The following is a 57,671-nucleotide window of genomic DNA, read 5'->3' on the forward strand; positions in this document are numbered from 1 at the left end:
CCAGCGATTGGCGTCAATGGTGAAATTATTCTTGCCGCTTTAGCGGTTAGAATAAGGCTTGTATTTGAGATTGTTGCATTAGCAATAAGCTCAAATCAACGCCCACCATGTTCCACGCCCTCTAAATCGCTGGGCCCCTGCCGTTTTCAATTGGGAAGACTTGCCAACCTTGTCTTGAATTAATAAGACCAAATCAGGACATTAAAGCCGTTAGTGCTGCTTCAAACCGCGGCGTCCAAATCTCCCGATAACCAAAGCGAGTTGGATGAGCGTCATCCATCATTGCCATTGGTTGTGCGGCAGTGGCCTGTTTGACTTGCTCGTCGGCCCAAAGATCCAAAATCTGAAAGTGCCATTTTGCTTGGAGCCGATAAAGCTGTTGAATCAAAGCAGCATAATCAGTTTCCTGAGGGTCACGCAGGCAAGTGTAGCAGAGAATTGGGCAATGATAGCGTGCGGTTACCTCGGCGCAGATTTCTTCAAGAGCGCCAGTTGTAGTTGTGGTATCAAAGCTGCCGCTATCAAAAGCGTCAGTGATTTGGCCCACCGCTTTGCCTTGACGGTCGTCATTAGTTGAGAGCTGGCAAACGAAAGCATCAAGGCTCGTGACGTTTTTAAAGTCGCTGTGTAATCGTTCAATGTAGGAATCACTCGCCGGGCCAGCTAAAGTGGTGCCACTAATGGCCGATTCTGCCGGGATGATGCCTACTTCGGCGGTTAAAAAATCGACGAAGGATTCATTTAATGAGCCAGCCCCAATCGTAATTGAAGAGCCTAAAAAACCAATTTTTTTACCGGTAAGCTGAGTTGCTGCATGCCGTGGAGTTTGGGCAACGCTGTATTTAGCAGCATTACCAGGTAAGTTAGCAATTTCCAAAATAATCAAGGCCACCTTAACAAAATTTTATTCGTGAACTAATTTAATGAAATTGCACCGAGACCAGGATTGACTGTAAATTCAGTGACTTGATCTTGCTCAAGTAGTTCATCAGTTAATCGGGCGGCAAAAAGCTGCAGACTATTGTATGGTTGGAAATAAACGGTTTTCGTGGTCAGGTCCATCACGACGCGGTATTGAGTGTAATCCATTTCACCATTTGTTTGGAGCTTGGCGCCTTTGGGAATCGTCACGTTATCAAGAATCCGGAATAAATTCGTGACGTTGGCATCAGTATCAGTGCTTGCTTGAATCGTGTTGCGTAAATAAGCAGCGCGCACAAATCGCTCTGGTGAAGAATAGCCACCAGGCAAACCGAAAGTGCCTGAACCGGGGCCAAATGATTGCAGCTCAACATCGCCTAATTGACGGTGGTTGACACTGTGAGGATCCAAGCCTAAATAATTTCGTAAATTCGTTAAATGCCAAGGAAATTCAGGACTGTTGGCCATGACACCGACTTGATTGTCAATAATATGCAGGCCGTCAGCTTCAGGTTCGACCACAATACAAGCACCAGTGGCATCAGTCATGATGAAATGAAGTGGTGAGGTCACTTTCAGCAATTTGCTAGGTAAGTCGACTAAAGTGATTTCTTGGCTAGCTGACTTAACTTCAGCAACACTGCTTAAATTACCCAGTACCCACATAATAAATTCGTGCGCGGCTAATTGGCCTTTTTTGTCAGGCACAACTTCAGCGTAAGCAGCTTCGCCGGCAAAATACAGTTCGGCTACGGCTAAGCCATGTTCATTCACACCGTCGGCAAATAAATAATCGTCGAGCTTGCGGCCAATGCCAATGAAGCCATATTTAAAGGTATAAGTTTCGCCTAGTTGTGATTGCCATTGATAATGACGAGGAATTGCGATGGGATGACCGTTTAATTCAAATCCGAAATCCATGGTCCGGCCCAGAAAGACATGGTCGTTTTTGGCTAAGTAACTAATACTTGTACACATAAAATTGTCCTCGTTTCTTTGTCTGTCTAAAAACAGCTAAATATGGTTGCAATAATAGCATTTTTAAAATTGAAAAACAACGCGCAAGAGTTAGTTACTTGAAAACTTGTTTAAACAAAAACCTGTCTAGGTTTTAGCAGACTTACTGGCAGAAAAATTGCTTGTTGGCCGAAAACTTCATAAAATAACGGTGTTCAAAGATAAAGACTAGTGATTGAACCCTTATCAATTCACACTTTTAAGCGTTCAGATCGGACCTTTGGGGAAAGGTCGGCTAGTTGGGGAGAGGGAGTTCTCAATGTTGAAAACGACACAGAATAAACAGCAACGATTTAAGGTGAGCCTGGCTTTAGTCAGTGCGGTGGTTTTAGGTTGGGGCAGTCTTAGCGGTTCATTAACGACAGCTAAGGCAGCAACCGATGCCGATACAGCCTCAGCAACCATGCTACTACCAAGTAACACTGTAACGCCGGCGACGACACCGGCAGCTAGTAATGAGGCTAGTGCTGATCAGCAGGCGGATTCGGCTGTGACGAACAGCACCGCTTCAGAAGCAGCGACTTCAAAAGTATCAACTTCGGAAGCAGCCAATTCGGTGAGTACCACAACACCGGCAGCAGCTAATCCGACAACGAATAAATCAACGCCAGCAACTGTGGCGGCTGATGATACGCCGGTGCAATTTGCCGACGCTAATTTAGCGGCAGTGGTGGCGAAAGCATTTGGCGTGACGCCTGACGCGCTGACGCCTAATGTGGTCAAGAACTATACTGGATTAGTGAACATTTATCAACCCACACCAATACCAATCACTTCATTAAAGGGTTTGGAAGTTCTGCAGAATCTTGCCAGTAAAAATGCCATTTTTTTGACCGTGAAAATTAGTGTGCCGGCCCAAGCTGGTAGCAGTTATGATTTTTCACCATTGGCGAAGATCAATTTCGATCAGTTGTCATTGAGCACACCTAATTGGGGCTTGATGACGGATGCGTCATTGCAAGAGTTAATGAGTGTTACCGATGCCAGTCGCCTTTCTTACATTGAATTGGACGGTGGCAATGGTCAGGATGGCACTTATCAACAAAATCCGAATGGTTTGACGAATCGGCAATTGGCTTTATTAGGGCCTTGGTTGGTGACGATTGCTAATAACGGTCACGCCACACCAGTTAACGAGATTGGCTTGGCTGATAATTGCTTAACTGATTTCAGCCCGTTAAAAGGCATTACTCAACCCGTTTCGATTTTTGCTGTTGGCCAAGTCTATCGAAATTTAAATAAAATCAACGCCGTGATGCAGCAGCCACTAGTTTTCACCGCGAATGAATTAGTTGGTCCTGATGGTGTTCAAATTGACCACACGCCTAATTATTCGTTTAATACGAATGCCAGCCATACCTTGGCGACCATTAATTATTTAGGCAACGGTCAATACCAAATACCGGAAGCTTATCCGTTTACGAATCAAATGAGTGGCTATCTAACGTATGGCCAACAAGGCTATTTGCGCAATCCAGCCGGTGCGGGAACGGCATTTATTCAAATAACTTATCCTAATAAAGTCCAGTTTACTTACGATGGCATGATTTATCGGGCCGTTAATTGGTTGGCTCATCCTGAGGTCACCGTTAATTTCGTGAATAGCGCGACTGGTGAAGCGATTCAGGCGCCGCTACAATTAGGCACCGATATGAAGATTGGTGATAAGTTCGATTTGACTACGGCGGCGAAAATCAGTGACTTTACCTTGGATACTGAAAAAAGTGGCTCGTTAACGGGGACTTATCAGCAAGATCCTCAAACAGTTGATCTCTATTACACCAGAGAAACTGATGAAAAGACGAAACCAGAAACGAAGCCAACACCACCAAAAAAACCAACCACCAGTAATAACTCGACTACGACCAAAAAGCCGAGCACATCTGGTATTACGAATAAAGTGGTCCGGAAACAAACGGTGGTCACGACTAAACCGACGACAATGAGCACGCCACAAACCAAAGTCGTTGCCAACAAATCGTTACCACAAACTAGCGAGATTCATTCTGGCAAGCAATGGGCCGCAACCGTTTTAGGCGTGGCAATCATTACCGCTTTAATTGCCATTAGTGCCGTTAGAATTGTGCGCAAGCAGCGTTAATCAACGTGCGGCAGAGGTACCATTTCAACTCATTTTTATCGAAACAAAAAAAAGAGCGCGTCAGCAGCATCATTGAGATGTTAGTTGATGGGCTCTTTTTTGCAGCGTGGAGAAATAAAAATTTCGTGGGAAATTGGGCTGATTTTAAACATAAGGCGTTAAGGCAGTCAGCATTTGATCGACTTCAGTCAAGGTGTTTTCAGGGCCAAAGGAAATTCGCAGGTAGCGCTCGGCCTCGCTTGTTGTTAGGCCCAGTGCTGTTAGTGTCGGGTCAGGACGAGGATCTTTAATACTGCAGGCACTGACTGTTGAGAGACAAATACCTTGCTGGCCTAAACGTGTCGCCACTTCTTGACCAGTTAATTTGGGTAGCAGCAGCCCACAAATTCCCGGGTAATCAGTATTGTCACCAATTCGCCGACAACTAGGCGCCAAAGACTGGTAAAAATGTTGGCGCAGTTTTTGTAATTGCACCAGCGATGCGGGCATGGCTGCTAGACTTTCTGTGAGGGCGGTTAACATGCTGATAATTCCTGGTGTATCCAACGTGCCCGGTAAGAATCCCTGCTGCTGGAAAACATTTTGATATTCAGGCGTCGCGGGATAATCCGGTGCCAAATAAAGGAAGCCGCAGCTTTTAGGACCGTTAAATTTATGAGCACTAGCGCTAAAACCAGCTAGTTGGTGCAAGTTCAGCGGTATTTTAGCGATTCCTTGGACGGCATCAACAAATAGTGGTCGCTGCTTGGTTGCCGCAACGGCTTGCAGGCCATCGATGTCCTGCGTCACGCCAGTAATTGGATTAACTGCTTGAATGACAATTAAACCAGTCGCTGGCGTGATGGCCGCGGCCAAAGTAGCGGCAGTGATGTGACCGTGTTGATCAACTGGCAACTTGCGGATTTGGTAATTGTCGCGAGTCGCTAATTCATTGAGTACTTGATAGACCGAAGCATGCTCCAGGGGACTGACCAGAATTTCCGGCTTGTTCGTACCTCGAGCCAGGGCTTTGATGCCGACTTCGTTAGCTTCAGTACCACCGCTCGTGAAAATAATTCCCTCAGGATTAAGCTGAAAGGTACTGGCCAATTGTTGGCGAGCCTCTTGAATCAATTGGCCCGCGGCGTTGCCCGCCTGGTGGAGACTTTCACTGTTCGCAAAAAAATGAGCGGCCACTTCTTGATACGTTTGCAGTGCGTTCAGGCTCATTTTAGTGGTAGCAGCATGATCGAAATAAATCATTCAGATTCCTCCTTTCGAGTTGATTGAAGCAGAACTGATTTGGGGCAAAATAGTGGACAACTCCGTTGCGGCCGGCGGGGTGTGGAACGTTGCCGACGCTGATTTAAGCTTATTGCTGACGCAACAATCTCAAATACAGGTCTTCTTCTAACCGCTAAAGCGGCAAGAAGAATTTGGCGACTGACACCCCGGCGGCCTCCACTACGTTTTGAGCTAGTTTATTCCACTTTAGTTATGGCTGATATCAAGACAAAATAGTAAAGCTAGACGTTCTAAGTTCTTTCGCTAATTTAAAGACTGTGACTCAGGCGCTTTTTGGTCACTATCGAATATAGCAAGTAAAGTTTGAGTTGAGCCCATCCCACTTGCATTGCCGCAAATGCTAACAATAATTGTTTGCACCAACTCATTTCCAGACGGAATGGAGGGCGTGGTTGTCAGCCGCCAAATTATACTTAGCGATTTATCGCTTAGTATAAGGCTCGTATTTGAAACAATTTGGTCTGTAATTGGTTCAAATCGATGCCGGCCGCGTTCCACAACCAGCAAGCCCGGAATGCAGTCAGACACCGTTCTGTTTTAACCAGGGGCACTAGTTTTTAACTAAGCAGCAACATGCGGTCTAGGGCTTTTTTGGCACCACTGGCGATTTCTGGGGCGACGGTGATCACATTACCTGGTTGCCCCGCAGCTAGTTGATCCATGGTCCAGGCCAAATGAGGCAAATCGATGCGATTCATCAGAATGCAGGAGCAAGAAAAGGGATTGAGGAACATTAGCTGCTTGTCGGGGTATTGATGAATCAAGCGACCAACCAAATTGTTGTCGGTGCCAATCGCAATGCGGGCGCCAGCTGGGGCTTGTTTGACATAGTTGATAATTGCGGCCGTGGAACCTTCTTCATCAGCCGCCGCAACGACTTCGTGAGCACACTCAGGATGAACAATAATTTTGATGTCGGGATACTTTTCACGGAGGGCGTTAATCTGCTCAACTTTAAATTGTTGATGCACAGAGCAATAGCCGTCCCAAAGAATGACGCGCAAAGCTTGGTGATTTTCAGCTTGCAATTGATTCTCACGAGCCAGCCATAAGCCAATGTTTTCCGGGGTTAAGCCTAAATCAAGGGCAGTATTGCGGCCTAAATGTTGATCTGGCAAGAATAATAGTCGTTTAGCCCGATGTAATGCCCAACTAACGATGTTTTTAGCGTTGCTGGAGGTGACGACTACGCCGCCATGGTCGCCAACAAACGATTTAATCGCGGCGGTTGAATTGACGTAAGTGATTGGTAAAATATCGTCGCCAAATTCGGCAGTCAATTTGGCCCAGGCTTGGGTCAGCTGGAAGGAATTGGCCATGTCAGCCATGGAACAACCAGCCATTGGGTCAGGTAAAACCACACTTTGTTGATCACTGGTGAGAATGTCCGCCGTTTCGGCCATAAAATGTACACCGCAAAAAATAATTTTTTTAGCTTGATGGGTATTGGCCGCAATTTGAGCCAGCTTCAATGAATCACCACGGGCGTCGGCAAATTGCATGACCTCATCTTTTTGATAATGGTGGGCGACTAACAGTAAATCGTCGCCAAAATCTTTTTTGATCCGGGTAATTCGAGCAATTTGATCAGCCGCTGGTTCGTCGTAATAACGATTAAAAGCGACTTTATCTTTTAAACTAGTGAGAATCATGCTTTCGTCACTCCTTCAAGATTGAAACTGAGATCTAACGGTTGCACGTTGTTGGTTAAAACGCCCATGGAAATAAAATTCACGCCACAATGACGATACGTTGCTAAGTTGTCCCAAGTAATGCCGCCGGAAGCTTCAGTTTGAGTCGTTGCGGGCACCAATTTTTGCCACGCTTTAATCGTCGTTGGCGTTTGATTATCGAACATGATCACACGCGCCTGTTGCTCGATGGCCGCTAATAATTGTGCCTTCGTTTCCACTTCGACTTCAATTTGCATTAGGGGACCAGCGCTGGCTTGCGCTTTTTTCAACGCGGCCATGACGCCACCAGCTGCAGCAAGATGATTGTCCTTGAGCATCATGCCTTGGTCCAGGCCAAAACGATGATTGGCACCGCCACCGCAATGAACGGCGTACTTGTCGAACAATCGCAAGCCGGGGACGGTTTTGCGAGTGTCGGTGATTTTAATGGTCGGGTCGGCCAGCAGGGTTACTGCTCGCTGAGTGGCGCTAGCAATCCCGGACATCCGTTGCAGCAAATTTAAAATCAGCCGTTCACCAGCCAAAATTGTCGCCGCATCGCCTTGAACGCGGCCGTAGATTTCACCAACTTTGATCGCTTGACCGTCAGGGACAACCGCTTCATAGTGCGCAGTGCCTAATAAATCATAAACAATTTGGGGAATTTGTTGTCCGCAAAGAATGCCAGTGGTTTTAGCGAGGAAATGGCCTGTCACGGTTTGACCGGCAAAAAGCTGGGCACTGGCGTCACCAAAACCAAGGTCTTCTTGGAGAAAGCTAGTCAAAGCCGTGCGTAGTAATAATGGGTTCATGATTAGGACTCCTTTACAAGATAATTAGCACCAAGGTTTTGTGGCTCCGCTAAAGCTGCTTTGGCGATTAATTCGGCACAGAGGCCCAAATTAACAATCGTCAATTGCGCGTCGGTTAATTGCGCGGGCACTAATTCGGCCAAATGATATTGCGCTAACCAGTTAATGAAGGCTTGTAATTTTGCGGGTTGGCGCACAATTCCGATGTTGGCCCAGGCTTGCTGCTGTAGTTCGGCTAAACTTGGCAGGTTCACTGCCATCGGTCTTGATTGTTCGCTGGTCAGGGCGTCGGTAGTTGTTAAATTAGTTGCAGTTAATGGCGTCGTTTGGGTAATGGTTTCGCCAGCCTTGGCAGCACTGACAAGGCAGTCGAGCAAGGAGTTGCTGGCTAAGCGGTTGGCGCCATGAACGCCGTTACAAGCAACTTCACCAATGGCAAATAGTCCGGGCAGCGAGGTTTGACCATTTAAATCCGCTCGCAAACCGCCCATCATAAAGTGGGCCCCTGGTTGCACAGGAATGCGATTAGTTTCGCGGAAGGGGATGTGATGGTGGTCTAAATTAGCAGTCACACCAATAAAATGTTGTTCAAAATTTGGCACGTCACTAATATCTAGGAATAATTGATGACCAGCAGCTTGCCATTTGGTTAACTGGCGGGCGACCACATCGCGCGGCGCCAAGTCGTGATGGGGGACCGTCGCCATAATGCGTTGGTTATTTTCATCGACTAGACGCGCTCCGGCACCGCGAATGGCTTCGGTGATCAGGCCATAGCATTGGTGGTCAATCATCAACAACGTGGGATGAAATTGCACGTAAGCCATATCAGCCAGCGCCACTTTGGCCCGCATCGCCAAGGCAAAACCATCGCCAGTGACGGTGTCATCATTGGTTGTGTATGGATAAAGATTGCCTAAGCCACCAGTGGCAAGAATGACGGCATCACCATTGATTATGGTGGTGGTTGCTTGCCCAGTTTTACGCACCAAAACACCACGACAACGGTGGTGCTCGACGACCAGTTGCAGCACATTTGTTTGCGTCAACCAAGTGACGTTGTTCAATTGCTGTTGGACGAAGCTAGTTAAAGCAGCGCCAGTTTGATCGCCATCAGCATGTAAAATCCGATGATAACTATGAGCGCCCTCTAGCCCGAAATCTAACTGGCCCTGCTCGTCATGATCGAATTGCATTCCTTGACGAATCAACTGGGCCAACAACTCAGGACCAGCCGTCACTAATTGCTCAACAGCCGCAATCGAATTATGATATTGTCCCGCTGCCAAAGTGTCCTGGGCATGTTGGCGTGGCGAATCACCAGGGTCCAAGGCCGCCGCAATGCCACCTTGAGCCAACATCGAGTCGCTCTCAGCTCGCTCACCCTTGGTAATAATGGTGACCTCGCAATCATTTTGTAAACGGGCCGCCAAATAACAACCGGCCAGTCCAGCACCGATAATCAAAACTTTCTTCATTTTGTCTCACTTCTTCTTAGCATCGCCATTTGTTTAAGGAGCAATGCAAAATATTTAGTTAACTTTATTAAAGTAAAAAGTACTTAAACATATCTAGACATCGTTGCCTTATTAACAGACCTGTCTAGACAAAAAAGTAAAAAGTACTTTTATATTCAAGCAATACCATAACGCAATCAATTTGTGAATACAAGTTACGCGCATAGCATAAAGTCAGTAAGTTTCACGGAGAAATGTTGCAGTGACAATCGAAGTTGTGCCAAGAATTCCCCAATTGGAGAAGGTGGGTGGGTGCTGGGCGATTTAGAGGGCGTGGAACGCTGTGGCCGTCGATTTGAACCAATTACAAACCAAATTGTTTCAAATTCGAGGCTTATTCTAAGCGATAAATCGCTAAGAATAATTTCACAGCTGACGCCAATCGCCCAGCACCCACCTGATAAAACTAACAGAACTCAGCACTACTATTTAGCCGGACCAGATTGTGGTGCTACAAAAAAATGGTGGGACAATCTCTACTGAAAAATAGAGTTGTCCCACCGATTTTTGTGCTGTTCAACTATTATTACTGATTGAATTGAGTTACTGAATCCCACTACCACTTAAGAACTAACAAATGTGAACTGCACTAACTCAACTCCAGACGGAATGGAGGGATCTTGGCGTCAGCCGCCAAATTGTTCTTAGTGGCTGGGCCACTTAGAACAAGGCTTGCATTTGAGATTGTTGCGGAGCAATAAGCTCAAATCAACGCCGGCAGCGTTCCACGCCAAGCAGCCCGCAATGGAGTCAGAACCAGTTCTTTTCAAAACTTCATTATATTTTTTAATGCTTTAAGGTTAGCAATCAATTCTGTGGTTTCAAGCGATAGAGCCGCGCTGGACGACCGACGCGCAATTGACTAGTGGTGCCAGCCTCAAGAAATAAATGCTGATGGGTTTTTTTAAAATTGGAATTATCAATTGCGTTCAAAGTAGTCTTGCGGAAGATAGCGTAAATAGTGCGCGCCTCACGTAGCGTAAAACTGGCGCCGAGAATCATCAAAATGTTGGGCTGATAGTCCAATTTATTCAAGATTCGTTGACAAGCCACGGTTAAAATCCATTGATGATCAAAAGCCAGTTGCTCAGCAGACTTGGTGGCAGGTAATTTTTGATAATATTGGTCAGCAGTAGCGTTGGTGGTTTGAAAATGGAGTTGTTGATTACTAAGCTGATAGGTTTTCTTCAAAAAACCAAAAGTGAACCAACGGGCATCGGTGGCGCCATAGCCAGCCTGTAAAGGGCTCATTTCCGGAAGAAAAGTCATGTAGGCCAGTGATAAGGCGCGCTCATCAGTTGTCCGTCGTCGGTCAGTAAAAGTGGCCAATTGTTCGGTGTGAAATTCGGTGAGTGTTAGGCCAATTTTTTCTTTAATTAGTCGTAATGTGGCCTCATCAGCACTTTCGTTGGCGCGCATGAAAGTTTCGGGCAAGGCCCAACTGTCTTTGAAAGGAGCATGAGCACGTTTGACCAACAAAACTTGAATTTGTTGAGTCGCACGGTCAAAGCTCCAAATAATATTTGTGATAGTAATTAGCGGTCGTTCTAAAATGTTTGCCATAAGATCACTCCAGTAAGTCTTATTGTTATTCTAACAAAAATTTTCGTGATAAGTGAACGCACCGTTTTTTAGCGAATAAACTTAAAAATAAAAGTGGTTGGCTGGCTTATTTGTCTTCGATTTGTGAAGGGGAAACGCCGTAGTATTTCTTAAATAACTTGCTGAAATGATAGGCGTCTTCATAGCCGACTGCCGAAGCGATTTCTTTAACTGTAGTGTCTTCATTTTTAAGCAGGGCGTGGGCGTTCTTCAGCCGAATTTGAATGAGGTAATTGATGGGACTCATGTCAGTTGCTTCCTTGAAAATCCGCGATAAATAAGCGGGGCTGACATAATTGTCCTGGGCTAGTTCCTCCAAAGTAATATCTTCGGCGTAATGATTCTCCAAAAAATAGATGACATTCTCCACCAAATGATTCTGCTTTTTCTCAGTTTTGGAGAGGAATGGCTTGATGTAGTTGTCCTGACGAATTGTTAAACCGCGCAAAATCGAAACGAGAATTTCGATGATGATGCCCTTACTGATCAACTGGTAGCCATCATCTTGCTGATCCAGCTCGCCAACTAATTGCCACGCTTTATCAATGATTTTATATTGATATTCGCCAATCTCCAATTGGGATTTTTTAGTCGGCAAAAAGTTCCGTGGCAAACCGTGCAACGAAATATTCTTGATGCCAATGTGCAATTGGTGCGAATAAGTGCCAACTTTCTGACATTCACCGTGGCGAACTTGGGGATTAAACAGTAAAATCTCACCAGCATGAATTTCGGTCCAATGATTATCGACGAAATAATGGGATTGGCCCTCCAGCAAAATACTGATTTCTAGAAAATCATGGCTGTGAATTTCGTGAGCAGATTGGACTTTATTCCAAGTGTCAAACATATAAAGAACGTCGGGATTAAAGGTGCGGGCATCAGCATAACTCATAATAAATAATTGAACTCCTTAAATGTTAGAAATGAGTAATTTGAATTAGAAAAAGGTTTTGGGCAGAATTGTGGTTGACTCCATTGCGGGCTTTTTGGTTGCGGAACGCGGCCGGGATTGATTTAAGCTTATTGCTCCGCAACAATCTTAAATACAACCCTTTGTCTAACTGCTAAAGCAGCAAGACAAATTTGGCGGCTGGCAACCACGCCCTCCATTCCGTCTGGAGTCGAGGTGGAGCACTTCATCCTTGTTAGTCATTAAGGCGATATTAGCGAGATTCATTGGTTCAATTAAAGCAGTCATAATAATCAAATAATAAAAGAGGCAGTCTGATAACTTGATTATCAGTAGAGATTGTCACGTTGCTTTTGTATCATCATAATCTGGTCCAGCTAAATAGTGGTGCTCAGATTTATCAGTTTAATCCAGGCAGGGGACCAGCGATTGGCGTCAGCTGTGAAATTTGTCTTGCTGCTTTAGCAGCTAGTCAAAGCCTCGTATTGGAGACAATTCGGTTTTTGAATTGGCTTCAATCGACGGCCACAGCGTTCCACGCCCATAAAATCGCTGGGCCCCTGCCGTTCTCAACTAAGGAGCGCCAGGCACTAATCCAATGTCAAATTAAGCACTATTTTCAGAAAAACTAACCAATTCTGTATTCCTTTTCATTACTGCTAAAATCATGACTAAAGCGATTTCGGTAATGTTAAGATAATACATTCATTTTACGAGTAATTACCATTTAAATCTAGTTCAAAACCCCCATAATAGACACTTGAAGATTGGAGGCTTCTTACAAATGAACAACTTTCAGTGGATTTGGCAGTATGTCAAAGCTAATCGTAAAAAATTAGTGATTGCAACATTTTTCTTTCTAATTAGTACCGCTTTGATTCTGGTCAATCCATATTTGATGGGGCAAATTGTCGATAAGGTCATTGACAATCATCAAGGACGCTTACTAGTGCCATTGTTGTTGATCATGATTATTGTGACGTTGGTCCGGACGGTGACGCGTTATATTTATCAGATATTATTCGAACAAACCGGCCAAAATACGTTATTTGATCTGCGCGAAGACATGTATCGTAAGCTGCAAGAGTTGGACTTTGATTTCTTTAATCACACCCGGGTCGGGGATATTATGACGCGGATGACTGGGGATACCGATGCGATTCGCCACTTTGTTTCTTGGGTTAGTTACCAAGTCTTGGAGTGTGTCTTTTACTTTGTAGTTTCGATTGTGGTCATGAGCATGATCAATTGGAAATTGACCTTGGCTTTAGTTGCAGTGACCCCACTTATTTATATTTTGACGCAGAAAATGGCGTCAGCGCAACATCCAGTGTTTTTTGAAATTCGGCAAAGTTTTGCTCGTCTGAATTCCATGGTGGAAGAGAACATCAGTGGTAACCGGGTTGTTAAAGCTTTTGTTCGCGAAGATTTCGAAATTCAGAAATTCAACAAATTCAACGAAGATTACAAACAACGCAATATGGATGCCGCTAATGTTTCAAAACGCTTCTTGCCTTGGCAGGATGGTGTGGCAAATAGCTTGTCAGTCATTGCCCTCGTTTTTGGTGGCTACTTAGTGATCAAGGGCGAAATGACTTTAGGTGATTTGGTGGTCTTCAATGGTTATCTTTGGATGCTGAATCAACCAATGCGGATGAGTGGTTGGTTGATCAACGACGTCGAACGTTTCTTGGCTTCTTGTGTCAAGATTCGCCAAATGTTATCCGCTAAACCAAAAATTGAAGTGCGCAATGCCCAAGATCAGTTACGGGTTAAGGGTAAAGTTATTTTCGATCATGTCAATTTCCATTTCGAAGATGATCCGGAACATGCCGTTTTAACGGATATTAATTTCACGGCTGAACCAGGGCAAACTGTCGGCATTATTGGTGAGACTGGCTCGGGTAAAACAACTTTGGTTAACTTGATCGGCCGTTTCTACGACCCAACCAGTGGCAAAGTGCTGATTGACGACAAAAATGCGCGTGATTACCCAATTCGGCAATTACGGGACAATATTTCGATGGTTATGCAGGATGTGTTCCTGTTTTCTAACACAATTGCCGACAACATTTCATTCGGCCGGCCTAATTTGGATCAGCAATACGTTCAATCAATGGCGCGGATTGCTGATGCCGATAGTTTTATCGTGAAAATGCCAGATGGCTATGACACGGTCGTTGGTGAACGGGGTGTTGGCTTGTCTGGTGGTCAGAAACAACGGATTTCGTTGGCTCGTGCTTTGGCGAAAGATCCTTCAATTCTGATTTTGGACGATACGACTTCGGCCGTTGATATGGAAACCGAAACGAAGATTCAACAAGAGTTAGCTAAAATGACGACTAAAAAAACAACCTTTATTATTGCCAACCGAATTTCATCAGTCCGTGAAGCTGATTTGATCATGTTAATGGAGAAAGGCCACGTCGTTGAACATGGCACCCACGATCAATTAATGGCCCAACACGGCAAATACTACGATGTCTTCCAGAAGCAATTAGGTTTAGAAAAGGGGGAGCAAATTGGCCCGCAATCAGTCTAATCAGGATGAAGAATTAACCAAACAGTTTAATTGGCACGACTATCAACGTTTGGCTCAATATCTCAAGCCTTACATGAAACGAATTTATTTAATTTTAATCGTGATTATTTTGGCGAACGTCGCCGGGATGTTAGGCCCGTACTTCACCAAAATTACGATTGATACCATTATTCCGCAGAAGAATTATCGCGATCTTTGGATCATGGGCGGCCTTTTCACGCTCTCGCTATTCTTCATCGGTTGGTGTTTACGTTATCGGATTTACGCCATTACCGAATTAGGTCAAGATGTGCTGAAGGATATGCGTTTGGATATTTTCCAGCATCTGCAGAAATTATCCTTCTCCTATTTTGACAGTCGCCCGCATGGCAAAATTTTAATTCGGGTAGTTAACTACATCAACACCTTGAGTGACTTGCTGAGTAACGGCTTAGTCAACTTGATTTCTGATATTTTCAACGTGATTATTACCCTGATCTTCATGTTTGCGATTAACGCCAAGTTAACGTGGTACAGTTTGATTTTAATTCCAGTCTTAGTTTTAATGGTCTGGTTCATTCAAGATCGGCAACGGAAGGCTTATCAAATTCTCAGTAATAAGCAATCCAACTTGAATGCCTATATTCATGAAAGCATTTCTGGGATCAAGGTCACCCAATCCTTCGCTCGCGAAAAGGAAAACTTCCGGATTTTCGATGAAGATAACGAAGCTTACCGGGGCTCTTGGATGCACGCCGTTAAAATTCAGTTCTTGCTGTGGCCTGGGGTTCAAAATATTGCCGTCTTGACGATGTGCTTGATTTACTTTGTCGGGATTCGTCAAATTGGCGTTCAAGTTAGTACTGGTACCTTGATTGCCTTCATTGGTTATATTAATAACTTCTGGAACCCAGTCATTAATATTGGTAACTTCTACAACTCACTGATCACAGCGACAGCTTACTTGGAACGGATTTTTGAAACCATGGATGAAGTGCCAAAGATTCAAGATCATGACGGCGCTAAACCATTGCCACAAATCGAAGGTAACGTGACTTTCGATCACGTGAACTTCCGTTATGAGCCAGGTAAGAATATTTTGAAGGACGTTTCTTTCCGTGTTGACCAAGGACAATCAGTGGCTTTAGTTGGCCCAACTGGTGCTGGTAAAACAACCATCATTAATTTACTCAGTCGTTTCTACGATGTTAACGAAGGTAAAGTTTTGATCGATGGCCATGACGTTCGCGATGTTACTCTAGCCTCGTTACGGAAGCAAATGGGTGTGATGTTGCAGGATACGTTCATTTTCTCCGGGACGATTATGGATAACATTCGTTACGGCAAGCTAGACGCCACCGATGAAGAAGTGGTCGCCGCCGCTAAAATTGTCCGCGCTGATGATTTCATCAGTGAATTAAAGGATGGTTATCAGACGACGGTTGAAGAACGTGGGAGTACGTTATCAGCTGGTCAACGGCAATTAGTTGCCTTTGCCCGGGTGCTGTTAGCTGATCCGCGAATCCTGATTCTTGATGAAGCTACGTCAAGTATTGATACCAAGACTGAAGAATTATTGCAGTCAGGCTTGCTGGCCTTACTTGAAGGCCGAACCTCATTCATCATCGCCCATCGTCTCTCCACCATTAAAAATTGCGACCAAATTTTCTACGTCGACAATGGTAAAATTATGGAACACGGCACTCATGACGAATTGATGCATGAACACGGCTTGTACTACCAGTTGTATCAATCACAATATGAAATGCTGAAATTGGAACCATTAGCTGAATAATTGTTATTTAAAGCCAACTCATAAAGCTGAGCTGGCTTTTTTAATGGGATTTTATTAAATAAAAATTGTTGGGTTCTAGGCGGAATTGTGTCTGACTTTGTTCCGGGCTGCTTGGCGTGGAATGCCATGACGTTGATTTAAGCGCTTAGTCGCTCCTTAGTTGAGTGCGGCAGGGGCCCAGCGATTTTATGGGCGTGGAACATGGTGGACATCGATCTGAGCTTATTGCTTTCAGCAACAATCTCAGATACGAGTCTTATTCTAACCGCTAAAGCGGCAAGAATAATTTCACCATTGACGCCAATCGCTGGTCCCCTGCCTGGATTAAACTAACAAAACTGATCACCACTAGCTGGCCGAACCAGATTGTGGTGAAACAAAGTAGGCGTGACAATCGCGACTGAGAAGAGGGTTGTCACACCATTTTTGTGCTACTCAACTATTATTACAGATTGAATTGGATTTCTGAGCCCCGCTAACACTGCCTTAACCACTATCAATTGTGAAGTACACTAACTCAACTCCAGACGGAATGGAGGGCGTGGTTGTCAGCCGCCAAATTTGTCTTGCCGCTTTAGTGGTTAGACAAAGGCTCGTATTTGAAACAATTTGGTCTTCAATTGATTCAAATCGATGCCGGCAGCGTTCCACAACCAGCAAGCCCGCAATGGAGTCAGAACAAGTTCCGTTTCTATGTCACTTTCATGTTTTAATAGTTTTTAATTTTAGTAGTGACTTTTCATGAGAAAATTATGTGATTGTGGCATTTTCCTACTTTCGTCTGATGACAGCGCATCCATAAAGTGTGGTATGGTAGAAGCTAAGAGGTGGTTAACATGAGAATTGGAATTCCCAAAGAGATCAAGAACAACGAAAATCGCGTTGGCCTGACGCCTGCTGGTGTCCAGCAATTGCGCCAAGCAAATCAAGAAGTAGTCGTTGAATCAAATGCTGGGCAGAATGCCGGGTATGCTGACGCCGATTACCAAGCAGCCGGTGCTGAAATTGTTGATGCGACGGCGGCTTGGACTAGTGACATGGTCATCAAAGTTAAGGAACCTCTGCCTGAAGAGTATCATTTCTTCCGACCTGGTTTGATTTTGTACACTTATTTACATCTAGCACCAAATCCACAATTAACGCAGGCTTTGTTGGAAAATAAAGTAACTGCCGTGGGTTATGAAACCATGCGTGCAGCTGATGGTAGTTTGCCAGCCTTGAATCCAATGAGCGAAGTGGCTGGCCGAATGGCAGTTCTAATTGGCGCACAATTCTTACAAGAACAATATGGCGGCAAAGGGGTGCTGCTTAGCGGTGTGCCCGGAATTCGTAAGAGTCGCGTCACGGTCATTGGCGGGGGCACGGTTGGTTTAAACGCCGCCAAAACAGCCCTTGGTTTAGGCGCGCAAGTCACGTTGCTCGATATTAATCCGAAAGTTTTGGCCAATATTGATAATTTATTCGATGGCCATATTCAGACCTTATTCTCTAATCCAGTTAATATTGCTAAATCGGTTAAACACGCCGATGTTGTCATTGGCGCCGTGTTAATTCCTGGCGCCAAAGCACCGAAGTTAGTCAGCGAGGCGATGGTCAAGTCAATGGAACCTGGCTCAGTGCTAGTCGATATTCCCATTGACCAAGGTGGTATTTTTGCCACCAGCGATCATGCCAGTACTTTCGCTGATCCGGTTTACTTGCATCATGGTGTGGTTCATTATGCGGTGGCCAATATTCCCGGCGCGGTACCAAAAACGGCGACTGATGCTTTAACTAGTGTGACGACGCCTTATGCAGTTACTATTGCAAAGGCAGGAATTGTTGCTGCGGCGCAAGCTAATCCAACAATTCTGTCTGGCCTGAATACTTATGCCGGCCAAGTTACGGCTGAAGCAGTAGCCAATAGCTTACAATTGCCGTATGCTGATCCCATTAAATTATTCTAATTTGAATCGCCAGTTTGTCTTCATTTTTGAAGGCAAGCTTTTTTATTTTCTGTGGGAATAAAGGCTAATCATAATCAACGGTAAAATCTGGTCAGTGTGCTACAATCAAGCTAAATAAACTGATTTTAGTCAGGAAAGCGAGCTGTTGAAGATGGTATTGATCATTATTTTAGTTGTGGTCTTGTTACTGGTGTTGTGGGGCATTGGCATTCAACGGAAAATTGTGCGTTTCGGCAATGATACGGAAGAGAAGTTAAGTCAAATCGACGTCCAACTACAACGTCGTGGCGATTTGATTCCTAATTTGGTGTCAACGGTCAAGGGTTACGCCAAGCATGAACGTGAGACGCTGCAGAATGTGGTGGCGGCGCGTAATGCCAATGTTGATCATGGTCAGCAGGATTTGGCTAAGTTGGAACAGGCGGCTGATGATGTTAACAACGCTAACCAAGCTGCCCAAGCGCAAAAAGATGTGGCGGCGCGTTTCCAACAGAATAGTTTGATTCCCATGGATCGGTTAATGATGTTGACTGAAAATTACCCTGATTTGAAAGCCAATCAAAACTTCTCGCAATTACAAGAAGAATTGACCAACACAGAAAATCAGGTGGCTGCTAGTCGACAACTGTACAATAATTCGGCGAAGGCTTTCAACAATGTGATTCAAATGTTCCCTAACTCAATTATTGCCGGCATGTTGCACGCTGAGAAGAAGCCATTCTTAACAGTGCCTGAAGCGAGTAAGGCCGTTCCAAAAGTTGAATTTTAACAGAAGGTTGGTCGAGCGTAATGTCGTTATTACAAGAAATTGACCAAAATAAAAAGCGCACGGTCGAGTTAATGATCGCCGCTTTAGTTTTATTAGTGGGTATTGGCGCTGCTCTGGGTTATCTATTTGCTGGGAATACTTGGTGGCAAGTGGCCTTGTGGTTCCTGATCGGCGCCAGTGCTTATTTGATTTTTAATTATTTTTATTCGGCGAAATTTTTAATGAATATTAGTCATGCCAATGAGTTACAGCCTGGTGAAAATCCGCAATTGGAGAATATTGTCAGCGAGGTTGCTCAATTGGCTGAAATTCCCATGCCGAAGATTTATTTGATTCAAGATGAGACTCAGAATGCTTTTGCCACGGGACGTGATCCGGCTCATGGCCAAATCGCGGTGACAACAGGACTGCTGGATCATATGAATCGCGCGATGATTAAAGGCGTGATTGCCCATGAGGCCAGTCATATTCGTAATTATGATGTGCGCGTCTCGACGATTGCCACTGGTATTACAGCGGTGATCAGTGGGACTGGTGTGGGTCTGCTGCGCGCTGGTCAATTGATGCTTTATACCGGTTCTGGCCGTCGTCGTGATGATGACGATGATGGTAAAAATGCCGCCGTTTTGGCGTTGGCCTTGATGTTGGCCGGTTTAGTGATCATGATTGTCGGTGTTCCCATGGCCCGTGCTTTGCAATTCGCCGTTAGTCGGCAACGTGAGTCATTGGCTGATGTTTCAGCGGCTGAATTGACTCGCAATCCCCAAGGCTTAATTGATGCTCTCGAGGAATTAAAGCAAGATGATGTGCCCATGAAGCACGTTAATCGCGCCGCCGCGGCGCTGTATATCAGTGCGCCAGTTACTGGCAAGGATCATCAAGTTGGCTTTTTCGACAAACTTTGGCTGAGTCATCCACCACTAGATGAACGAATTGCCCGCCTGCAGAAATTACTAGATTAGGCTCATTACTTTAATAAGTACGCATAAAAAGACATTTCACGTTTGAAATGTCTTTTTTTATACCAGAAATATTCTTCTCTATGCATTATAAGAAAGATACTGAGTGACATTCCTGGATATTAGCAGGTATCAAAATTCTCTTCTGCTTGACAGTTTGATTTAAAGATTCTATGAGTAATGAAACACTCTCTTTTCCAAGTTCTTGTTCACTCTGAGAAAGAAATGTGTATTCTGGCGCATAGTTTTCGATTTTATTTGAGTCAAAACCAAATAATGAAATATCTTGTGGAATTTTTAGGCCAAGATCATCGATGGCTTTTTTAGTTAGCATACCAAGGTAACTATCTAAAACAACTAGACATGTGGGCTTCTTCTTCAAAATATAGCGTTTGATATTTGCAACGTCAGAATTACTCCCAGTCGAGATATCTGGATTTAAATAATAACTATCCACTACTCGTGCAATGTTGGAATCCGTAAGACTTATCGAGTCATTTGCATAAGCTTCTCTAAATGCATTGATTCTTTTTTCTAGAGATGAATTAGTAATGCTTCGATATGTAATTATCCCAATATTGTGTTGTCGATGTTGTAAGAGATAATTTGCTGATTTTAATGCGCCGTCGTAATGATCGGTACTAACAAATAAACTGTCAATTCCAGCCAACTCTTTGTCTAAAACGACAATGGGAAATCCAGATAATATCTTTTTGATTAACAGTGGGTTATAAAATTTCTTTTGAACAGGTTCGATAAGTAACCCATCAACAGGAAAATCAAGAAGTTCCTGCGTACAAGCCTTTTCCAACGTTTGACTTTCGTGAGAAATTTTTAGCAATAAATAATACCCTTGCTTTGTACACTCTGCCTCAATTGAACTGAGCAAGTTTTCGCCGAAGCTGGGCAATAAACCTGGAATAATTAGTCCGATAGTTTTATTTGCCGCAACTTCTTTTTCAATATGAAGGACAAAAGTGCCAACTCCCGATTTCCTTTCAACGAGATTATCGTCAACTAATAACTTGATGGCTTTTTGAATTGTAATTCGACTGACGTTGAATTCAACGATAAGATTTTTTTCAATCGGGATCATTGTACCAATTGGATAGATACCCTGATTAATTCGTCTTTTTAATTCTAAATAAATTTGCATGTACAAGGGTTCGTGATTGTTGTAAGGCATAATATCCTCTTTTCAAATGTTATAAAAAACATATCATATGATATAAATAATCGATAATTGTCTTTGAAAGCATTTACATTGCCTATATATATGATATTATTCAATTGTAATACAAAGAGCAATCTAAGTCCAAAAGGAGTGTATTTAATGTAATGCATACATTATAAGTCATTTGAGTAATAAGGGGAATTATATTTTAATTTTGGTCAGGCATAAATCTGAGGAGGATTATTATGAAATTGGGTATAACTAAAAGAATTCTTGCAATTACTTCTATTTCAATAGCATCAGTATTATTACTAGCGGGTTGTGGTAATAAAAGTGCGTCAGATAAAAAAGATAAGACAACGACTGTCAAAATTGCATGGCGTTATACAGGTAAAAACGACAGTATGGAACGTTTATACACTGATAAATGGATTGCAGATTTTGAAAAGAAAAACCCTGGGATTAAAGTAAAGCTTGATCCTATCAAAGCTACAGAAGGTGATTACTTCTCTAAACTTGACTTAGCAATGAAATCTTCCGAAACAACACCTGATATTGTTAATGAGGATTCCTTTATCTTGCCATCAGACGCTAAGGCCGGTTACCTTGAACCACTTGATAGTTATTTAAACGATTGGGATGAATGGAGTAACTTCACTGAGGCCTTAAAGTCAGGTGGGCAAGGATCAGATGGTAAGCAATATGGCATTCCTGGAACGACAGATTCACGGGGTATTTGGACTAATTTAGCAGTCATTAAAAAGGCCGGATATTCAGAGGACTGGGCACCAAAGAATTGGCAGGATATTATTGATGCAGCCGTTAAGATTAAAAAGACTCAACCTGATGTAATTCCATTTGCTGCAAGTGTATCGGCTACCAATGGTGGCGAATCTGTAGCAATGCAAACATTTGAACAATTGCTTTACGGAACGGGCGAATCACTTTACAACGAAAAAACGAAAAAATGGAATGTTGATTCAAAAGGAATTGAATCATCTCTAGAATTTATTGATACGATCATGAATAAGAAAAAAGTTGGACCTTCATTATCTGTGGCAATGAGTGCAAACTTTGGTTCAGTGATTTATCAAGATAAACTGCCAAATAATCAAGCAGGTCTCGGTATGGACGGTAACTGGAATACAGGTAACTGGGTCAAAGGCGGTGCTGCACCACTTGACAATGTTGAAAAAGTTCTTAACTTTAATTTGATGCCAACACAAGATGGTAAAAAGCCTGGTTATGTAACGATGTCAGGTGGTTGGACTTGGGCAATGCCGAAGAATTCTAAAAATCATAAGGCTGCTTTTAAAGTGTTAAAAGCAATGAATACAAAAGAAATGTGCTTAAAACGTGCCTTGTATGAAGGAACACTGACGGTGCGTAATGATGTCGCTAAGGATTCAGAATACCTTAAGAAGCCATTTATTAAGACAGCAACGACTGCGTTACAGAATGCTTATTTCCGACCTAAGAGTGACTTGTATCCGAAAGTTTCTATTGCAATTCAGCAAATGGTAGAAGCTGTTGCTACTGCAAGTAAAACTCCAAAAGAAGCGTCTGCTAAATATACAACTGATGTTCAAGGCATTGTTGGTAAAGAAAATACAGAAACTCAAAAATAGTGGATGCCCAGAAGGTCGAAGGTAACTTCGACCTTTAATTTTAGGAGAGTGAGTAATATGAATAGTAGCGAAACAATTGGACGCATTCCTAATCGTTCAAAAAAGCGAAATCAAATTAAAAGAACGTTTGGACTATTAGCTCCAGGTGTTTTACTTTTACTGGTTTTCTTCATCACACCTATGGTTTTAACTGTCATTTTTTCCTTTACTAATTTATCTTTAACCGGTGATGCAGCAGCAAATTTAAAGTTTGTTGGTTTTCAGAATTTTGTGACAATGTTCAAAGATCCTGAATTAGCTAATTCAATATGGAAGACCATTATCTTTGTTGTTTTCTCCGCAGTTATTGGTCAATGCTTCTTTGGCTTCCTAATTGCACTGTTAATGCGGGGAAAAAATAAAACTTTTAGACGAGTTGTTGGCTTGATTATTATCGCGGCTTGGGTAACACCAGAAGTTGTTGTTTCATTTTGTTGGGTAGCGTTTTTAAGTGATGGTGGTACTTTAAATAAAATACTGGTTTCACTTCTTAATATAAAACCGATTGCGTGGCTTTATTCGTTTCCAATGATTAGTGTTGTTATTGCTAATATTTGGCGAGGTACTGCGTTCTCAATGATGGTCTTTCAGACTGCTTTAGATGATATTCCTGCCGAAATTGAAGAGGCTGCAGTAATTGATGGCGCCAGTAGATGGCAAATTACGACTAGAATTACAATTCCAATGGTGCGTGGAACAATCGCAACTAATATTATGTTAGTAACTCTGCAAACTTTGGGCGTGTTCACCTTGATTTATACAATGACTGGTGGTGGCCCTGGTAATGCAACCTCTACCTTACCTGTATTTATGTATAAGCAAGCTTTTGTCAGCTATCAATTGGGATACGGTACAGCGATTTCACTTGTCCTTTTAGTTATTGGTGCCGTGGCAAGTTTGTTATACATGAAAGTATTGAAAGTAAAAGTATAGGGGAGTATAACTATGAGACAAAAAAATTCAATTAAAATTGCACAGTATATAGTTTTAGGAATTATCGCAGTTTTATTTTTAGTTCCCTTGTTATGGATGCTCTTTTCGTCTGTTGATCCACATGCTATTCAATCCATTCAGATGCCGTCAAGATTAACATTGGATAATTTTAAAGCAGTTATATCTGATAAATCAATTCTGCGTTCTTTTGGTATTGGGTTGTTAATGTCGGGATTTCAAGCAATTTTTGTGGTTTTGATTTGTGTGCTTGCTGCTTATCCACTTTCACGATATCGACTACCATTTAAACGCCCATTTATGTTGACTATTCTTTTCCTTACTTCATTACCAATGACTGCCGTAATTGTTCCTGTTTATCAGATGTTTCTATATTTGAAATTTCAAAATTCATTAATAGCAACTACAATTTTTTTAATTTCAACTAGTCTTCCATATGGCATTTGGATGATGAAGAATTTCATGGATTCAGTGCCAATAGATTTAGAAGAATCTGCTTGGATGGATGGTGCAACAGTTGGACAAGGAATTAGAAAAGTTGTTACGCCATTGATGCTTCCGGGAATTTTTACGGTTGGTATCTTCACATTTACTGGTAGTTGGGGTAATTTCTTTGTACCATTTATTTTAATAAGTTCACCGGAAAAGCTTCCAGCTTCTGTTACTATTTTTCAATTCTTTGGCAATAATGGTTTGGTAAATTACGGTCACTTAGCGGCATTCTCAGTTTTATATACTTTACCCGTAGTCGTACTATATGCCTTTTCACAAGCTTATATGTCAAAAGGATTCAGTTTTGGCGGTGCCCTAAAGTAGAGGGGGAAAATAAATGTATAATAGTCAAAAAATTCAACAACAATTACACTATTTACAACAACACGTGTACGCAAATTTACAACCAATCGAACCACTTTGGTTTTGGCAGGATGATCGCGAAGATCATAGAAGGGTTCCTAGTAATGCCAATTGGCAAAGAATAAGTTTGAACGATGCGTGGCAAGGTCGAGATTCGTATTATTGGTTGAAATTCACGATATCAATTCCTGCATTGAAACCAAATCAAAGATTTGTTTTACATTTAGATTTAGGGAGAACTGGCGGCGGTAATAATTCAGGTTTTGAAAGTCTAATGTTTGTCAATGATGAACCGTTTCAAGCGATTGATTCAAATCATCAAGATGCTTTTTTTAATGATAAATTCAAAAGCCAAAAACTAGAGATAAAAATAATGTTATGGTCAGGACTCGAAGGCGGAGGACCACAACAAATTCAGCACTATAATCTTAAAAAAGTCAGTAATGGTATTTTAAACGATACAGTTAGAGACTGTTATGCTTATTTAAAGCTTATAGCCCAAACAATTGAAGAACTAGATGACGACGAACCACTTAAGTATGATTATATAAAATTGATCGATGCCGCCTTTGCACAATTCTTCTGGGAAGACATCTCAAATTCACAATTGACGCAGGATTGCCAATTTGTTTTGGAAAGCATTAAGACGTTTATCAAGACGCACCCTCATCAGAAAAAGGATTTCCAAATATCGGCGGTTGGTCACACTCACATTGATGTTGCTTGGTTATGGCGTTTAAGACATACACGTGAGAAAACTGTTCGTTCTTTTACAACAGTATTGCAGTTAATGAAGATGTACCCAGATTATAAATTCTTTCATAGTACGCCACAGGTCTACGAATTTGTTAAAGAAGATTATCCAGATATTTATGCTCAGATTAAACAAAGGGTCAAGGAGGGGCGTTGGGAAGCCGATGGTGGTACATGGCTTGAACCTGACACCAATATTCCTTCTGGAGAGGCATTAACAAGACAGTTTCTCTATGGAACGCAATTTTTCGAGAACGAATTCAATTCAAAACAAACAGTGTTATGGCTTCCAGATGTGTTTGGCTACTCATGGTCATTGCCACAAATTATGCGCGGATTTAATATTAAAAATTTTATGACAACCAAGATTAGTTGGAACGATACAAATCGTATGCCACATGATACTTTTATTTGGGAAGGAATTGATGGCAGTAAAGTTTTAACTCATTTTATTACAACAACAGATGATCAAAGTAATTATCGTGATCCATCAAAATGGATGTATACGTATAATGGAGAAATTACACCACATACAGTCTTAGGAACATATCATGTTTATGCTGATAAAATTTATAATAACGATTTATTACTCGCTTATGGTCATGGCGATGGTGGCGGCGGCTCCACTAAAGAAATGATTGAAAATATTGAAATTATTAATCAATTACCTGGGTTACCAAGAGTCAGTAATACCAGAGTAGACGATTACTTTACGAGATTGAGAAACAACATTAAAAATAGTCACTTGACATTGGCAAATTGGAATGGTGAACTCTATCTTGAATTCCATCGTGGCACTTATACGTCGCAAGCACGTGTTAAGCAACAGAATCGACAGTTAGAGTTTGCACTTAGAAATCTAGAAATTCTTTATACACAAGCAATGATTCAACAAGATGTTGTTTATCCAATGACACAGATTAATGGCTTGTGGACAATGGTTTTACGTAATCAATTTCATGATATCCTTCCTGGATCAGCAATTAGTGAAGTATATGATGATAATAAAATTGAGTACCAGAACGGATTTGATCAGATTGCTGAATTAAATCGAAAGTTGCAGGCTATACCATCTGGTGACAATAAGCGGAATTCATATCATATCCGTAATACTAATGCTTGGACGGTTACTAATTTCGTTACAATAGACGAACCTGAGCAGGGGCATTTTGTTGACGAAAAGCAAAACATATTACCAATGCAAAGATTAAATGATCAAGCGATTGTAGAGGTAACGGTACCTGCATTAAGTGCAATCAATGTTTACTTTATTGCTGATGACGAAAGCGACAATGTTTCCGCACCAGTAAAAGTAACAGGTTCTTTGCAAAACGATGACTATCGAATCTCGTGGAATCCACAAGGACAAATAACTGAAATCTATGATTTGCGTTATCAACGGCAGGCTTTAGTTCTAGGAGAACCGAGTAACCAATTGACTGTGTATGAGGATCGACCACTTGAATACGATAACTGGAATATTGATAAGGATTATGTTGAGAAAGCAATTCAATTAAAAGCAGACTCAATTGAACTTGGCAGTCAAGGCCCCTTGCAGAAATCAGTGGTTTTCAAATATCATTTTGGTGATTCTTTAATCGCACAGGAAGTGGTTTTGCGTGATGATCGAAGAATAGATTTTAAAACACATTTAGACTGGCATGAACATCAGCAATTATTACGAACTAATTTTAAAGTAAATGTAATTGCGAATGAGGCAAGCTATGATATTCAATATGGTAATGTTAAGCGTTCAACAGCTGATAATACTAGTTGGGATTCGGCTAAGTTTGAAACAGTTGGTCATAAGTGGGCCGACCTATCACAGCGCGATTATGGTGTGGCCTTACTAAATGATGCGAAGTATGGCTACAGCATCAAGAAAAATAATTTATCACTGTCGCTTTTAAAATCTGGCATTTATCCAGATACTAATGCTGATCAAGGTAAATTCGATTTTACGTATAGTATTCTTCCGCACAAGGGTGACTTTGTTGAAGGTATGGTTGAGCCGAGCGCAACAGAATTGAATAATCCGTTAATCTTAGAAAAAGGTTTAGGTAAAATTGCAGAACCGCTATTTAAGTTTAACTGTGACGTTCCAGTTATTGTTGATGCTATTAAGTTAAGTGAAAATAAAAAATCTATCATTTTAAGATTCCATGAATATTCAGGACAAGATACTAAAGTAATGGTAAAACCAACTTTTAAATTTAATCTTGCCAAGAAAGCGAAACTGAATGAGGACTTGGAACAAGAGTTAATTTCTGATAAGGACGACGATTACTCTATTCAGTTAACTCCGTATCAAGTTATGACAGTTGCGTTTATCATTGATGATTAACACATATTGAAATATTTGATATGCGATATAAAAAGACATTTCACTTTTGAAATGTCTTTTTATCTGCCTGCCCAATAACCCCCCCTCAGACCTAGGACTGATTATTCGTGAAAGCGGTTGCTATCCGCTTGCGAATGCAGTATAAAGAAGCTACCAACATGACATCTGACGCGATAATGTCATCTTAAATTAATTGACGAACCAAAAATAACGGGCAATTGGCGGTGAGTGGTATGAAGACAAAAGTAAAATTTAATAAGGTTATGGGGATGATTGGGTTGGCAGTGACTGGCTGCGCACTGTTTGTCCTTGGTGGGCGCGAGTACCAGCAAGCACGGCCAACACAGACGCCGGGGATGATCGCCGTTCAAGCAATGTCCCAGGAAGGTTTGATCAACGATAAAGTTGCTTGGCAGCGCGTGGTCAAGGAAACCAATCATGGTCGTGATTTAACGACGGTAACTGAGATTAGTCAGGCTTTAAGTCAAGCCAATTCACATTCTCGAGCGGTTAATAGTCCCCAAGCAATCGAGGATATCAATTATCCTTCAACGACTAAATTTGCCAATTATACCATGGTTAATGTGCCGAGTTTTTGGTCAGTCAGTGAGAAAGAACGGAAAACTTATATTCGACTTTTGCAGAAAAAAGTTCAAATAGCCGGTCAAGGCAGTGGCCCAGTGGTGCTAAATTTCGCCAATAATAGTGGCGGCGATGTGATTCCGATGATTGCTGGCCTATCAGCCTTGCTGCCTAATGGTGATCTATGGGCGCAGGTGGATAAACATGGGCACAAATCAATGGTAACGTTGGCGGAGGAACGGATCAAACAACCTCTCGTGACGCAAGCTTATCATTATGCGGCCACACCGAAGCTTTTGCATAAAAAGGTTTGGGTGATTATGAATAAGCGGACGTATAGCGCTGGAGAAATGGCCATTATTGCCTTGAAGCAGAATCCCAACTGTCAGATTATTGGGACGGATTCTGGTGGCTTGACTAGTGCCAATCAAATCGTCGGTTTGGCGAAGGATAATTGGGCAGCCATTATTACTAGTGCCAGTCTTTATAGTCCGGCGGCGATCCACGGCCAACATCATTTCAATAATGTACCGCTAATACCGGATACTTGGACAATTCAGGTACCCATTACTAATTTCACCCGCTATAATCAACAACAACCCCTGGATCGCGGCTTCCTGCAAGAATTACAAACAGCTATTGCCAGCTGAGAGCAATCTTTTTTTAATGAATCTAGCTGAAATCATAACTGCAACCAATTTGTTTTTTGAATTGGCTGCATTATTTTTTAAAAGGATTTGAAGTTAAGCAGACGACGATTTGCGGCCAGTTAATTGATGGTTAATGCAAAGTGGCGTCATTTCATCTATAATTTGTGCAATAAGGACTATGTAAATTAGGCTGAATTATTTTAGCGAAAGCGCTATATTTATAACAGTGCCTTTTTTGTGAAGAAGGTTAGGTTTTCACCACAATTAGGGGGTTACTGCGGTGCAGTTATTGAATCAGGAAGTTGACGTACACGAGATTTTTAATCGAGTGATTAAATATTTTAGTCAGAAACATGAAATTCCCGATGCTTATTTTCGGGTGGTAATCAAGGCCAAAGAGCCCGCCTTATCGATTAGGTGGCATCAAGAACAGCGCAGTGTCACGATTACATTGCCAAATTTGGTCTATTTAGGGCGTTGTCTCAGTCATTTGTGGGATTTAGATTTAGCACATAATGATTATTTTGAAGAAAAAATTATTTTTCCAGAAGTGGCTTTCTCGCTAGACCTTTCGCGCAATGCGGTGATGAAGGTGAATACGGTCAAACAATTCATCATGTACATGGCCGTCATGGGCTACACCCACTTGTATTTGTACATGGAAGACACGTTTCTCGTTAGTAGTGAGCCCTATCATGGCTATTTGCGGGGGAGTTACAGTCGGACTGATTTGAAAGAAATTGTCGATTACGCGGCCATTTTTCAAATCGAAGTGGTGCCTTGTATTCAGACCTTGGCTCATTTGGACCAGCTGTTGAAATGGTCTAGCTATGAAAGCGTGCGTGAAGATCAAAGTACGCTGCTGGTTGATGAACCTAAAACTTATTTGACGATTGAGCAGTGGCTGCGGGAGTTGCGGGCAATTTTTACAACGCGGCGGATTCATGTGGGACTTGATGAGGCCAGTGGTGTTGGTCGTGGTCGTTATTTGCAGCATCATGCCTATCAATCACAAGATGAGTTGATGACGCGCCACATTATTAAAGTGGTGGCGATTTGTAAAAAGTTAGATTTGGAGCCGGAAATTTGGAGCGACTTTTTATATCATGCTTTAGATAAGCGGCATTTGCCAGGTTACTATCCTGTTAATGCCGAGCTGGATCAGCAACTGGCGGCGAAATTGCCAAAAGATATTGCTTATTGTTATTGGGATTATGGTGAGCGCAACGAGGCCAATTATCGCACGCGGTTGCAAAAGCATCAGCTACTAGGACCCCATATTCATTTTGCTAGTGCCGCGCATATTTTCGGAAATATTGTGCCGAATTATGGCAAGTCCTGGCAAAGTGCCGCACCGGGATTGGCTGCTTGTCAACAGGAGCAGGTCGAACAAGTGATGTTGACGACTTGGGGTGACGATGGTCAGGAGACCAATCATTTGCTGGCCTTGCCAATGATGCAAATGTTTGCCGAACGTTGTTACCATGAAGAGGTTGATTTGTCGCTAGGGGCCAAACGGTTTTCCGATTGTATCCAGGCTGGAATTTTCCTGAAGTTATGGCATTTGAATCATTTAAATGAGTTGCCTGGTGTGGAACCGGATAATTATTGGATGGCGAATCCTAGTAAACTGATTTTATGGCAAGATCCACTATTGGGTTTATTTGATAAGGATCTTGAGCTGTATCAGAAGGAATATAAGCTGGACCTGACGAAATACTATGCTGATCAAGCGCAATTATTCCGCACCAATGAGCGCTATTCGACGACTTGGTGTCAGGTGATTGAATTTTATCATTGCTTGGCGCAAGTGCTCGCCGACAAAAGCAATCTAGGCCTGCAATTACGTCAAGCCTACTTAAAACGCGATCAGGCGAAGCTAACTGAATTGCAAACGGCGACGATTCCACGATTGATTAATGCTGTCGTTCAGTTACAGCAACGGCATTATCAACTATGGCAGCAATTGTATCGTGCTAATGGTTGGGAGACGTTGGAGAGTCGTTATGCCACATTATTAAGTCGTTTGCGGACGACAATTAATCAGATCGAACAGTATCAACAAGGCGATCAAGAAAGCTTATTGGCTTTGCGCGAACCCCGGCGCGTTTTCGAACCTGGGACACCGCTAGTTAAATTGAGCGTACCTAATTATCGGCGGATTGCTTTTACTGGTTATAATTGAGGCGACTTTTTTAATGAGTTGATTTGATAAAGCATTACCTAACTTGATTTTTGAGAAGGGTAAGGCTTTTTTTGTCGGTCAATTTTTAAAAATAAGGACCATGTTGACATCAATTTGACTGCTCAACACGCGTAATTGTGATATGGATATCAATTAATGATGTCATATGATGATGAGATAGTTAATTACAAATGATACAGTAAAAAAAGATACAATTAGTTGATTTATCAGGCTTGATTCTAAAATAATAAAACTTTCAATAACGGTTAGAAAACCTCATATTTTTATAAAATAAAGTTGTTTGCATTAGTTTTGTGATTTATAATGGAAAACATTCACATAAAAGCGATGAATTGGGACATTGCTGCCTGGTTGATTAGTTATTGGGGGATTTAAAATTGCAGCGTTTGAAAATAAATGATAAACGATGGTGTTATTTAGTATTAGTTTTAATGACGGTTTTAAGTCAGATTATTTACACACCAGCATTGTCGGTAGATGCAGCTACCGCAAGTACTGGACAAGAGGTGACAGTTGCGGGACTTTCAGGTCAGGATGCTGTTGATGAGGCGGGGACACCAATCACGGACGCCACTGACTGGACAACCTATGATCAAAAGACGATCAGATATAATTGGTCGATTAATGATGATGTTGCAGTTAAGAGCGGTGATTATGCGACCTTCACTTTACCCGCAGGAACTGTTCTTGAAGATAACATCACTGACAAGGTCATCACTTCAGCTGCCGTTGATGGGACTGGTAGTGTTGCTGTCGGGTATGTTAACGGCGTAAAAGGTGGTACCAGTGGCACAATTACCTTCAATGATTATTTTAAAGAACATCCGATTTCCCGCTCAGGCACTTTGGAATTCTTAGTTTCTGGGACGAAGCAAGGCTTACAGGCTAATGGGCTCTTGCTGAAAAACGGTTGGGGAATTAGTCCTAATAGTCAGGGCTTTAGTACCCAAATGTATTGGCAACTTTCATTGGGCCCTGACCCTGATGAAAAAACACATACGATTATTAGCTCATTAAATAATGTGGTCTTAGTGGATAACATTGAAGCAAACAATCAAACTTTGGACTCCCCAATAACTGTTAAGTACACGACAGGAAGTCATCAAGAAGGGCCAACTCTAGGGAAAGATTACACTTTGACAATGGATACCGCCAATTCCTTCACGCTGAAGTGGATCGGCCCGTTATCTGATAAAGTTGATGTCAACTATACCACCAAAATTAATGATGCAAATTATTTAGCAACTGGCCAGGCTGCTTATTTTAAAAACAACGCCACCTTAACCGGTCAAAAAGATGTTACCGCCGAAAATCCTAACGGCGAGCCGATTGATCCAGAATCTCATCATGATAATACCGAACTTCATTTTACCCGGAAACTTGGTGGTGTTAGCGGTTCGGCAACTGGTGATGATGTTGTGACGGTTCCTTTTAATAAGGTGTGGCATGACGGTGAGAACCAGGACGGCATTCGGCCAAGCGCGATTAGCGTCCAACTTTATAAAAATGGGGTTGCTGTAAACGCGGAACGTCAAACCATTAGGGCTAGTGATGGTTGGCAAGGAACTTTTTCGGATCTGCCAAAAAATGAAAATGGTCAGCCAATCAATTATACGGTTGGTGAAGTGGCCGTTCCGGCTGATTATCAGAGCAGTGTGGTAGGAACAACAATTACGAATACACATATTCCGGCAGTGACTTCAATTAAAGGCCATAAAGTGTGGGACGATCAGGATAATCAAGATGGCATACGGCCAGAGAGTATTACCGTAGATTTATACGCGCACACTGCCAATGATCCGACTGAACGAAATGTAGACAAACGTCAAGTATTAACTTCTGGGGATGGCAGTTATGAATTCGATAACTTACCAGAAAAATCGGCCGGTCAAAAAATTATCTATCAAGTTAAAGAAGCAAGCATACCTGAAGGATATAGCAGTCAGGTTAGCAGCGATAACACGTTGATTACCAACACCCATACGCCCAGTCAGACGTCATTAGTAGTTCGAAAAATCTGGCAGGATGATAACAATCAAGATGGGTTACGCCCAACGAATGTCTTGATTCAGTTGATGGCTGATGGCCGTGCGACGGGGACGTCAATTGAACTCAATCAAGCTAATAAATGGCAAGCCAATTTTGAGCGCCTAGCGAAATATCAGGCAGGTAAAGAAGTAACGTATTCAGTCGTTGAAACAACGCAAACTGCCGGTTATCAGCAGCCAAGTTATACGAAGACTTCAAATGGTTACGACGTTACTAATCGTCACGAATCTGCACAAACAACAGTTAAGGGCCGGAAAATCTGGAACGATCAGAATGATCAAGACGGTTTACGCCTGAAACAGGCCGAGATAACGATAAATCTGTATGCTCACACTGAAAGTGATCCAACGGAGCAATTTGTGGATAGCAAGAAAGTTTCCACATCTGGGGATGGCAGTTATGAATTCAATAATTTGCCAGAAAACTCCGCCGGCGAAAAGTTGATTTATACTGTTAAAGAAACGGATGTGCCCACAGGTTACACAAGCAGTGTTGTTGGCACCACGATTACGAATACCCATGTTCCTGAAGTGACCTCAATCAAGGGTCAAAAGATTTGGCAAGATAATGATGACCAAGATGGCTTACGACCCGCTAAAATTACCGTTAATTTATTAGCAGATGGTAAAGTGATCGATAGTCGAGAGGTGACTAAAGATCATGAACAGTACGAGTTTAGCAACCTACCAGTGAAATCCTCAGGGGAAAATATTGTCTATAAAGTAGCGGAAGCAACTATTCCAGCTGGCTACACAAGTGTCGTCAGTGCGGATAACAGTACAATTACGAATAGTCATACACCTGCAACGACTTCAATTAAAGGTCAGAAGATCTGGCATGATGGGCATGACCAAGATGGCCTGCGCCTAAAGCAAAAAACGATAACAGTAAATCTGTATGCTCATACAGATAGCAATCCAACGGAGCAATTTGTGAATAGCAAGAAAGTTTCCACATCTGGAGATGGCAGTTATGAATTCAATAATTTGCCAGAAAACTCAGCCGGCGAAAAGTTGATTTATACTGTTAAAGAAACGGATGTGCCCACAGGTTACACAAGCAGTGTTGTCGGCACCACGATTACGAATACTCATGTTCCTGAAGTGACCGCAATCAAGGGTCAAAAGATTTGGCAAGATAATCATAACCAAGATGGCTTACGACCCGATAATGTTGTCTTAAACTTAGTTGTTAATGGTGAAACTACAAATAAGTCAGTTACCTTGAATAATGAAAGCAACTGGCAATATCGATTTGGCAATTTGGCTAAATATCAGAATGGCGTTTTAGTTAAATATTCGGTAGTTGAATTGACGGAAACTAACGGGTACGATCCCAAGTATTCAGAAACAGAGACTGGCTGGGATGTGACCAATAGTCATACGCCAGCAACAACTTCAATCACGGGTCAAAAGATTTGGCAAGATAATCATAACCAAGATGGCTTACGACCCGATAAAATTACTGTTAATTTACTGGCGGATGGCAAAGTGATCGATCGTCAAGAAGTGACTAACGATCATGAACAGTACGAGTTTAGCAATTTACCAGTGCTAGCAGCTGGTAAAAAAATTCAGTACACAGTTGCTGAGGCTAGCATTCCGAATGGTTATACCAGTGTCGTGAGTCCTGATGGGACGACAATCACCAACACACATCAGCCACTGACGCGGACAATTACCGGTCAGAAAGTTTGGCAGGATAACAATAATCAGGCGGGAACACGGCCAAAGAGTATTACGATCAATCTGTTAGCTAACGGTCAATTTCTGAAGCGGCTGACAATTACTGCTCAGCAAAATTGGCAGTATTCTTTCACTGACTTACCAGTTAATCAGGCTGGACAAGCGATTGACTATCAAATTACTGAAAATCAAGTGCCTGGCTATCACAGTCAGGTTAATGGCTTTGAGATCGTTAATACGTTGTTACCAACAACGCCGGTTACACCTGAGCAACCGCAAGCGACTACGCCCACAACAAAACCAACAGTCAAGCCTACAGTCAAAACTATTGAACCACAGCGTCATTCTGCAACAAAGTCAGTTAAACAACCGACTAAGGCAATCAAACATTTACCGCAATTAAATGAACAGACTGACTATGTCGGGATGATACTCGGTATTTTATTGATTGTTCTGGGCAGCTGCACCTTATTACGCCGTGTTGAATGGGATTGATCAGTGATAACTGATTCGTTCAATCAGATGTTTCTCGGAAGCATTAGTTTACTATTTTTATAATAGTAACTAGTGCTTTTTTGTTTGCTAATCATGGAAATACTATCAGAATGATTAAGTCAGGCTATATTTTGTAGATAAACTACTATGGTTTTTAAATAGGATTACGTTTCTGTAAGCGCTATACTGTAACTTGGTAAATTGTCAGGATTCTTAAAAGCAATCTGAATAATTAACGAGTGAGGAGTAGTGAAATGATTGATTGGCAAGGTTTAACAACAACACAATTACAGGCGGTTCAGCGAGTCTTAAGTGATCGGCCCTATTTTAATCAAGATATTCTGGTCAAGTGTCACCAACAAGGTCGAGGTATTCAAATTAGTCGGGACCAAGCGGTTGGGACCGTGACATTTGGCAATTTGTCAGACTTGATGCATGGTGTATCAGTTTTTTATGGCTTGGCACAGCACCAAGCTACCTTCTCAATTCAAGAACAACCGCATTTTGAAATGATGGCGGCAATGTTGGACGTGGCACGCAATGGTGTGGCAACAATCCCAATGTTGAAAACTTACTTACGGCGAATTGCTAGTATGGGTTACACCGAATTATGGCTGTATTTGGAAGATCTTTTTGAAGTGCCAGAAGAGCCTTATTTTGGTCGGCAACGGGGTCGCTATTCGCAAGATGAGCTGCATGAAATTGCCTTGTATGGTGATTCTTTAGGCGTTAAGGTCGTGCCAGCTATTCAGACGTTGGCTCATGTCCGCAATGTGCTGAAGTGGGATGCTTTTCATGATATTAAAGATACTGATGATACGCTGTTAGTAAATGATCCGGCGACGCGCAAATTCTTGAAGCATCTTTTACAGGCGGCTAGTGCGCCATTTACGACGAATAAAATTCACGTCGGGATGGATGAAGCTTACCAATTAGGTCGCGGTCTTTATATTGATAAAAATGGTCATTACACTGATCAGCAAGAATTAATTCAAGACCAATTGAAATTAGTGGTCCAGCTTAGTGAGGAGTTGGGCTTGCATCCTTATATGTGGAGCGACATGTGGTTTACGATTGCGTCGCCTAAGCATGAGATGTATGATCCTGAGGTGCATTTCAGCCCTGAATTTAAAGCACAGTTGCCAAAAGTCGGCCAAGTTTATTGGGACTATTACCATCAGGATGAGCAAACTTATTTGGATCGCTTTGCCCAACATTTTGAACTCAGCGATGACGTGGTCTTTGCTGGTGGTATTTGGACTTGGGGCTCATTGATGCCCAACCAAAGCAAGATGTTGGCCACTGTTGATGCTGGCCTAAAAGCGGCTCAGAAATCTGGTGTTAAGCAGGTTGTGGCAACGATGTGGTTTGATGACGGTGCCGAAACACCAATCAGCACTTCTTGGTATGGCTTGCAGGCCTTTGCTAGTTATCAATATCATGATCACGTTAGCCGCAAAGTTATTGACCGTGATTTTGAATTAACCCAAGATGAGTCGGCTGATTTTTATTTACAGTTGGATAAATTCGATAATTTCGTTAAGGGTGCTAATGTGGATTGCGATAATGTCAGCAAGATCGTCCTTTATGAGGACCCATTATTACAGCGCTACGAACAGAATTTAGCCGCCATTGATGTTGAAAAGAATTGGCAGGATTTGGCTGCAGATTTGGGTGATCTCCGGTTACAAGCAGACGATCAACTGATGGTGCAGTATTATCAAAGATTAGCACAGATTTTAATTGTTAAGAACCGGGCCTTACACGCAGTTGCCTTATTGAGAAATAAACAAGCTGGTGTGGCTGACGGCGATCGCGCAATTGGCCAGTTACAATTATTTGTAAAAATGTTGACTGAGTTTAATCAATTATCACGACAATTATGGCACCAACAACGGCGCGGAAATGGTTACGAAATAATTGATATTCGCCTTGGCGGACAATTGTCTCGTTGTGAGACGGCGATTTGGCGCATCCAAGAATGGGAAGCTGGTCGTGATGATTTGGCAGAGTTGCAGGAACCATTATTACCAATGGACAAACATAATGGTGGTCCAGTTGGTCATGGTTTGTACAAAGAAATTGTCAGTGCCTGCGAGATTTCGTTTTAAATCTGAATCTTCCCCACAATGAAGGTAGCTGCTGGTTGATTTAGGTCGCTCCTTAGTTGAAAGCGGCAGGGGCCCAGCGATTTAGAGGGCGTGGAACATGGTGGGCATCGATTTGAGCTTATTGCTAACGCAACAATCTCAAATGCGAGCCTTATTCTAAGCAATAAATTGCTAAGAATAATTTCACCATTGACGCCAATCGCTGGTCCCCTGCTTGGATTAAACTAACAAAAATGATCACCACTATTTGGCCAAACCAGATGGTGGTGATACAAAAATCGATGTGACAATCTCTAATGAGAAGGAGGTTGTCGCATCGTTTTTTGGTTGCTGTTCAACTATTGCTACCGATTGAAATGAGTTGATGAATCCGGCTACCACTGACTCAAGCACTAACAAATGTGAGGTGCACTAATTCAACTCCAGACGGAATGGAGGGCGTGGTTGTCAGCCGCCAAATTTGTCTTGCCGCTTCAGCGGTTAGACAAAGGCTCGTATTTGAAACAATTTGGCCTTTAATTGGTTCAAATCGATGCCGGCCGCGTTCCATAACCAGCAAGCCCGCAATGCAGTCAAAACAAGTTCTGTTTAACATCTTGATGAGGTTTTGCTCTTTGGTTGGCACTTGACTGCAGTATTTCTTAATTGTGATGTAAAGTCCAGAATAGTTTGTTCAATCTGCCGAAATTAGTGCAGCAATTATTGACACTCTTACCACACTAACAATAGCTTAGTCTAATAGATGATCCGCGGAAAGTGGTTACAAACCTTGTCTAGACAAGGTTTTACAAAAAATCGGCAATTTCTTAAATTTATAGATAAATACCTTAAGTTTGTAGATTGTTGCTCTTGACGAAAGCGGTTACTATTAAGAATGTAAAGTAAGAGAGGAGGGAAAATGATGAAACAAGAAGTTGCCGCTTCAGCAAGTGTGGTCATACCTAAACGCAAGAAGAAAAATTTTTTCCAACGTCTATGGGCAAATCGGGTATTCTTTCTAATGGTTGCGCCAGGCACTATCTTTTTAATTATTTTCTTCTATATACCAGTATTGGCAAACGTAGTTGCGTTTCAGAATTTTCAATATACTGATCAGGGGTTCGTTTATAGTGTGTTACATAGTCCTTGGGTTGGTTTTGATAATTTCAAATTCTTCTTCCAATCAGCCGATTTCTGGATTGTGTTACGGAACACCGTTGGGTACAATTTAACGTTCTTATTATTGAATTTCTTCTTCGCCATTTTCTTTGGTGTCGTTATGAGTCAAATGCGGAAGGCACGATTGCTGAAAACATATCAGACCATGATGTTATTCCCTTACTTCCTGTCATGGGCGATTCTTTCTTACTTCGTCTATGCGTTCTTAAGCAGTGATAAGGGGATTATCAATCACATGATTACTGCCATGGGTGGTAGTTCGATTGACTTCTACAATGCGCCTTGGGTTTGGCCATTCATTATTATCTTCTTAGGTGTTTGGAAAGGTATTGGTTACAACAGTATCTTGTACTTTGCCACTGCCATGGGGATTGACCCGTCATACTATGACGCTGCAATGATTGATGGCGCTAGCAAATGGCAACAGATCAAGAATGTTACCTTGCCACATATTCTACCAATTGCAACTTTAATGTTAATTTTGAACATTGGTGGTATTTTCCGAAGCGATTTTGGTTTGTTCTACTTGGTTCCACGTAATTCCGGTTCGCTAATTGACATTACGCAAACGTTCGATACCTATATTTATCGGGCCTTAACGACAACCAATGATATTGGGATGTCAACAGCCGCTGGTTTGATGCAGTCAGTAGTCGGAGCACTTTTGATCTTCATTACTAACTGGATTGTTCGGCGGAAACAACCAGAATCAGCATTATTCTAAGGGGGTCTCACCAATGCGACAAAAGAAACATATTACAGCCGTCGAAATTCGCAAGTTTAGTGCTGGGACTGACCTGTTCTTCAATATCTTTATTGGTATCTTTGCCTTAAGTTGTATCATTCCTTTCTTCTTCATTATCATTCTTTCGTTGACGAAGGAATCAGATATGACAACTTATGGTTATCAGTTCTGGCCAAAGCATTTCGTGCTTACGAGTTATGTTTATTTAGGTAAAATGGGTAAACAAGTTTTACAATCTTTAGGTGTCACAGTCTTTGTAACCATTGTTGGTACGGTGATGAACAGTTTGTTCAGTTCCACTTATGCCTATGCAATTTCTCGGCGTGACTTTGCTTACGCCCGGTTCTTTACAATCTTTGCCTTGATTTCAATGTTGTTTGTTCCCGGCATGGTTCCAACATACTTGGTTGTGACGCAGATGTTAGGGTTACAGAATAATATCTGGGCTTTGATTTTACCAATGAGTTTTGGGGTTTATAACGTCTTGATCATGAGGTCCTTCTTCAAGACGTCGATACCAGAAGCAATTATTGAGTCAGCACGAATTGATGGTGCCAGTGAAATGCGGATCTTCCGCAGCATCGTTGTGCCACTAGCAATTCCTGGGATTGCCACAATTAGTTTATTCACTTCCTTGGGCTATTGGAATGATTGGATGAACGCCTTACTGTATATCAATGTTGATAACTTAGTACCGTTGCAATATTTGCTGGTCAAGATTCAGAACAACATTCAAGTCATGACCTCACAAATGCAAGCCGGTGCATCAGCAGCGATGGTGCAAAATATTCCAACAGAAGGTATGCGGTTCGCCGTGGTTGTTGTAGCAACATTACCGATTGCGCTCACCTATCCATTCTTCCAGAAGTACTTTGTTAAGGGTATGACTATTGGTGGCGTTAAGGGTTAATTTTGGATTTAATTTATTTTAAATTAAAAAATGTTTTTAGGGAGGAATAGTAATGAAAAAATGGATCAGAAATCTGACATTTGTCGGAATGGCGGCCATGAGTATGTTAGCTTTAGCGGCCTGTGGTTCAAAGAGTAATAGTTCTAGCTCAGCAAAAACAACGGTCTCAATGACCATGCCTGGTGATAAGCCAAAGAATTACACGGAAATCATCAACAAGGCCAACAAGGAAATTCATAAGACATACAAAGATATTGATTTGAAGATGAATTTCATTGGCTGGGGCGATTATGAAAAGAAATATAACGTTATGATCACTTCTGGTGAAAGTTACGATATTGCTTTCGCTCAAAGCTACTCAGCAAACGCTGCTAAAGGTGCTTATGCCGATTTAACTGATTTGGTTAAGAAAGATGCTAAAAAGGCATATGACGCTGTTGATCCTGCATACTGGAAAGGTGTTACTGTTAACAACAAGATTTATGGTTTCCCAGTTAACGCTAACGTCTTTGCACAAAACGCTTTAGTTTTCAATAAACAATTCCTAGACAAAAATAATATTGATGTTAACGCTGTAAATTCATACGCTAGCATGGAACCAGCTTTGGAGAAATTCCACAAAGCTAACCCTGGCGTTGCCGGCTTTGCAATTGGCCAAGGTTTCAAAGCTTCACCTAAGTCAATGGACTTCCCTGTAGGTAACGGCTATCCATTTGCAATTGATTCAACTGGTAAGAGCGACAAAATAGTCAACGTTTATGATACTGAAGAAATGCGCGACATCTTGAAGACTTTACACAGCTACTACTTGAAGGGTTATATTCCTAAGGATGCTGCAACTTCAAGCACTCAATATAACTTACAAGACAACACTTGGTTCACTCGTCAAGAAACAGTAGGACCTTACGATTATGGCAATACTGCTCTTGAAAATGCTGCTGGTGGCAAGAAGATGACTGTTCAACCAATCACTGATCCATTCAAGTCTTCAGCTCAAGCACAAGTTGCTGTTTGGTCAATTTCTAAGACTTCTAAGCACAAGAAGGAAGCTGTCCAAGTTCTTAACTTATTGAACACTGACAAGACTTTATTGAACAACATTGTTTGGGGTGTTCAAGGCGATCAATGGAACTTCACTGACAAAGCCAAGGGTAAGATCAAGACTACTAAGAACTACAAACCTAACTACTTTATCGGTGCTTGGATGATGGGTAACAACAACATCCTTTACACTCAAGACTCAGTAACACCAGAAATGATTCAAAAACGTGATGACAGCATCAAAGCTGCTAAACAATCTGCAGCACTTGGCTTCAACCCTGATACTTCATCAGTTAAGACTGAAATGACAAACATCTCTAACGTCATGAGTAAATATCTTGATATTTTGAACACTGGTACTGCTGATCCTGTTCCAACAATCGAAAAGATGGATAAAGAATTAAAGACTGCTGGTTATGACAAAGTTCAGAAAGAATTACAGAAACAATATGATGCTTTCTTAGCTAAGAAATAGTTAATTAGGACGGTAAAAGTGGGACTAAAAATAGTGTCACTGGATACCAAAAAACGGGCAATTCTTTGCAGAATTGTCCGTTTTTACATATTTACCACTTAATCATGATTGGCTGATGTGCATTGACTTGTTTAAGTCGTTAAGTCGCTCCCTAGTGAGGAACGGCAGGGGCCCAGCGATTTGGAGGGCGTGTGACATAAGTCTATGTCTAAAACAGAACAGGTTCTGACTCCATTACGGGCTTGCTGGTTGTGGAACGCGGCCGGCATCGATTTGAACCAATTGAAAAACCGCAATTGTTTCAAATACGAGCCTTTGTCTAACCGCTAAAGCGGCAAGACAAATTTGGCTGCTTCTCGCAAGCTCCTACGCAAATAAAACCCGATTGGCTGACAACCACGCCCTCCATTCCGTCTGGAATTGAAGTAGTCCATTTCACCATTGTTAGTGCTTAAGGCAAATGCCGTGGGATAGCTTAACCAAGTTAGATGGCGATTAGTTCTCACTAATTCAGTGATACTGCATTAAAACATTTCATTAGCAGGAGCTTTAGTTTTGAAATCTCAGGATGTTCCATTAGTCGTGTGATCATTGTAATCTTACAAATACTGCCTTGAAATGTTAACAAAGATTAAGCTCACTAACTAAAATCCAGACGGAATGGAGGGATCTTGGCGTCAGCCGCCAAATTATTGTTAGTGCTTTAGCGCTTACAATAAGGCTTGTATTTGAGCTTGTTGCGGAGCAATAAGGTTAAATCAATGCCGGCAGCGTTCCACGCCAAGCAGCCCGCAATGGAGTCAGAACCAATTCCGTTTATCAATCCTTTTTGCACTTATAACGCGATAAGCAGCGTGAGATTGGTAATTTAGCTGGTATCAAGTTAAAATAATGTAGACTAGTCAGGCAAGCATTCCTATAGTTGAGGAAGCAATGCCAGTGATTTGGTGGCTGTGGGTCTGTTGTTCAGTAAGGCCTGAATATATATAGCAAATAATGCACCAATAATTAAGGAGTGAGTAGCATGATTGGACGCGCCACACAAAGCGTTTTTACAAAAGTATATGTTGTCTTTCTAATGACAATTTTTTTCTGGGTTTATACCTTGGCGGGCTTAGTTGTGTTAGGAATCGGGCCAGCTTTACGGGCGGTAACGGAAATGTTTATGGATAATCAATGGCAGTATCGCGAATATCATTTCAAGGCTGGTTGGCGTCAATTCAAAACTGATTTTTGGCGGGTTAATCTCCATGCGTGGACTTTCTTAGGAATTATTGCGATTCTGGTTTATAACTTGTATTTGAGTACGCAGTTGAAGTTCTCTTGGATTTTGATCATTCAATTCCTAATTATTTTCGCGATTGCTTTGACGTTCAGCATGGGCATCTTCACGTTGCTGTTGCGTTCACGTTATGATGTCAGTTTTAAAAACGCGGTGAAATTAGCGGCAGCGCAATTCTTTGATAACTTCCCCCATTTACTTTTGTTCTTGGTGGCAACCATTGCCGTGATTGCAGCAGCAGCGAAGTGGCCGGGCCTGATTTTATTCTTGGCGCCAGGAACTTATATTGTGGTAGCTGATTGGTTCTCACGCAAATGGTACACTAAAATCGATCAACTTCTTTAGGGGTAAAGGAGTAGTGGGCGAATGAAATCTAGTTTTTTGTGGTTGATTCGGGTTTATACAGCAATTCTAACAGTGACTGTCGTCTTCGCGACGACAGTCTTTGTGTGGTCTAGTATTCATAGTTATAATGCGCAAGTTAGTCAGGCAGAGACCACTGTTGTGAGCCAACTGTCGAACACGGCCACGCGAAATTTACAATTGACCAAGCAATTTGCCTCGCAATTGGTCAGTGATCCTAATTCGACGACGAATATTGACCATTATTTTTCGATGTCGTTAATGGATTATAGTGATTACACAACTGATCAAAGTATTGAGTCCGGTAAATATTTCTTCTGGCCTAGTGAAAGTCGGATTTTTATGATTCAACATCCAGAAGTTAAGCAATTGACTTTGTGGATGGCTAATCAGAAGAAGGTTTTCGTTGCCACTCAGGAAAAGTCGGGCGGTGAGTTGGTCTCTGCTAAGAGTCCACTGGTCCAAGATGATTTGGCGGTTAAGTGGCCGTTACTGAATCAATACTCGCTGCACACTGATGGCGTGATCGGCTTGACCTTTAAACGAAGTGAATTAAATAGGCAGTTAAGTCAACTGGCTACCTTGCGACCCATGCAAATTATGATGCGGACTGATTCCAATGCGCCGGCATTTTATTTTGCTGGTAGTGATGTGACCAAGGCGGAACAAAAGCGGACGCAAAAAGCGGCTGATAATGAACAATTGTCAACACTGTCTGGTTATCAGGTGACCCGCAAAGAAATTTCCGACTATTCAATTATTATGGTTACCAATCGTCGTCGGGCGCAGCATTTGATTTTCCAACAAATTTTACCGTCCATGATTCTGGGTCTGGTGTTATTGTTAGGCTTAAGTGGTGGCTTGCATTTGGTTTTCCGCCGCTATCAAACGCAATTGGGTATGATTGTTGATACTGTGAATACGTTCAGTCAAGGTGATCTGGATGAGCGAATTCCGCTAGTGACTGAAAACAATGACCTCCAGGTGTTGACCAAGGGCATTAATGACATGCTTGAGGAGATTCACAACCATGTTTACACCATTTATCAACTACAAATTGCTAACCAAACCGCAAATATTCGCGCCCTCCAAGCGCAAATTAATCCTCATTTCCTCTCAAATACGCTAGAATATATTCGAATGGCTGCTTTGGATGCGAATCAACCAGAGTTAGCTAATGTTGTTTATAATTTTGCGGCACTTTTGCGCAACAATACGGACTTTTCGCCACGAAGTACTTTGAAAGAGGAATTGTCATTTGTTGAGAAGTATGTTTTCTTGTATCAAGTGCGTTTTCCTGATCGCTTGGCTTATCAAATTAAAATTGCACCAGAAGTCTATGAAGTCAGTCTGCCGAAGTTTACCTTGCAGCCTTTAGTCGAGAACTATTTTGTGCATGGGGTGGATTTCTCTCGGGTTGATAATGCGTTGAGTATTAAAGCTTGGCGTGAAGCAGACCAAATTCATATTTTGGTGAAAAATAATGGTTATCCGCTGACGGCCGAACAAGTTGCCAAGGTCAACCAAGAGATGCAAGATCCGAATAATGCCGAGAAACGAACTTCGATCGGTCTCCAAAATGTTTATTTACGAATGAAAGACTATTTCGGGGACTCATTCAAAATGGCCATTAGCAGTGATGGCGTGTCTGGCGTTCAGCTAGTATTGCAGTTTGACGGTAGCGGGGGGACGAACAAAGATGTTACAGGTAATGATCGTTGATGATGAATACATGTTATTGCGAGGATATCGCAAAATTATTGATTGGGGCCACTATGGACTAGAATTAGCTGTTACTGAGCAAAATCCGACGAAGGCGCTGGAGATCCTGCGCCAACAGTCAATCGATATTTTAATATCTGACATGAATATGCCGGAAATGGACGGTCCTAGTTTTGTTGCGGCGGCGAAAAACATTCGGCCTAATATGGAATTGATTGTAATTTCTGGCTATGATAATTTCGATTATGTTAAGGCTGGTTTGCAGCAGCATGCGGTTAATTATTTGCGGAAGCCAGTCGACACTGATGAATTAATTGAGAATTTGCAGCACGCGATTGACCATATTGCCCAGCAGAAGCAGCAAAACAAGAATGATTTGTTGGCACGGCAGGCTAAGACTCGGGCCGTGGTCAATGAAACTGATGACACAGATCGGGCAGAACTAATGACTGATCTTGGCGTCAGCTTTTTGGAGAAAAATCAGATGGTTCGTCTGATTGGGGTGTTAAACCCGTTGCCACCTTCAGAATTGAGTAACTATTTGGCAGCGTTACAAAGTGTGCGTGGCTTCTTTCTTGATGGCAAGGATTACATTATTCTATTTCAAGGCAGCAATGTGGCTTTGAATTATTTCGTGAATCACGCGCCCCATCACGTTAACGACAAGCATCGGCCGATGTTAATTGGGGCACCAATTCCCACGCCAGCACATCTTTCGACTGAGTATGCCAAGCTTAAAACCGAAATTGCGCGACAGTACTTTTTCGAAAGTGCATCTGGTTTGCGCGTCATGGTCACGGCGGATAAAACGGAAGCGGCGCCAGCTTTGCCCGGCTATTCTGATATTAAAACGGCCATCGCTGGTTTAGATGAGGCCGACTTTAAAACTTGGTTTCTAGGCCAAATTCAAATTCTACAACAGGCGAATGCGACTGATTTATTGGTGCGGCAGTTAGCGCTGATCGTCTTACTAGTTTTAAATGAACGGCGCTCCATTACTGACGTGAAATCTCAAGCGATTACGGACATTAATCAAGCGACGGTGGTTTCTCAAATCGTGCAGGTCATCATGACCGTTTTCCGGCAGACCATCAGTGATCAACGGCATTTCTCAGCGAACGTCATGGAAACTTGTCGTATCGTCGAGAAAAAGTATCGTGAAGCTTTGTCATTGAGCATTGTTGCCGACGAATTGCACTTGAATGCCGTTTATTTGGGGCAACTATTTAAACAAGACACTGGGCGCAGTTTCTCTCAGTATTTGAATGATTATCGCATCAATGTGGCGGTGGATATGTTGCGCAATCCTAGCCTTGATGTGAACTATATCGCCACTGAAGTCGGTTATCAGAATCAGAGTTACTTCTACCGAATTTTCAAGCAACAAACTGGGATGACCCCCTTGGAATATCGTGAAGGTGTTGGCCTGGCAGTTGAGGGCTGATAATAAAAAAGTAACTAGCGGGATTGACGTTGCTAAGTCAATGGTTATCGTCTTCAGTTAATGGTGTTATGAATTATGATTTAAAAAATTGAATTGTTATAAATTAGTAGCTTGATTGACCAATTTTCTGGGTGAAACCAGTGATTGACAATCAGGCTTTTTATATTGTGGTTATATTCTGATGCGTTGGTGCATGAGATTGGCCGGATCAAGTACTGTCCATAGTGCTCAAAAGTCTCTTTATCGTTGTAATTGCCGTAGCACAATAGTCGTCAACTTGTTGGCTGTCAAATTTAGGATAGAATGTATACGCTACTAGTGAAGCCTAGAACAATGTGCCAAAAAAACGTTAGATTGATTATAAAAAGTAATATAATAAATGAATTTTATAATCGTCAAAATTGAATTTATGATAAGCAGGTAACAATGCTTGAAAACGCATTATTGATATGATATGGTACTTATTGATAAATAACAAAAGCGTTCAAATGGGGAACGGAAGTTAATTTGTGCATAATTAATTTGGGGAAATTAATTATTTTACAGATCGTTTTTTTGTACACAAAATTTTACTATTTGTTTTTTGTGTGTACAAAAAATCGTTTAAACAGGCAGTCTTGACTAGTTTCAAAAAAAGTTGAGTAGCCAGTTATCACAAATTAATCCAATCAACCCAGTGCTGAATTGCTAGACTAGGTTGGTTGGATTTTTTCTGTTCACAAGATTTGAAGGGGGGATGGTTATGCGTCATAAAAAGCTACTAAGAAAAATCATTAATAGTTTATTGGCGCTAACCATTCTGCTTAGCTGTATCAGTGGTTTACAGCTGAATTTTGTTAATGCTGTAGCAGATGACGGGTTCCCGGTTGCCCCTCCTGCTGGTTCTGAAGGTTTAACTATGAAAGATTATTTTGAGCTAAGTAAAGCTAGTGTTCCCAATGCGCCGGTAACTTCTAGGTTTAGTACTGCTTATCCACAGGCAGTAGTAATTACCAAAGGTCCACCTAAAAAGGATCCATGGCAGTTGGGAGGAATTTGGTCGAAGCAAAAAATCGACTTGAATGCCGGATTTACCTACAAAACGGCTCATTTTTTTGGAAATAAAAATCTACCTAATGGTGGATCAACTTATAACGATAGTGATGCTGATGGCATGACCTTTACCTTACAAAATGATCCACTTGGGTCGAGTGCCTTTGGATCTCCTGCTGGTGGTTTAGGTGCATATCCATGGTCAACCAACGGACAAGGGAAGATGATTAAGAATTATATCCGTAACGCACTTTCGATTGAAATGGATAGCTATTTCAATAATAGCGGTGTTGCAGATGATCAATTCGATATAAATATGCCATACAACCCTAACGGCCACATTGCGGTTGTTCGTCCAGGAGATACACCTTTAAAAAGTACTAAATCGGCTGAAGTCGGACATTTGCAATTTAATATTTTACCAGAATTACTATCAAATTCGGCCGTTTCGGGAGGGAAAGAAGGCTATTGGAAGAATTTCACGGTTAGCTGGACTCCAGAAGTACGCTACACCAATGGTAAACGAATTCTTGGTGGTGAGTTGTTCTATTCACTAGAAGGTAATCCTAATCATACAATTACGGCTAATACTTTTAAGATTGATAATGTCCTTGATTATTTTAGTTCAGATCATGTTTTGTATGGGTACACTGGTGCTACTGGACCATCAATGACCTTCCAAGCGGCCGCAATCATGAAATTACCACAAAATGCCAAGCCAGTAGAACTACACTTTCAAGATAGTAACGGTGTGGCGCTGCAAGACCCAGTAATACTGAATGGTGAAATTGACGAGGCTTGGAATGGTGCTGATTATCGCCCCGAATGGATCAAAAAAGATGGTGTTTGGTATCAATATAATCAGATTTATACGGCCAATACACCTGATCAAAAAGATCAAGGCACGTTTTCAGCAACGAACGGCTACGTTGTCACTTATCAATATATTAAACGAGATCCGCCAGAAAAGTATGCGTTGATCAAACAAGTTCGTAATCTGACAACCAATACTGATTATGACAGTGAAACAAAAGGTAAGGCTGGTGATACAGTCTCGTATCAGCTTGACTATACTAACTTAACCGGTATTTCTTCAGGAATCATTCACGATGATTTGGATTCAGATTTAACTTATCAACGCGGTTCTTTGGAAATAGCCAATGATGATACTGGTTGGAAATATGAAACGGTTGACGATGCCGATTTTATTAATGGCAATCAGATTCGTTTCCCCTACGATATTAGCAGTGGTCAGCGTTTTAGTGTCAGACTTCAAGCTAAAGTTGTGACCTCACCAAGTAGTCAAGAGTCAATTCCTAATCAAGCAACGGTTAGCGATAATGGCAGTAATAAAACTGTGACATCTAATCAGGTCTTGATTAATTTGCCGACAACTAATTTGCTAACAATCAAGAAGATTGATGCTAAAGATGAGCAAAAAACGTTAGCTGGTGCGAAATTCGAAATTACTGATAATGCATCTGGTTCTGTCACGCAAGAATTATCAGTGACTGGTGCTGATGGTTTAACGACTTTTGAACCTAGTGATGCTGGTGAACGGGTTTTGAATTTACAAGAAATTCAGGCACCTAATGGCTACAGTTTGAATGATAGCAAGTATCAAATTCGCTGGAATCAAGCTGCCGGAATTTTAGGGATTCGTCAGGAGGACCAGTCGAGTTGGGAAGATACAACCACGGACGGTCTGTTGAAAGTAGTCGCTGGTCAATTAGTATTTGCTAACCAGAAACCAGGAAAAATAACCGTTCGTGATTATGATCGAGCAACAGGTCAAATATTGACAACAGCAACTTATGAAGGTCCCTTAGGAAAACGCTTATCGGAGCTTAACCCCGGATCAAATTTACCAGGTAGTTACCCGGAACGATATATTTGGGGGGTAACGATGGATGAGTCTCTTCCGCCAGTTGAAACGTTAGATACTTATGATCCACAAACGCCACCTGATCCGATTTTTACTGATCAGCCACAAACTATGACCTATGTTTTTGATCAGAAGATGTTTGAGTTGAACCCTGATGAAACAATTGAGTTTGGGGAATTTTCTACTAATCAACTTGACCGAAATTATTTAATCGGTGAGATGAGTAATTTGACTAAGCAAACATTACCATTTGGTTTGAACGTCACTGATCGTATTGGTCTTGATTCTTGGCAGCTAAGCGTGCGTGAAGAAAAGCAATTTGAAAATGAGCTTGATGGTAGCAAATTAGCTGATGCTGAATTGTGGTTTAAGAATATGAGTATTCACAGCCAAAATTCTCGTAGTATAACAAGCCTTGCTGACTACCAGTTTGAACTTAAAGATGATTTTAGTTTGGTTGCTGGTGCAGAAGATTTATCGATTTTAACAGCGACGGCAATTTCGGACAGTGAGCCAGTCACAAAGGCTAATTCGTTGCTTACTCGTAATTGGCGAATTGATTTTGGTGACCAAAGTAACGGTGGTATTAGTGTCGGACTGAAAGTACCAAGAAAAACTGTTCGGCTGAAAGGCCGTTACCAAACCAAATTAACCTGGACCGCATCAATGTTGCCATAATTAATGAAGGGTCGGAAAGTCATGAAACAATGGAATAAATTCAAAATAATGATTTTGCTACTCTTAGGATTAGCAATTGGCTTCGCACCGCGATTTGCCGTTGCTGCAGCTGATAATGAGGATCAGAATGATTATGAAGTGCAGCCGATTTTGCCAGATAATCAAGTAAACATGTCAGCTAATTTCTTTGATTTGGAAATGCAGCCCGAGCAAGAACAGACGATTCAGTTACGAATTCAGAATTTTACGAGTAAGACGATTAAAGTTGAAAGTGATATTCGCAATGCCTACACGCAAAACGGTGGTGGGATTGATTTTGCACCAACAGGTACTAAATTAGACAATACCTTAAAAGTACCATTAACTGATTTAGCAACCTTAACTGAACAAGATAAAGTTATTAATCTTGGGCCTAAAGAGGCCAAAGTAGTGACAACCACCATTAAAATGCCTAAACAACTTCATCAAGGGATGATTTACGGTGATTGGCATTTCATTCAACGAGTTAAGAAGGATGCTAAGCAAGCAACTGCGGTTAAGGCTAATTATGCGTATTCGATTGGGATTGCTTTAAGAGGTCGCCAATACGACGAAACAACTGCCAGCATGCGCTATGTTAAAACTGCACCATTTCTGTACAACAAGCATCCGGCCATGGGGATCGAATTACAAAATCCTGCACCAATGGCTTTTCGCAAAGCTAGTGTATCTGCGGAGATTATTCGTCAAGGCGAGCGAGATTCGGGTCGAACTTTTCAAGCCAATAATTTCATGGTAGCACCTAATTCAACACTGAAATTACCGATTTCTTGGAATTATGATGCGATGAAACCAGGAGTTTACAAGATTAAAGTGAAGTTTACCGGTCAGAATTATGCCAATCGTTTCCCAATGACTTGGACATTTACGAAACAGTTTAAAGTAGCTGAGAAAGAAGCCAGTGATCTGAACCAGAAGGCTGCCAAGAAACCTAAGAATAAGTGGGTTGTACCAATGATTGGAGTGGGATTATTATGGACGATTGCTCTGGGCGGCTTGATTTGGTTATTAGCAGTTCGACCACATTAAAGAAATTTCGGTTGTTCATCATTGCCGTGCTAGGATTATTGCTGGTTTGTTTTGCACATTCTGGCACAGCGGTAGCTGCAACGACCAATTTTATGATTCGGCCTGAACTGCCGAGTGACAATTTGGTACAACCTGGTCAAGGTTATTTCTCAGTTAAATTAGCGCCCAAGCAGTCACGCGATTTGGTGGTTAAGGTTTATAACCCTAGTGCTGAAGAACTAACTTTAACAGTTCGTTTGTTGAATGCGATGACGACCGATCAAGGACAGATTGCCTACGTAAATGCTGGTCAGATCAATCAACAAGATTTAAAGGTACCAGGTTCACAATTAGTCGAGTATCCACGGACGTTAGTATTAGCACCGCATCAGACTCGCGATTTAAGACTGAAAGTGGCTGCTCAAGATCAATTGTTTCGGGGAACAAAGGCAATGGCCTTGAGGATAACCAGTCAAGGTGATTCGCAAGCGGCCGTCAATAATCAGATTGAATATTTGTTAGGTGTTTTGTTGACGGGACGACAAGTTAAGCAATTACAGCAAATTCAAATAAAACAATCAACGCAACAAGTCCGTTTAAGACAGCCACGTCTTCAACTAGTCTTACGTAATCCAGATCCAGTATTGCTAAAGTCAGTGCAAACTGAACTTACACTACAACATCAGCAATTGCGTTTTTTGACATTTAAACAAACAAAAGAAAAGTTAAAAATCGCGCCCAATAGTCGCTTTAAATTAGCATTTGATTTTCCTGGTCAAAAATTAACGCCTGGTATATACCGCATGAAATTTGTCATTAAGAATAGTCGCTATCGTCAACAGACGCAGCGTTATTTAAAGATTGATCGTCATGGTAAGGTTCAAATGCTGACGTCCAGTGAATACCAGCACCTTCAACAACAATGGCATTGGCTTTTAGCAATCATGACACTAATAATTGTTGGGTTCATTAATCTATTCATTTATCGAAAAACACGAAAAAGAAAACAGAAGGGAAGTCTTACGAATGAAACGTTTGATTAATCGCTTTGGCTATCCACGGATGAAGTGGATCATGATTATTACCACGATTATTTTAACGGTCGCATTTGGATTAACAATTTTTATGACTGTTAAAACATTCCAGAATTTAAATTCTTGGGTCACATTTACCATGAATTAATTCACAGCTCGGTTTCAACTTATTGGGTTTATTACTGCAAAACCTCATGCAGAATAAAAAAACGCGCCTAGCGCACAAAAATTGGGAGGAAATATCCATGAAATTTACAAAAATTACAGGTATGTTATTAGCTAGTGCAACAATTATCGGCTCATTAGCCTTTGGTGCGCCTGCAGTTCAGGCAGCAACAGTTGAAGGCAATGCTGAAGTCAACGGGGGACAAGCATTACCACAAAACGGTCAAACCACTGCCGGAATTTCATTTGGTCAAACTGATCCAACTGGGAACACTGGTTACTTGCGGTTACAACAAGTACCTAATATTTTAGACTTTGGTAACCACGAATTATTCGATGCTGCTCACCCAATCTTTAACGCATCCGGTGAAAACGTTGGTGTTAAAGATAATGATCGTTACCCAAGTTATTTAGGTGGTTCAACCAACTTAACTGCAATCTTAAACTCAAGTGATGCTAAGTTAGCAGATGTTACTGGTAAGACTTGGGCAACAGTTGTTGATAAGCAGGATTCACGGACTGCTGCCGAATCTGCTTTAGACACAACTGGCAAGACTAACGAAGAAGCTGGTAGCTGGGAATTATCAGTCAAAGCTGATGGTCCTTTAGCTTTACTTAATGATGCTGGTAAACCAACAGCAACAACTACTGAGGCAGTTCTTTCAATGGCTAATACAGCTTATGGTCGTACCCATGAAGTTTACGGTTTGACGAACGAGACCCAAGATGATGGCTATGTTGTTGGCTCTGATGATAAGGACGTGGCTGCAATCACTAAAACAATTGCAATGAATCTAAGCGCTACTGATTCAAAACATGTCGTTGCAAGTGCAGATAAAACTGAAGGTGCTGGTGCCAACGTTTTTGGTTGGAACAAGAATGATATTCGTTTAGTAATGCCAAGTACATTTGCTGCACAAAATGGTACTTACGAAACAACATTAACTTGGACTTTGGCTACAGGTTTAAACTAAGCTATTAAAGCACAGGCGTCATCGTTTGCTCAGAGTGAGGTACTGAGAAGACAAGTTGAGTTTGAGATAGAATTTGAAATTAAAAAGGTTCAACATTCCCTTGAGGAGTGTTGGACCTTTTATTGTACCGAAAATTCGTAATGGCGTGTTGTGGACTAGTTCGAGAAAGTAATTGCTACCGAAGAGAACCTGTTAAGTGAAATCCTAATGACCTAATCGTTAAGATTTAGTTGTCTGTTTGGTCTCAACGCCAAAGAAATGGACGGCAGCGGCAGCACAAAGAATTGCGAGGAAGAAAATAATAAAGATGACGGGAATTGCCACTTTGATTTCCAGCAAGAAGCCAACTAATAGTGGGCCGACAATTCCGCCAACACGACCAATTCCTGCAGCCATGCCGGTGCCAGTACCGCGAACGATGGCGGGGTATTGTTCGGGCGAGTAGGCGTACAACGCGCCCCAAGCGCCGAGATTGAAGAATGATAAGGCCATGCCAGAAATAATTAACATGGCAAGCGAGTGGGACCAACCGAAGACAATTGCTGCGATGGCAGTGCCACAGAGGAAGAGAACTAACGTTGGTTTTCGACCCCATTTTTCAATCAGCCAGGCAGCCACGAAATATCCCGGAAGTTGGGCTAGTGTCATGACCAAGACGTAGCCGAAACTTTGGACAATGGTATAGCCGCGAATCACGAGCACACTTGGTAACCACAGAAACATGCCATAGTAAGAGAACACAACCAAGAACCAAACCAGCCACAACATAATCGTGGCTTGGCGATGATCAGTGCTGAAAAGTTCGGCCAAGCGCGCCTTAAAGCTTAATTTCTTCGGGCTAGTTTTGACGGGTTCGACGGCGTGGCGTTTTAGCGAGGACCGTAAAAATAAGGCGTAAATGGCCGCCAGTGAAGTGGCAACGACGGCCACTTGCCAGCCATAACGGGGAATCAATAAATATGAAATCAGCGCGGCAACTAACCAACCGCCAGCCCAGAAACTTTCTAACAGCACCACTGTTCGGCCACGAACAGCCTCAGGTGCGTTTTCCGAAACAATTGTGGAGGCGACTGGCAATTCACCGCCAAGGCCAAAGCCAACAATAAAGCGGAAAACTAAGAAGGGGATGTAACTGGAAACTAGCGCTGAAAGACCGTTAAAAATTGAAAAAATCAGCAAACTGATGATCAGAATATTTTGACGGCTGTAACGATCGGCCAAAGTCCCGAGAACAATCGCGCCCACCGCCATACCTAACGAACCAATACTGCCAATTAAACCTGATTGGGCACTGGTCAGCTGCCATTCTTTGGCGACAGCGGTAATGACGAAAGAGAGCATACCCACGTCCATCGCGTCAAACAGCCAGGCGAATCCAGTGGAAATCAATAATTTATGGTAACTTGAAGTAGTTTTCTGCAAAATAATCGCTCCAAATATAATGGTGTCAAGACAGACAATAAACATTATTATATCTGGTTAAATAGCACATAGCAAGCTAAAAATAAATAGGTGTCAAGACATAGAGGCTAATATAAATAACCAGCTTGTTTCAGGGCATTTTTAATTTCGGCCAATTGCTTTTGACTAGCCGCAGAAATTGTATGCGTGTGGACGCCATTGGTTAATTCAGAGAGCAGATGGCCTTGTTGTTGGCTCAGCTTTTCTTCAAAAAGCGCAATATCCTGGTTAGTATCAATATTGAGCTCGCCTTTTAAGAAACCATAAAGGGGATGTTCAATTTCCACATCCTTGATCAGGCCACCATGGGCAATAATTAAGGCCATTTCAGCGTGAGCGTCATTAGGAAAGTGGCGACAAACAACCTTCATCGTTTGCGCTGGGGTCTTAAGATATTTGTAACCCTGAGGTGAGGGGACAATTGCCTCGCCAGCAGCACGCAGTAGTGCAATATCGCCAACAATGGTTTGGCGACTAACTTGGAATTTCTGGGCCAAAACAGAGGCGGTGATCGGTGCATCGGCATTTTGCAAAGTGCTTTGAATTGCTAAACGGCGCGGATTGTTAACCATAATGGTCAGACTCCTTCAATAGAATAACTAAATATGATGTTAAAAGTTAAACGTGCTCATGACGTTTAATGACATGACTGACGCTTCATTATTAATAATTCTAACAATTCTACTGAAAAAGACAAATCACAACTAAGACCTAATTGGACTCACAACAATCAATGCCAACTGTCGGAATTGACCCACACAATTTAGAACATGATCGAGGTAACTAACAAAGCCTACCTGGCAGTTTTTTCTGGATAGAACCAGAGATTGTCAGGTAGGCTTTTAATGAGCGTGATGTAATTTCCCTTATAATTCAACTTGAGTCCATTACAATCACGATTACAGTGGTGTGAAACAAAACGGCGTCTGACTCTGTTCCGGGCTGCTTGGCGTGGAACGCGGCCGACACTGATTGAAGCCTTTTTTCAAAAGTCTTCAATACAGGTCTTATCGTAAGTGCTAAAGCACCAACGATAATTTGGCGGCTGACGCCAAGATCCCTCCACGCCGTCTGGAGTTAAGTTTGTACACGTTATGAGGGGTAGCATTCAGAGCAGCAGTTGTGGGATTGCCGTCTGTACTCGCCGGATGTTATCGCCTAAATCAATGCGTTTAATCTGTTACAGAGTAGAGACTTAAATGGGATGGGTAGGTGGATACCACGTCCATAACTCATAACCGGAGCAGAGTCAGACTCAATTCTGTTTCAAAATCTTAACTTAAAGCAATATTCCTAGGCAGTGGTTTACATTTTGCCTGAAAGTAATAAGGCGATTTGTGAAACGACGGTGTCCATGAAATACATGCCGAAGAAAACGACAATTGCCACGATGAAGATTTTCCAAGACAATTTGCGGAGTGCGCCTAAATCGTTAGCAACAGAAATACCTGCGAAGGCTAGCACGGTAGTTGTTAAAGATAAGAAATCCACGGCACTGATTACTTTTACGAAGAAGGGGCTGATTAAGCAGAAGGCTAATGAAACAATCGACACCCAGCCTAACATTGGAAATTCTTGAAGAATTTTCCAAGGGGTCTTTTTCATAGCGAAACTGATCAATACGCCGATTAAGGAGAAGGCCCATAAAGCGCCTAAACCGATTAAAGTGTCGTGAGTGATTGGGGTGCTATGGGGATTTTTCACCAATTTAATGGCTTGAACAAATAGGGTGAAGGCCACGGACAGTGCTAAAACGCTAGCGGCTTGAATGGTATTTTTAACAGTAGTAGTCATTAATCAGCGACCTCCTTGTTGGCATCTAAACGGCGAGTAAATGTATTGTAGATCTTGCGTTGCAACGGCACTGCCAAGAAATACATGATATAAGTACCGATGAAACTGGTTAATAATTGACTAGCAGCGGCATAGGAAATGATCGTGTCGCTGTTTTGGGGATGAAGAGCAGCTAAGGCGCTGGAAGCAGCGGTCATCATGCTGGCAGAACCAACACCAGAACTCATGGCAATTGCGCGATAATCGAAGCCAAGCGCTAATAATAATGGCGCTAAAATACTGAAAACAATCGAGCCAAAAATCGTCCCAATTAAGTAAATGCCTAACACACCGCGACCTTCAGGAGAATCCAAAGTATATTTCTCAGTGATGTAGGCAAGTTCGCCTTCACGTCCCAAACCAAGTGTAGCCCCAATTGCTTCGCGACGCATGCCGAGCAATAAAGCGACTGGTAAGCCGAACAGAATTGTACCTAAGTTACCTAATTCGTGAATCAAGAAGACCCAACCGATCGAGAGAATTTCGTTGATTTTTGGTGCCACGTTGGCACCGTAACGCGCCATTAACGGCAACATAATGAAAATCATGTATTTCCCGGCAAATTTAACAATTTCTGGCGAATATAATTTTTTAATTGGTGCTAGGGGAATCAGCGATAAGAGAATACCGATTAAAACGGCGAAAACTAAAGGTAGGATCGAAATTTTGATGGCACCGAGCATGATGACTTGCATACCGATTAATTCGGCAATTAAATCAATAAACAAAACTAAGCCAATTAAGGCGATGATTTTTTTCATTGTTCAACCTCCATTTTGGCCAAAGCGGCCGTGTATTCTGAATATGAGCGTTTAAAGAAGTTAATTTCTGCTTGTTGCTGGGAAATAGCTAACATGCTGTCGAAGATAAATTCAGGCAAAATCTCCAGCACGAATTCTGGATCAATCAGTCGAAAATCTGGGCCATGAATTGTCCCGGTAAAACCACCATGACTGATTTGAATAGCGGGCATCATGAAACCTAAATCACCAATATCACCAGCAGCGGCAATCGCACCACGATCCGTGATGATCGCTTCAATTTTGTCATTAGCGTCATAAACCGGCTTA

44 protein-coding genes (1 of these 44 running past the window's edge) are annotated in these 57,671 nt (G+C 42.0%); 30 read left to right on the forward strand and 14 right to left on the reverse strand.

The genetic code is table 11. The features are described from left to right. The coding region (locus tag EKM82_RS11840; RefSeq protein WP_225419713.1) for a hypothetical protein at positions 1–183 on the forward strand (183 nt) is incomplete at its 5' end. A 10-nt stretch (positions 184–193) separates the two neighbouring features. Here the strand turns inward: EKM82_RS11840 and EKM82_RS09490 are convergent. Continuing rightward, complete coding sequence (locus EKM82_RS09490) at positions 194–886, reverse strand: SGNH/GDSL hydrolase family protein (protein ID WP_164508218.1); 693 nt, start codon at positions 884–886, stop codon at positions 194–196. Positions 887–915: 29 nt separating this feature from the next. Further along, complete coding sequence (locus EKM82_RS09495) at positions 916–1,899, reverse strand: choloylglycine hydrolase family protein (protein ID WP_125768531.1); 984 nt, start codon at positions 1,897–1,899, stop codon at positions 916–918. 298 nt (positions 1,900–2,197) lie between these two features. On the opposite strand from EKM82_RS09495, the gene EKM82_RS09500 reads away from it, so the two are divergent. Continuing rightward, positions 2,198–4,039 (forward strand): MucBP domain-containing protein, encoded by a 1,842-nt coding sequence (locus EKM82_RS09500; protein WP_125768534.1) that lies wholly within the window; start codon positions 2,198–2,200, stop codon positions 4,037–4,039. Between the two features lie 144 nt (positions 4,040–4,183). On the opposite strand, the gene EKM82_RS09505 is transcribed toward EKM82_RS09500, so the two are convergent. After that, positions 4,184–5,281, reverse strand: coding sequence for a cysteine desulfurase family protein (locus EKM82_RS09505; RefSeq protein ID WP_125768538.1), 1,098 nt, complete (start codon positions 5,279–5,281; stop codon positions 4,184–4,186). Positions 5,282–5,702: 421 nt separating this feature from the next. Here EKM82_RS09505 and EKM82_RS11600 point away from each other — a divergent pair, with 421 nt between their 5' ends. Then, positions 5,703–5,864: a hypothetical protein gene (locus EKM82_RS11600; protein ID WP_164508219.1), complete on the forward strand. Its 162-nt coding sequence runs from the start codon at positions 5,703–5,705 to the stop codon at positions 5,862–5,864. Between the two features lie 16 nt (positions 5,865–5,880). Here EKM82_RS11600 and nadA read toward each other — a convergent pair whose 3' ends face one another. From nadA to nadB, 3 genes are read right to left on the reverse strand one after another with little or no spacing between them, the layout of a single operon-like run. Continuing rightward, positions 5,881–6,975, reverse strand: a complete 1,095-nt coding sequence (gene nadA, locus EKM82_RS09510; RefSeq protein ID WP_125768540.1) for a quinolinate synthase NadA — start codon at positions 6,973–6,975, stop codon at positions 5,881–5,883. Beyond that, complete coding sequence (gene nadC / locus EKM82_RS09515) at positions 6,972–7,808, reverse strand: carboxylating nicotinate-nucleotide diphosphorylase (RefSeq protein ID WP_125768543.1); 837 nt, start codon at positions 7,806–7,808, stop codon at positions 6,972–6,974. Before nadC ends, nadA begins: the two co-directional genes overlap by 4 nt. A 2-nt stretch (positions 7,809–7,810) precedes the next feature. Further along, the gene (gene nadB, locus EKM82_RS09520; RefSeq protein WP_125768546.1) at positions 7,811–9,286 is read right to left on the reverse strand and encodes an L-aspartate oxidase; all 1,476 of its coding nucleotides are present in this window, start codon (positions 9,284–9,286) and stop codon (positions 7,811–7,813) included. Between the two features lie 291 nt (positions 9,287–9,577). On the opposite strand from nadB, the gene EKM82_RS09525 reads away from it, so the two are divergent. Further along, complete coding sequence (locus EKM82_RS09525; protein WP_125768549.1) at positions 9,578–9,808, forward strand: hypothetical protein; 231 nt, start codon at positions 9,578–9,580, stop codon at positions 9,806–9,808. A gap of 324 nt (positions 9,809–10,132) precedes the next feature. On the opposite strand, the gene EKM82_RS09530 is transcribed toward EKM82_RS09525, so the two are convergent. Beyond that, positions 10,133–10,888 (reverse strand): NUDIX domain-containing protein, encoded by a 756-nt coding sequence (locus EKM82_RS09530; protein WP_125768552.1) that lies wholly within the window; start codon positions 10,886–10,888, stop codon positions 10,133–10,135. Positions 10,889–10,994: 106 nt separating this feature from the next. Further along, entirely contained in the window at positions 10,995–11,822 is an 828-nt protein-coding gene (locus EKM82_RS09535) for an AraC family transcriptional regulator (RefSeq protein ID WP_125768554.1), read from the reverse strand. 802 nt (positions 11,823–12,624) lie between these two features. Between EKM82_RS09535 and EKM82_RS09540 the strand changes: the two genes are divergently transcribed. From EKM82_RS09540 to EKM82_RS09560, 6 genes are all read left to right on the forward strand, one after another. Continuing rightward, positions 12,625–14,382, forward strand: coding sequence for an ABC transporter ATP-binding protein (locus tag EKM82_RS09540; RefSeq protein ID WP_125768557.1), 1,758 nt, complete (start codon positions 12,625–12,627; stop codon positions 14,380–14,382). Next, entirely contained in the window at positions 14,363–16,156 is a 1,794-nt protein-coding gene (locus tag EKM82_RS09545) for an ABC transporter ATP-binding protein (protein WP_125768560.1), read from the forward strand. Before EKM82_RS09540 ends, EKM82_RS09545 begins: the two co-directional genes overlap by 20 nt. Before the next feature lie 532 nt (positions 16,157–16,688). Further along, entirely contained in the window at positions 16,689–16,901 is a 213-nt protein-coding gene (locus tag EKM82_RS11605) for a hypothetical protein (RefSeq protein WP_164508220.1), read from the forward strand. A gap of 91 nt (positions 16,902–16,992) precedes the next feature. Next, a complete protein-coding gene (gene ald / locus EKM82_RS09550) occupies positions 16,993–18,102 on the forward strand; it encodes an alanine dehydrogenase (protein WP_125768563.1) in 1,110 nt (369 codons plus the stop codon). Positions 18,103–18,253: 151 nt separating this feature from the next. Continuing rightward, positions 18,254–18,871 (forward strand): LemA family protein, encoded by a 618-nt coding sequence (locus EKM82_RS09555; protein ID WP_125768634.1) that lies wholly within the window; start codon positions 18,254–18,256, stop codon positions 18,869–18,871. A 20-nt stretch (positions 18,872–18,891) separates the two neighbouring features. Then, positions 18,892–19,833 carry a M48 family metalloprotease gene (locus EKM82_RS09560; RefSeq protein WP_125768566.1) on the forward strand — a complete coding sequence of 314 codons (942 nt, stop codon included), beginning with the start codon at positions 18,892–18,894 and terminating at the stop codon, positions 19,831–19,833. 85 nt (positions 19,834–19,918) lie between these two features. Here the strand turns inward: EKM82_RS09560 and EKM82_RS09565 are convergent, their stop codons facing one another. After that, complete coding sequence (locus tag EKM82_RS09565) at positions 19,919–20,986, reverse strand: GntR family transcriptional regulator (protein WP_164508221.1); 1,068 nt, start codon at positions 20,984–20,986, stop codon at positions 19,919–19,921. 263 nt (positions 20,987–21,249) lie between these two features. Here EKM82_RS09565 and EKM82_RS09570 point away from each other — a divergent pair, with 263 nt between their 5' ends. The 20 genes from EKM82_RS09570 (at position 21,250) to EKM82_RS09655 (ending at position 53,307) form a co-directional block, all read left to right on the forward strand. Then, entirely contained in the window at positions 21,250–22,632 is a 1,383-nt protein-coding gene (locus EKM82_RS09570) for an extracellular solute-binding protein (RefSeq protein WP_225419714.1), read from the forward strand. 57 nt (positions 22,633–22,689) lie between these two features. After that, positions 22,690–23,604, forward strand: a complete 915-nt coding sequence (locus tag EKM82_RS09575; RefSeq protein ID WP_191988115.1) for a carbohydrate ABC transporter permease — start codon at positions 22,690–22,692, stop codon at positions 23,602–23,604. 12 nt (positions 23,605–23,616) lie between these two features. Continuing rightward, positions 23,617–24,438 carry a carbohydrate ABC transporter permease gene (locus EKM82_RS09580; RefSeq protein ID WP_125768575.1) on the forward strand — a complete coding sequence of 274 codons (822 nt, stop codon included), beginning with the start codon at positions 23,617–23,619 and terminating at the stop codon, positions 24,436–24,438. Positions 24,439–24,451: 13 nt separating this feature from the next. Beyond that, entirely contained in the window at positions 24,452–27,574 is a 3,123-nt protein-coding gene (locus EKM82_RS09585; RefSeq protein WP_125768578.1) for an alpha-mannosidase, read from the forward strand. Positions 27,575–27,807: 233 nt separating this feature from the next. Further along, a complete protein-coding gene (locus EKM82_RS09590; RefSeq protein WP_125768581.1) occupies positions 27,808–28,806 on the forward strand; it encodes a S41 family peptidase in 999 nt (332 codons plus the stop codon). Positions 28,807–29,086: 280 nt separating this feature from the next. Next, complete coding sequence (locus tag EKM82_RS09595; protein ID WP_125768584.1) at positions 29,087–30,991, forward strand: beta-N-acetylhexosaminidase; 1,905 nt, start codon at positions 29,087–29,089, stop codon at positions 30,989–30,991. A gap of 398 nt (positions 30,992–31,389) precedes the next feature. Beyond that, positions 31,390–35,241, forward strand: coding sequence for a Cna B-type domain-containing protein (locus tag EKM82_RS09600; protein ID WP_125768587.1), 3,852 nt, complete (start codon positions 31,390–31,392; stop codon positions 35,239–35,241). 254 nt (positions 35,242–35,495) lie between these two features. Then, positions 35,496–37,352 carry a beta-N-acetylhexosaminidase gene (locus tag EKM82_RS09605; protein ID WP_125768590.1) on the forward strand — a complete coding sequence of 619 codons (1,857 nt, stop codon included), beginning with the start codon at positions 35,496–35,498 and terminating at the stop codon, positions 37,350–37,352. A 431-nt stretch (positions 37,353–37,783) separates the two neighbouring features. After that, positions 37,784–37,981, forward strand: coding sequence for a hypothetical protein (locus EKM82_RS11610; RefSeq protein ID WP_164508222.1), 198 nt, complete (start codon positions 37,784–37,786; stop codon positions 37,979–37,981). Positions 37,982–38,289: 308 nt separating this feature from the next. Then, on the forward strand, positions 38,290–39,234 hold the full coding sequence (locus tag EKM82_RS09610) for an ABC transporter permease (protein WP_191988116.1): 945 nt from the start codon (positions 38,290–38,292) through the stop codon (positions 39,232–39,234). 13 nt (positions 39,235–39,247) lie between these two features. Then, complete coding sequence (locus EKM82_RS09615; RefSeq protein ID WP_125768596.1) at positions 39,248–40,165, forward strand: carbohydrate ABC transporter permease; 918 nt, start codon at positions 39,248–39,250, stop codon at positions 40,163–40,165. Between the two features lie 52 nt (positions 40,166–40,217). After that, a complete protein-coding gene (locus tag EKM82_RS09620; protein ID WP_125768599.1) occupies positions 40,218–41,681 on the forward strand; it encodes an ABC transporter substrate-binding protein in 1,464 nt (487 codons plus the stop codon). Positions 41,682–42,759: 1,078 nt separating this feature from the next. Continuing rightward, positions 42,760–43,308, forward strand: coding sequence for a DUF624 domain-containing protein (locus EKM82_RS09625; protein WP_225419715.1), 549 nt, complete (start codon positions 42,760–42,762; stop codon positions 43,306–43,308). A gap of 21 nt (positions 43,309–43,329) precedes the next feature. Further along, positions 43,330–45,048, forward strand: coding sequence for a sensor histidine kinase (locus EKM82_RS09630; protein ID WP_125768605.1), 1,719 nt, complete (start codon positions 43,330–43,332; stop codon positions 45,046–45,048). Then, positions 45,026–46,492 (forward strand): helix-turn-helix domain-containing protein, encoded by a 1,467-nt coding sequence (locus tag EKM82_RS09635; protein WP_125768607.1) that lies wholly within the window; start codon positions 45,026–45,028, stop codon positions 46,490–46,492. The genes EKM82_RS09630 and EKM82_RS09635 overlap by 23 nt, the downstream gene beginning before the upstream one ends. 742 nt (positions 46,493–47,234) lie before the next feature. After that, entirely contained in the window at positions 47,235–50,087 is a 2,853-nt protein-coding gene (locus tag EKM82_RS09640) for a lectin-like domain-containing protein (RefSeq protein WP_164508223.1), read from the forward strand. A gap of 3 nt (positions 50,088–50,090) precedes the next feature. Next, positions 50,091–51,155, forward strand: coding sequence for a DUF916 and DUF3324 domain-containing protein (locus tag EKM82_RS09645; RefSeq protein WP_225419716.1), 1,065 nt, complete (start codon positions 50,091–50,093; stop codon positions 51,153–51,155). Further along, positions 51,101–52,177: a DUF916 domain-containing protein gene (locus tag EKM82_RS09650; RefSeq protein ID WP_125768613.1), complete on the forward strand. Its 1,077-nt coding sequence runs from the start codon at positions 51,101–51,103 to the stop codon at positions 52,175–52,177. The genes EKM82_RS09645 and EKM82_RS09650 overlap by 55 nt, the downstream gene beginning before the upstream one ends. After that, the gene (locus tag EKM82_RS11615) at positions 52,161–52,316 is read left to right on the forward strand and encodes a hypothetical protein (RefSeq protein ID WP_164508224.1); all 156 of its coding nucleotides are present in this window, start codon (positions 52,161–52,163) and stop codon (positions 52,314–52,316) included. Before EKM82_RS09650 ends, EKM82_RS11615 begins: the two co-directional genes overlap by 17 nt. Before the next feature lie 97 nt (positions 52,317–52,413). Further along, the gene (locus EKM82_RS09655; protein WP_125768616.1) at positions 52,414–53,307 is read left to right on the forward strand and encodes a WxL domain-containing protein; all 894 of its coding nucleotides are present in this window, start codon (positions 52,414–52,416) and stop codon (positions 53,305–53,307) included. Positions 53,308–53,526: 219 nt separating this feature from the next. Here EKM82_RS09655 and EKM82_RS09660 read toward each other — a convergent pair whose 3' ends face one another. From EKM82_RS09660 to EKM82_RS09680, 5 genes are all read right to left on the reverse strand, one after another. Then, positions 53,527–54,774 (reverse strand): MFS transporter, encoded by a 1,248-nt coding sequence (locus EKM82_RS09660; protein WP_125768619.1) that lies wholly within the window; start codon positions 54,772–54,774, stop codon positions 53,527–53,529. A gap of 62 nt (positions 54,775–54,836) precedes the next feature. Beyond that, positions 54,837–55,340 (reverse strand): transcription repressor NadR, encoded by a 504-nt coding sequence (locus tag EKM82_RS09665; RefSeq protein ID WP_125768622.1) that lies wholly within the window; start codon positions 55,338–55,340, stop codon positions 54,837–54,839. A gap of 733 nt (positions 55,341–56,073) precedes the next feature. Continuing rightward, the gene (locus EKM82_RS09670) at positions 56,074–56,562 is read right to left on the reverse strand and encodes a hypothetical protein (protein WP_125768625.1); all 489 of its coding nucleotides are present in this window, start codon (positions 56,560–56,562) and stop codon (positions 56,074–56,076) included. Further along, the gene (locus EKM82_RS09675; RefSeq protein WP_125768627.1) at positions 56,562–57,362 is read right to left on the reverse strand and encodes a DUF3100 domain-containing protein; all 801 of its coding nucleotides are present in this window, start codon (positions 57,360–57,362) and stop codon (positions 56,562–56,564) included. Before EKM82_RS09675 ends, EKM82_RS09670 begins: the two co-directional genes overlap by 1 nt. After that, positions 57,359–57,671 carry the end of a M20/M25/M40 family metallo-hydrolase gene (locus EKM82_RS09680; RefSeq protein WP_125768631.1) on the reverse strand. It continues 956 nt past the right edge of the window, so 313 of the gene's 1,269 nt are visible here — the last part of the coding sequence; its start codon lies off the right edge, out of view; the stop codon is at positions 57,359–57,361. Before EKM82_RS09680 ends, EKM82_RS09675 begins: the two co-directional genes overlap by 4 nt.

Origin of the sequence: Lapidilactobacillus wuchangensis (assembly GCF_003946645.1) — a bacterium.
Classification (GTDB): domain Bacteria; phylum Bacillota; class Bacilli; order Lactobacillales; family Lactobacillaceae; genus Lapidilactobacillus; species Lapidilactobacillus wuchangensis.

What these genes read in the sequence shown, in the direction of transcription:
- EKM82_RS11615 (WP_164508224.1), top strand. Translation starts at nt 52,161, where the DNA reads ATGAAACGTTTGATTAATCGCTTTGGCTATCCACGGATGAAGTGGATC.
- EKM82_RS09620 (WP_125768599.1), top strand. Translation starts at nt 40,218, where the DNA reads ATGAAAAAATGGATCAGAAATCTGACATTTGTCGGAATGGCGGCCATG.
- EKM82_RS09555 (WP_125768634.1), top strand. Translation starts at nt 18,254, where the DNA reads ATGGTATTGATCATTATTTTAGTTGTGGTCTTGTTACTGGTGTTGTGG.
- EKM82_RS11600 (WP_164508219.1), top strand. Translation starts at nt 5,703, where the DNA reads ATGGAGGGCGTGGTTGTCAGCCGCCAAATTATACTTAGCGATTTATCG.
- EKM82_RS09635 (WP_125768607.1), top strand. Translation starts at nt 45,026, where the DNA reads ATGTTACAGGTAATGATCGTTGATGATGAATACATGTTATTGCGAGGA.
- EKM82_RS09540 (WP_125768557.1), top strand. Translation starts at nt 12,625, where the DNA reads ATGAACAACTTTCAGTGGATTTGGCAGTATGTCAAAGCTAATCGTAAA.
- nadB (WP_125768546.1), bottom strand. Translation starts at nt 9,286, where the DNA reads ATGAAGAAAGTTTTGATTATCGGTGCTGGACTGGCCGGTTGTTATTTG.
- EKM82_RS09655 (WP_125768616.1), top strand. Translation starts at nt 52,414, where the DNA reads ATGAAATTTACAAAAATTACAGGTATGTTATTAGCTAGTGCAACAATT.
- EKM82_RS09505 (WP_125768538.1), bottom strand. Translation starts at nt 5,281, where the DNA reads ATGATTTATTTCGATCATGCTGCTACCACTAAAATGAGCCTGAACGCA.
- EKM82_RS09645 (WP_225419716.1), top strand. Translation starts at nt 50,091, where the DNA reads ATGAAGGGTCGGAAAGTCATGAAACAATGGAATAAATTCAAAATAATG.
- EKM82_RS09535 (WP_125768554.1), bottom strand. Translation starts at nt 11,822, where the DNA reads ATGAGTTATGCTGATGCCCGCACCTTTAATCCCGACGTTCTTTATATG.
- EKM82_RS09580 (WP_125768575.1), top strand. Translation starts at nt 23,617, where the DNA reads ATGAGACAAAAAAATTCAATTAAAATTGCACAGTATATAGTTTTAGGA.
- EKM82_RS11610 (WP_164508222.1), top strand. Translation starts at nt 37,784, where the DNA reads ATGGAGGGCGTGGTTGTCAGCCGCCAAATTTGTCTTGCCGCTTCAGCG.
- EKM82_RS09650 (WP_125768613.1), top strand. Translation starts at nt 51,101, where the DNA reads ATGGACGATTGCTCTGGGCGGCTTGATTTGGTTATTAGCAGTTCGACC.
- nadC (WP_125768543.1), bottom strand. Translation starts at nt 7,808, where the DNA reads ATGAACCCATTATTACTACGCACGGCTTTGACTAGCTTTCTCCAAGAA.
- EKM82_RS11605 (WP_164508220.1), top strand. Translation starts at nt 16,689, where the DNA reads ATGGAGGGCGTGGTTGTCAGCCGCCAAATTTGTCTTGCCGCTTTAGTG.
- EKM82_RS09560 (WP_125768566.1), top strand. Translation starts at nt 18,892, where the DNA reads ATGTCGTTATTACAAGAAATTGACCAAAATAAAAAGCGCACGGTCGAG.
- nadA (WP_125768540.1), bottom strand. Translation starts at nt 6,975, where the DNA reads ATGATTCTCACTAGTTTAAAAGATAAAGTCGCTTTTAATCGTTATTAC.
- EKM82_RS09665 (WP_125768622.1), bottom strand. Translation starts at nt 55,340, where the DNA reads ATGGTTAACAATCCGCGCCGTTTAGCAATTCAAAGCACTTTGCAAAAT.
- EKM82_RS09590 (WP_125768581.1), top strand. Translation starts at nt 27,808, where the DNA reads ATGAAGACAAAAGTAAAATTTAATAAGGTTATGGGGATGATTGGGTTG.
- EKM82_RS09500 (WP_125768534.1), top strand. Translation starts at nt 2,198, where the DNA reads ATGTTGAAAACGACACAGAATAAACAGCAACGATTTAAGGTGAGCCTG.
- EKM82_RS09570 (WP_225419714.1), top strand. Translation starts at nt 21,250, where the DNA reads ATGAAATTGGGTATAACTAAAAGAATTCTTGCAATTACTTCTATTTCA.
- EKM82_RS09630 (WP_125768605.1), top strand. Translation starts at nt 43,330, where the DNA reads ATGAAATCTAGTTTTTTGTGGTTGATTCGGGTTTATACAGCAATTCTA.
- EKM82_RS09640 (WP_164508223.1), top strand. Translation starts at nt 47,235, where the DNA reads ATGCGTCATAAAAAGCTACTAAGAAAAATCATTAATAGTTTATTGGCG.
- EKM82_RS09565 (WP_164508221.1), bottom strand. Translation starts at nt 20,986, where the DNA reads ATGCAAATTTATTTAGAATTAAAAAGACGAATTAATCAGGGTATCTAT.
- EKM82_RS09625 (WP_225419715.1), top strand. Translation starts at nt 42,760, where the DNA reads ATGACAATTTTTTTCTGGGTTTATACCTTGGCGGGCTTAGTTGTGTTA.
- EKM82_RS09660 (WP_125768619.1), bottom strand. Translation starts at nt 54,774, where the DNA reads ATGTTTATTGTCTGTCTTGACACCATTATATTTGGAGCGATTATTTTG.
- EKM82_RS09670 (WP_125768625.1), bottom strand. Translation starts at nt 56,562, where the DNA reads ATGACTACTACTGTTAAAAATACCATTCAAGCCGCTAGCGTTTTAGCA.
- ald (WP_125768563.1), top strand. Translation starts at nt 16,993, where the DNA reads ATGAGAATTGGAATTCCCAAAGAGATCAAGAACAACGAAAATCGCGTT.
- EKM82_RS09585 (WP_125768578.1), top strand. Translation starts at nt 24,452, where the DNA reads ATGTATAATAGTCAAAAAATTCAACAACAATTACACTATTTACAACAA.
- EKM82_RS09530 (WP_125768552.1), bottom strand. Translation starts at nt 10,888, where the DNA reads ATGGCAAACATTTTAGAACGACCGCTAATTACTATCACAAATATTATT.
- EKM82_RS09575 (WP_191988115.1), top strand. Translation starts at nt 22,690, where the DNA reads ATGAATAGTAGCGAAACAATTGGACGCATTCCTAATCGTTCAAAAAAG.
- EKM82_RS09675 (WP_125768627.1), bottom strand. Translation starts at nt 57,362, where the DNA reads ATGAAAAAAATCATCGCCTTAATTGGCTTAGTTTTGTTTATTGATTTA.
- EKM82_RS09495 (WP_125768531.1), bottom strand. Translation starts at nt 1,899, where the DNA reads ATGTGTACAAGTATTAGTTACTTAGCCAAAAACGACCATGTCTTTCTG.
- EKM82_RS09615 (WP_125768596.1), top strand. Translation starts at nt 39,248, where the DNA reads ATGCGACAAAAGAAACATATTACAGCCGTCGAAATTCGCAAGTTTAGT.
- EKM82_RS09605 (WP_125768590.1), top strand. Translation starts at nt 35,496, where the DNA reads ATGATTGATTGGCAAGGTTTAACAACAACACAATTACAGGCGGTTCAG.